54 protein-coding genes, 1 tRNA gene and 9 pseudogenes (3 of these 64 cut by a window edge) are annotated in these 55,999 nt (G+C 61.0%); 38 read left to right on the forward strand and 26 right to left on the reverse strand.

Features of this window, described 5'->3' with window-relative positions; all coding sequences use genetic code 11:
* The 3 genes and pseudogenes from pip to C1I89_RS35870 form a co-directional block, all read right to left on the reverse strand.
* Positions 1–576 carry the 5' portion of a prolyl aminopeptidase gene (pip, locus tag C1I89_RS14495; protein ID WP_102773449.1) on the reverse strand. 363 nt of this gene lie to the left of the window's left edge, so the window shows 576 of its 939 coding nt (coding positions 1–576); the start codon lies at positions 574–576; its stop codon lies beyond the left edge, outside the window.
* On the reverse strand, positions 576–1,286 hold the full coding sequence (gene trmB / locus C1I89_RS14500) for a tRNA (guanosine(46)-N7)-methyltransferase TrmB (protein WP_440130638.1): 711 nt from the start codon (positions 1,284–1,286) through the stop codon (positions 576–578). Before trmB ends, pip begins: the two co-directional genes overlap by 1 nt.
* Positions 1,260–1,562 (reverse strand): annotated as a pseudogene (locus C1I89_RS35870) (tRNA (guanosine(46)-N7)-methyltransferase TrmB); the annotation flags it as partial. The gene trmB and the pseudogene C1I89_RS35870, both read right to left, overlap by 27 nt.
* A 172-nt stretch (positions 1,563–1,734) precedes the next feature.
* On the opposite strand from C1I89_RS35870, the gene C1I89_RS14510 reads away from it, so the two are divergent.
* The 4 genes from C1I89_RS14510 (at position 1,735) to C1I89_RS35230 (ending at position 4,691) form a co-directional block, all read left to right on the forward strand.
* Positions 1,735–1,808 (forward strand) — tRNA-Gly (locus C1I89_RS14510).
* A gap of 237 nt (positions 1,809–2,045) precedes the next feature.
* The gene (locus C1I89_RS14515; protein WP_219929582.1) at positions 2,046–4,016 is read left to right on the forward strand and encodes a tyrosine-type recombinase/integrase; all 1,971 of its coding nucleotides are present in this window, start codon (positions 2,046–2,048) and stop codon (positions 4,014–4,016) included.
* 32 nt (positions 4,017–4,048) lie between these two features.
* Entirely contained in the window at positions 4,049–4,522 is a 474-nt protein-coding gene (locus C1I89_RS35225; protein WP_258231451.1) for an aminotransferase class I/II-fold pyridoxal phosphate-dependent enzyme, read from the forward strand.
* 22 nt (positions 4,523–4,544) lie between these two features.
* The gene (locus C1I89_RS35230) at positions 4,545–4,691 is read left to right on the forward strand and encodes a hypothetical protein (protein WP_258231428.1); all 147 of its coding nucleotides are present in this window, start codon (positions 4,545–4,547) and stop codon (positions 4,689–4,691) included.
* 59 nt (positions 4,692–4,750) lie between these two features.
* Here the strand turns inward: C1I89_RS35230 and C1I89_RS14525 are convergent, their stop codons facing one another.
* A complete protein-coding gene (locus C1I89_RS14525; RefSeq protein ID WP_308810273.1) occupies positions 4,751–5,158 on the reverse strand; it encodes a DUF2332 family protein in 408 nt (135 codons plus the stop codon).
* A 69-nt stretch (positions 5,159–5,227) separates the two neighbouring features.
* Here C1I89_RS14525 and C1I89_RS14530 point away from each other — a divergent pair, with 69 nt between their 5' ends.
* Positions 5,228–6,061, forward strand: a complete 834-nt coding sequence (locus C1I89_RS14530; RefSeq protein ID WP_102773450.1) for a TetR/AcrR family transcriptional regulator — start codon at positions 5,228–5,230, stop codon at positions 6,059–6,061.
* Between the two features lie 19 nt (positions 6,062–6,080).
* Here the strand turns inward: C1I89_RS14530 and C1I89_RS14535 are convergent, their stop codons facing one another.
* The 4 genes from C1I89_RS14535 to C1I89_RS14550 all read right to left on the reverse strand — a co-directional run bounded on the left by C1I89_RS14535 (position 6,081) and on the right by C1I89_RS14550 (position 11,045).
* The gene (locus C1I89_RS14535; RefSeq protein WP_102773451.1) at positions 6,081–6,866 is read right to left on the reverse strand and encodes an enoyl-CoA hydratase/isomerase family protein; all 786 of its coding nucleotides are present in this window, start codon (positions 6,864–6,866) and stop codon (positions 6,081–6,083) included.
* A 43-nt stretch (positions 6,867–6,909) separates the two neighbouring features.
* On the reverse strand, positions 6,910–7,665 hold the full coding sequence (locus C1I89_RS14540; protein ID WP_258231430.1) for an SDR family NAD(P)-dependent oxidoreductase: 756 nt from the start codon (positions 7,663–7,665) through the stop codon (positions 6,910–6,912).
* A gap of 5 nt (positions 7,666–7,670) precedes the next feature.
* Positions 7,671–9,320 carry an AMP-binding protein gene (locus C1I89_RS14545; RefSeq protein ID WP_102773453.1) on the reverse strand — a complete coding sequence of 550 codons (1,650 nt, stop codon included), beginning with the start codon at positions 9,318–9,320 and terminating at the stop codon, positions 7,671–7,673.
* A gap of 69 nt (positions 9,321–9,389) precedes the next feature.
* Positions 9,390–11,045 carry an MFS transporter gene (locus C1I89_RS14550; protein WP_102773454.1) on the reverse strand — a complete coding sequence of 552 codons (1,656 nt, stop codon included), beginning with the start codon at positions 11,043–11,045 and terminating at the stop codon, positions 9,390–9,392.
* Positions 11,046–11,721: 676 nt separating this feature from the next.
* On the opposite strand from C1I89_RS14550, the gene C1I89_RS34095 reads away from it, so the two are divergent.
* Positions 11,722–11,928 carry a hypothetical protein gene (locus tag C1I89_RS34095; protein WP_146196904.1) on the forward strand — a complete coding sequence of 69 codons (207 nt, stop codon included), beginning with the start codon at positions 11,722–11,724 and terminating at the stop codon, positions 11,926–11,928.
* A gap of 196 nt (positions 11,929–12,124) precedes the next feature.
* Here the strand turns inward: C1I89_RS34095 and C1I89_RS14555 are convergent, their stop codons facing one another.
* Together C1I89_RS14555 and C1I89_RS14560 are read right to left on the reverse strand one after the other, a co-directional pair.
* Positions 12,125–12,817, reverse strand: a complete 693-nt coding sequence (locus C1I89_RS14555) for a MarC family NAAT transporter (protein WP_308810274.1) — start codon at positions 12,815–12,817, stop codon at positions 12,125–12,127.
* A 56-nt stretch (positions 12,818–12,873) separates the two neighbouring features.
* The gene (locus tag C1I89_RS14560; RefSeq protein WP_102773456.1) at positions 12,874–13,488 is read right to left on the reverse strand and encodes a PqiC family protein; all 615 of its coding nucleotides are present in this window, start codon (positions 13,486–13,488) and stop codon (positions 12,874–12,876) included.
* Positions 13,489–13,574: 86 nt separating this feature from the next.
* Between C1I89_RS14560 and C1I89_RS14565 the strand changes: the two genes are divergently transcribed.
* Positions 13,575–15,086 (forward strand): IS5 family transposase, encoded by a 1,512-nt coding sequence (locus C1I89_RS14565; RefSeq protein ID WP_258231431.1) that lies wholly within the window; start codon positions 13,575–13,577, stop codon positions 15,084–15,086.
* A gap of 124 nt (positions 15,087–15,210) precedes the next feature.
* Here the strand turns inward: C1I89_RS14565 and C1I89_RS14570 are convergent, their stop codons facing one another.
* From C1I89_RS14570 to C1I89_RS14580, 3 genes are read right to left on the reverse strand one after another with little or no spacing between them, the layout of a single operon-like run.
* Positions 15,211–16,866, reverse strand: a complete 1,656-nt coding sequence (locus C1I89_RS14570; RefSeq protein ID WP_102773457.1) for a PqiB family protein — start codon at positions 16,864–16,866, stop codon at positions 15,211–15,213.
* A complete protein-coding gene (locus C1I89_RS14575) occupies positions 16,863–17,486 on the reverse strand; it encodes a paraquat-inducible protein A (protein WP_102773458.1) in 624 nt (207 codons plus the stop codon). Before C1I89_RS14575 ends, C1I89_RS14570 begins: the two co-directional genes overlap by 4 nt.
* Positions 17,483–18,112, reverse strand: coding sequence for a paraquat-inducible protein A (locus tag C1I89_RS14580; protein ID WP_102773459.1), 630 nt, complete (start codon positions 18,110–18,112; stop codon positions 17,483–17,485). Before C1I89_RS14580 ends, C1I89_RS14575 begins: the two co-directional genes overlap by 4 nt.
* A gap of 248 nt (positions 18,113–18,360) precedes the next feature.
* Here C1I89_RS14580 and C1I89_RS14585 point away from each other — a divergent pair, with 248 nt between their 5' ends.
* Positions 18,361–18,915, forward strand: a complete 555-nt coding sequence (locus C1I89_RS14585; RefSeq protein WP_258231432.1) for a TetR/AcrR family transcriptional regulator — start codon at positions 18,361–18,363, stop codon at positions 18,913–18,915.
* Between the two features lie 183 nt (positions 18,916–19,098).
* Entirely contained in the window at positions 19,099–19,554 is a 456-nt protein-coding gene (locus C1I89_RS14590) for a TolC family protein (protein WP_102773461.1), read from the forward strand.
* A gap of 2 nt (positions 19,555–19,556) precedes the next feature.
* On the opposite strand, the gene C1I89_RS14595 is transcribed toward C1I89_RS14590, so the two are convergent.
* The gene (locus C1I89_RS14595; protein ID WP_047350851.1) at positions 19,557–20,828 is read right to left on the reverse strand and encodes an IS256 family transposase; all 1,272 of its coding nucleotides are present in this window, start codon (positions 20,826–20,828) and stop codon (positions 19,557–19,559) included.
* Between the two features lie 68 nt (positions 20,829–20,896).
* Between C1I89_RS14595 and C1I89_RS14600 the strand changes: the two genes are divergently transcribed.
* Both C1I89_RS14600 and C1I89_RS14605 read left to right on the forward strand, forming a co-directional pair.
* A complete protein-coding gene (locus tag C1I89_RS14600; RefSeq protein ID WP_258231433.1) occupies positions 20,897–21,799 on the forward strand; it encodes an efflux transporter outer membrane subunit in 903 nt (300 codons plus the stop codon).
* Between the two features lie 93 nt (positions 21,800–21,892).
* Positions 21,893–22,738 (forward strand): universal stress protein, encoded by an 846-nt coding sequence (locus tag C1I89_RS14605; protein WP_012251116.1) that lies wholly within the window; start codon positions 21,893–21,895, stop codon positions 22,736–22,738.
* 638 nt (positions 22,739–23,376) lie between these two features.
* Here the strand turns inward: C1I89_RS14605 and C1I89_RS35875 are convergent.
* The gene (locus C1I89_RS35875; protein WP_231852732.1) at positions 23,377–23,532 is read right to left on the reverse strand and encodes a hypothetical protein; all 156 of its coding nucleotides are present in this window, start codon (positions 23,530–23,532) and stop codon (positions 23,377–23,379) included.
* Between the two features lie 536 nt (positions 23,533–24,068).
* On the opposite strand from C1I89_RS35875, the gene C1I89_RS14615 reads away from it, so the two are divergent.
* Positions 24,069–24,962 carry a LysR family transcriptional regulator gene (locus C1I89_RS14615; protein WP_012251115.1) on the forward strand — a complete coding sequence of 298 codons (894 nt, stop codon included), beginning with the start codon at positions 24,069–24,071 and terminating at the stop codon, positions 24,960–24,962.
* 26 nt (positions 24,963–24,988) lie between these two features.
* Here C1I89_RS14615 and C1I89_RS14620 read toward each other — a convergent pair whose 3' ends face one another.
* Entirely contained in the window at positions 24,989–25,273 is a 285-nt protein-coding gene (locus C1I89_RS14620) for a helix-turn-helix domain-containing protein (protein ID WP_012251114.1), read from the reverse strand.
* Between the two features lie 107 nt (positions 25,274–25,380).
* On the opposite strand from C1I89_RS14620, the gene C1I89_RS14625 reads away from it, so the two are divergent.
* The 3 genes from C1I89_RS14625 to C1I89_RS14635 all read left to right on the forward strand — a co-directional run bounded on the left by C1I89_RS14625 (position 25,381) and on the right by C1I89_RS14635 (position 28,930).
* Entirely contained in the window at positions 25,381–25,998 is a 618-nt protein-coding gene (locus tag C1I89_RS14625; RefSeq protein WP_012251113.1) for a LysR substrate-binding domain-containing protein, read from the forward strand.
* 352 nt (positions 25,999–26,350) lie between these two features.
* Positions 26,351–27,157, forward strand: a complete 807-nt coding sequence (locus C1I89_RS14630; protein WP_012251112.1) for a helix-turn-helix transcriptional regulator — start codon at positions 26,351–26,353, stop codon at positions 27,155–27,157.
* Positions 27,158–27,682: 525 nt separating this feature from the next.
* On the forward strand, positions 27,683–28,930 hold the full coding sequence (locus C1I89_RS14635; RefSeq protein ID WP_012251111.1) for a multidrug effflux MFS transporter: 1,248 nt from the start codon (positions 27,683–27,685) through the stop codon (positions 28,928–28,930).
* Between the two features lie 657 nt (positions 28,931–29,587).
* On the opposite strand, the gene C1I89_RS14640 is transcribed toward C1I89_RS14635, so the two are convergent.
* On the reverse strand, positions 29,588–30,055 hold the full coding sequence (locus C1I89_RS14640; RefSeq protein WP_012251110.1) for a MarR family winged helix-turn-helix transcriptional regulator: 468 nt from the start codon (positions 30,053–30,055) through the stop codon (positions 29,588–29,590).
* A gap of 322 nt (positions 30,056–30,377) precedes the next feature.
* Between C1I89_RS14640 and C1I89_RS14645 the strand changes: the two genes are divergently transcribed.
* Both C1I89_RS14645 and C1I89_RS14650 read left to right on the forward strand, forming a co-directional pair.
* A complete protein-coding gene (locus tag C1I89_RS14645; protein WP_041863145.1) occupies positions 30,378–31,373 on the forward strand; it encodes a polyprenyl synthetase family protein in 996 nt (331 codons plus the stop codon).
* A 161-nt stretch (positions 31,374–31,534) separates the two neighbouring features.
* Complete coding sequence (locus C1I89_RS14650) at positions 31,535–32,071, forward strand: TetR/AcrR family transcriptional regulator (RefSeq protein ID WP_181390951.1); 537 nt, start codon at positions 31,535–31,537, stop codon at positions 32,069–32,071.
* Positions 32,072–32,136: 65 nt separating this feature from the next.
* Here the strand turns inward: C1I89_RS14650 and C1I89_RS34100 are convergent, their stop codons facing one another.
* A complete protein-coding gene (locus tag C1I89_RS34100; RefSeq protein WP_012251107.1) occupies positions 32,137–32,571 on the reverse strand; it encodes a hypothetical protein in 435 nt (144 codons plus the stop codon).
* Between the two features lie 99 nt (positions 32,572–32,670).
* Positions 32,671–33,321: a TetR/AcrR family transcriptional regulator gene (locus C1I89_RS14655; RefSeq protein ID WP_012251106.1), complete on the reverse strand. Its 651-nt coding sequence runs from the start codon at positions 33,319–33,321 to the stop codon at positions 32,671–32,673.
* Between the two features lie 61 nt (positions 33,322–33,382).
* Here C1I89_RS14655 and C1I89_RS14660 point away from each other — a divergent pair, with 61 nt between their 5' ends.
* The 10 genes and pseudogenes from C1I89_RS14660 to C1I89_RS35245 all read left to right on the forward strand — a co-directional run bounded on the left by C1I89_RS14660 (position 33,383) and on the right by C1I89_RS35245 (position 40,190).
* Positions 33,383–33,526, forward strand: a complete 144-nt coding sequence (locus C1I89_RS14660; RefSeq protein WP_231852721.1) for an AlpA family phage regulatory protein — start codon at positions 33,383–33,385, stop codon at positions 33,524–33,526.
* Positions 33,527–33,559: 33 nt separating this feature from the next.
* A complete protein-coding gene (locus tag C1I89_RS14665; protein ID WP_012251105.1) occupies positions 33,560–34,303 on the forward strand; it encodes a ParA family protein in 744 nt (247 codons plus the stop codon).
* Positions 34,287–34,547: a hypothetical protein gene (locus C1I89_RS14670; RefSeq protein WP_012251104.1), complete on the forward strand. Its 261-nt coding sequence runs from the start codon at positions 34,287–34,289 to the stop codon at positions 34,545–34,547. The genes C1I89_RS14665 and C1I89_RS14670 overlap by 17 nt, the downstream gene beginning before the upstream one ends.
* Positions 34,540–34,935 (forward strand): annotated as a pseudogene (locus C1I89_RS14675) (ParB family protein); the annotation flags it as partial. The gene C1I89_RS14670 and the pseudogene C1I89_RS14675, both read left to right, overlap by 8 nt.
* Before the next feature lie 28 nt (positions 34,936–34,963).
* Positions 34,964–36,118 (forward strand): annotated as a pseudogene (locus C1I89_RS14680) (ParB family protein); the annotation flags it as partial.
* A gap of 2 nt (positions 36,119–36,120) precedes the next feature.
* Positions 36,121–36,450: pseudogene (locus C1I89_RS35880) on the forward strand (ParB family protein); the annotation flags it as partial.
* 2 nt (positions 36,451–36,452) lie between these two features.
* Positions 36,453–36,617 (forward strand): annotated as a pseudogene (locus tag C1I89_RS14685) (DUF3158 family protein); the annotation flags it as partial.
* Positions 36,618–36,693: 76 nt separating this feature from the next.
* Entirely contained in the window at positions 36,694–37,014 is a 321-nt protein-coding gene (locus C1I89_RS14690; protein WP_308810275.1) for a hypothetical protein, read from the forward strand.
* A 209-nt stretch (positions 37,015–37,223) separates the two neighbouring features.
* A pseudogene (locus tag C1I89_RS14695) lies at positions 37,224–39,818 on the forward strand (amino acid adenylation domain-containing protein); the annotation flags it as partial.
* A 45-nt stretch (positions 39,819–39,863) separates the two neighbouring features.
* The gene (locus C1I89_RS35245; protein WP_258231452.1) at positions 39,864–40,190 is read left to right on the forward strand and encodes a phosphopantetheine-binding protein; all 327 of its coding nucleotides are present in this window, start codon (positions 39,864–39,866) and stop codon (positions 40,188–40,190) included.
* 20 nt (positions 40,191–40,210) lie between these two features.
* On the opposite strand, the gene C1I89_RS14705 is transcribed toward C1I89_RS35245, so the two are convergent.
* Entirely contained in the window at positions 40,211–41,002 is a 792-nt protein-coding gene (locus C1I89_RS14705; RefSeq protein ID WP_041863143.1) for an AraC family transcriptional regulator, read from the reverse strand.
* 175 nt (positions 41,003–41,177) lie between these two features.
* Between C1I89_RS14705 and C1I89_RS14710 the strand changes: the two genes are divergently transcribed.
* From C1I89_RS14710 to C1I89_RS35250, 9 genes and pseudogenes are all read left to right on the forward strand, one after another.
* A complete protein-coding gene (locus tag C1I89_RS14710; protein ID WP_012251100.1) occupies positions 41,178–43,412 on the forward strand; it encodes a TonB-dependent receptor in 2,235 nt (744 codons plus the stop codon).
* Positions 43,413–43,426: 14 nt separating this feature from the next.
* Entirely contained in the window at positions 43,427–44,437 is a 1,011-nt protein-coding gene (locus C1I89_RS14715; protein WP_012251099.1) for an ABC transporter substrate-binding protein, read from the forward strand.
* 2 nt (positions 44,438–44,439) lie between these two features.
* Positions 44,440–46,443, forward strand: a complete 2,004-nt coding sequence (fhuB, locus tag C1I89_RS14720; RefSeq protein ID WP_012251098.1) for a Fe(3+)-hydroxamate ABC transporter permease FhuB — start codon at positions 44,440–44,442, stop codon at positions 46,441–46,443.
* The gene (locus C1I89_RS14725; protein WP_012251097.1) at positions 46,440–48,140 is read left to right on the forward strand and encodes a cyclic peptide export ABC transporter; all 1,701 of its coding nucleotides are present in this window, start codon (positions 46,440–46,442) and stop codon (positions 48,138–48,140) included. The genes fhuB and C1I89_RS14725 overlap by 4 nt, the downstream gene beginning before the upstream one ends.
* Before the next feature lie 2 nt (positions 48,141–48,142).
* Positions 48,143–48,430, forward strand: a pseudogene (locus C1I89_RS35745) (ATP-binding cassette domain-containing protein); the annotation flags it as partial.
* Positions 48,346–48,549, forward strand: a pseudogene (locus C1I89_RS35750) (hypothetical protein); the annotation flags it as partial. The pseudogenes C1I89_RS35745 and C1I89_RS35750, both read left to right, overlap by 85 nt.
* A gap of 27 nt (positions 48,550–48,576) precedes the next feature.
* Complete coding sequence (locus tag C1I89_RS14735; protein WP_102773466.1) at positions 48,577–50,022, forward strand: TolC family protein; 1,446 nt, start codon at positions 48,577–48,579, stop codon at positions 50,020–50,022.
* On the forward strand, positions 50,019–51,674 hold the full coding sequence (locus C1I89_RS14740; RefSeq protein WP_258231434.1) for an MFS transporter: 1,656 nt from the start codon (positions 50,019–50,021) through the stop codon (positions 51,672–51,674). Before C1I89_RS14735 ends, C1I89_RS14740 begins: the two co-directional genes overlap by 4 nt.
* Positions 51,675–51,707: 33 nt before the next feature.
* On the forward strand, positions 51,708–52,196 hold the full coding sequence (locus tag C1I89_RS35250; RefSeq protein ID WP_258231435.1) for an HlyD family secretion protein: 489 nt from the start codon (positions 51,708–51,710) through the stop codon (positions 52,194–52,196).
* Here C1I89_RS35250 and C1I89_RS35255 read toward each other — a convergent pair.
* Complete coding sequence (locus tag C1I89_RS35255) at positions 52,175–52,435, reverse strand: hypothetical protein (protein WP_258231436.1); 261 nt, start codon at positions 52,433–52,435, stop codon at positions 52,175–52,177. The genes C1I89_RS35250 and C1I89_RS35255 overlap by 22 nt on opposite strands.
* On the opposite strand from C1I89_RS35255, the gene C1I89_RS35260 reads away from it, so the two are divergent.
* Positions 52,425–52,742 carry an HlyD family secretion protein gene (locus C1I89_RS35260; protein ID WP_258231437.1) on the forward strand — a complete coding sequence of 106 codons (318 nt, stop codon included), beginning with the start codon at positions 52,425–52,427 and terminating at the stop codon, positions 52,740–52,742. The genes C1I89_RS35255 and C1I89_RS35260 overlap by 11 nt on opposite strands.
* Positions 52,743–52,839: 97 nt before the next feature.
* Here the strand turns inward: C1I89_RS35260 and C1I89_RS34510 are convergent, their stop codons facing one another.
* From C1I89_RS34510 to C1I89_RS14765, 5 genes and pseudogenes are all read right to left on the reverse strand, one after another.
* A complete protein-coding gene (locus C1I89_RS34510) occupies positions 52,840–52,989 on the reverse strand; it encodes a hypothetical protein (protein WP_181390954.1) in 150 nt (49 codons plus the stop codon).
* A gap of 319 nt (positions 52,990–53,308) precedes the next feature.
* The gene (locus C1I89_RS14750; protein WP_102773468.1) at positions 53,309–53,692 is read right to left on the reverse strand and encodes a hypothetical protein; all 384 of its coding nucleotides are present in this window, start codon (positions 53,690–53,692) and stop codon (positions 53,309–53,311) included.
* Positions 53,693–53,694: 2 nt separating this feature from the next.
* Positions 53,695–54,863, reverse strand: a protein-coding gene (locus C1I89_RS14755; RefSeq protein ID WP_102770881.1) for an IS3 family transposase whose coding sequence is annotated in 2 segments (ribosomal slippage) — positions 53,695–54,599 and positions 54,599–54,863 — 1,170 coding nt in all. Because the reading frame shifts where the segments join, the coding sequence is not laid out codon by codon here.
* Between the two features lie 70 nt (positions 54,864–54,933).
* Positions 54,934–55,374 (reverse strand): annotated as a pseudogene (locus tag C1I89_RS14760) (MarC family NAAT transporter); the annotation flags it as partial.
* A gap of 234 nt (positions 55,375–55,608) precedes the next feature.
* Positions 55,609–55,999 carry the 3' portion of a hypothetical protein gene (locus C1I89_RS14765; RefSeq protein ID WP_258231438.1) on the reverse strand. The gene runs 32 nt beyond the window's last position, so only the last 391 of its 423 coding nucleotides appear in the window; the start codon falls outside the window, past its right edge; it ends in the stop codon at positions 55,609–55,611.
* Positions 55,948–55,999: the beginning of an FUSC family protein gene (locus C1I89_RS14770; RefSeq protein ID WP_146196907.1), read on the forward strand. 1,922 nt of this gene lie beyond the right edge of the window; the window shows 52 of its 1,974 coding nt (coding positions 1–52); it begins with the start codon at positions 55,948–55,950; its stop codon lies off the right edge, out of view. The genes C1I89_RS14765 and C1I89_RS14770 overlap by 84 nt on opposite strands.

The following is a 55,999-nucleotide window of genomic DNA, read 5'->3' on the forward strand; positions in this document are numbered from 1 at the left end:
GGCGCGCAGCTGCTCGGCCGGATCGTCGCCCGTCAGGCGCTTGTGATAGGCCGCCACCAGGTCGCCGCGCTCGCTCTCCGGAATCGGCGCCAGGTATTCCTCCCAGCGGTCGGGAAACAGCCACGACGCGCCTTCCTGGTAGAACCATTGGATCTCGGCGCGGCGCAGCCCGAAGATCCCGCGCAGCACCAGCTCGCTGACGTGCGGCACGTGCGTCTCGGCATAGGCCAGCGCCAGCGTCGAACCCCAGGATCCGCCGAACACCAGCCACTTGTCCGCGCCCATCACCTCGGTACGCAGGCGCTCGATGTCCGAGACCAGATGCCAGGTGGTATTGTTCTCCAGGCTGGCGTGCGGCTGCGAACGGCCGCAGCCGCGCTGGTCGAACAGCAGCACGTTGTAGCGCTGCGGGTCGAACAGCTGGCGGTGCACGGGCGAGCAGCCGCTGCCGGGGCCGCCGTGCAGGAACACGGCGGGCTTGCCCTGCGGATTGCCGCAAAGCTCCCAATAGATCTGGTGGCCGTCGCCGGTGTCCAGCGTGCCTTGGCGGTAGGGTTCGATCGGCGGATAAAGCATCAGGCGACTCGCTTGAAGATCAGGTCCCAGACGCCATGGCCCAGCCGCAGGCCGCGCGTCTCGAATTTGGTCAGGGGGCGGTAATCGGGGCGCGGCGCGTAGCCGTCCACGGTATTGGCAAGCAGCGGCTCGTTGCTCAGCACTTCCAGCATCTGCACCGCGTAGTCTTCCCAGTCCGTCGCGCAGTGAACGTAGCCGCCCGGCGCGATGCGGCTGGCCAGCAGCGACACGAACGGCGGCTGCAGCAGCCGGCGCTTGTGGTGCCGCTTCTTCGGCCATGGATCGGGGAAGTACACGTGCACGCCGGCCAGCGAATCGGGCGCGATCATGTCGCGCACCACTTCCACCGCGTCGTGCTGGATGATGCGCAGGTTCTGGATGCTGGAGTCTTCGATACGGCGCAGCAGCGAGCCGACGCCGGCGTTGAAAACCTCCACGCCCAGGAAATTGTCGTCCGGGCGGGCCAGGGCGATCTTCTCGGTGGTCTCGCCCATCCCGAAGCCGATCTCCAGCACCGTCGGCGCCTCGCGGCCGAACGCGGCCGCCGGGTCCAGCCGGCGCGGCGCATAGGGGATGGACCACTGGCCCATCAGGCGCTCCAGCGCCGCCTGCTGGCCCTGCGTGATATGGCCGCGGCGATGCACGAAACTGCGGATATGGGTGGCGCCCGGGCTGTTCGGNTCGCCCATCCCGAAGCCGATCTCCAGCACCGTCGGCGCCTCGCGGCCGAACGCGGCCGCCGGGTCCAGCCGGCGCGGCGCATAGGGGATGGACCACTGGCCCATCAGGCGCTCCAGCGCCGCCTGCTGGCCCTGCGTGATATGGCCGCGGCGATGCACGAAACTGCGGATATGGGTGGCGCCCGGGCTGTTCGGCGCGCGCGCGGCGCTGGCCAGCGTGGCCTGTGTTTCGGGCGACATGGAAGAGGACGCCTCCGGCGGCGCGGGAGGGTTTTCGGGGGTGTTCGCGGGGGTGTTCATGTTCATAGCCCGAATTGTAGTGGCAGGCCCGCCGCCCCGGCGTCGTCCGGATGCACTAAATTAGGGACATGTTTTGAGCGGGATTCCCGGCCCCGGCCAGACAGCCCGCCGAAAGGGCATCAACCCGCGCTATAATCGCGCCTCTGCCCAGGTGTTGCGCCGGGGCACGACACCCAAGGCGGGTGTAGTTCAATGGTAGAACGGCGGCTTCCCAAGCCTCAAGCGTGGGTTCGATTCCCATCACCCGCTCCACACAGACTTTCCACGGTGTTCTACGGACGGCTCAGGACGTCTCCAAGTCATTGATTCTTCGGAACTTTATCTTGGTGGCTAAGTCCACTGACGTCTCCCGAAAGCTCCGTACATCCAGTCCAAATCCGTACATTAATCCGTACATCAATGCGGAAAGCCGGATGCCGGATTGTTGGTGGGCACGTTCGGCGGGTGAAGGGAACATGGGTTCAACCTGACTTCTTCAGGAGTGAACGCATGGCTCTGACAGACATGACGGTCCGGCAAGCGCGGGCCACGGACAAGGCCCGGGCCATCCTCGACGGCGAAGGGTTGTCCCTCTTTATTCCTCCCAAGGGCCGCAAGGCCTGGCACTTTCGCTTCACCTTCGCGGGCCGGGAAAAGCGCATCTCGTTGGGTACGTATCCGGAGGTCTCTCTGCGCGAGGCGCGGGTGCTGCGGGATCAGGCGCGCGCCCAATTGGCCAAAGGCCTGAACCCCAAGGTGGAACGCAAACGTCAGCACCACGCCATGGTCGTGGCCAGCGAGCATACTTTCATGGCCGTCTATGAGCGCTGGCGCGATCATCGCAAGCTGGCGCTGGAGGAAGGCCGGCAAACCAGCCTCGACCAGATCCGGCGGGTCTTCAAAAAGGACGTGTTTCCCGTCCTACGGCACATGCATATCCACGACATCACCCGCGCGCACCTGCTGGATATTCTCGGCCGGATCGAAAAGCGCGGCTCGTTGTCGGTGGCCGAGAAAGTGCGTACCTGGTTCACCCAGTTGTTCCGGTACGCCAAGGTTGTGGTCCCGGGGATGGGCGAAAACCCGGCCACCGACCTGGATGCGGTCGCGATCCCTTTGCCGCCGGCCGACCACAATCCGTTCCTGCGGATGATCGAACTGCCTCCGATGTTGCAGACTCTGCGCAAGTACCGGGGCAGGCAGCAAACGCAGTTGGCGATCCGCCTGTTGCTGCTGACGGGCGTGCGTACCGGCGAGCTGCGCCATGCCACTCCGGAGCAGTTCGATCTGGACCAAGGCCTGTGGCGCATTCCGATCTTCAGGCTCAAACAACGCAGGCAACTCAAGCGCAACAAGCGTCAGCGTTTGACCGAAATTCCGCCCTACATTGTGCCGCTCTCGGTGCAGGCCCAGGAGGTCGTGCGTCATTTGCTGGAGAACGTCAAGCCCGCGCAAATCTATCTGATCCCCGGTTTGCAGAGCCTGAAGCGGCCGATCAGCGAGAACACGGTGAACCATGCGTTGAAGCGGATGGGTTACGAGGGGCTGCTGACCGGTCATGGCCTTCGCGCGACCATGTCCACCGCACTCAACGAATTGGGCTACCCCAAGGTGTGGGTCGATGCGCAACTCTCCCATGCCGATCCAAACCGGATCAGCGCCACTTACAACCACGCTGAGTACGTGGAGCAGCGCCGGGTGATGATGCAGGACTGGGCCGACCGGCTCGATCTGTTCGAGCGAGGTCATGTGCAGGCCGCCAGCGTGCACCTGACCGTAACCCTGCACGGACTGCCGACGATTCCCGGCCAGGCAGCGGCCAACCCGCCGCCCGTCAATATCGCACCCCCCGTACTGGTGGTGGCACCTACGTCCCCGGACGCGCCGGCTGTGGCACCGCAGGCGATGCGTCTACCCGCCGTCGATACGCCGGATTACGCCAAACCCAAGCTGTCGGACCTGCAGCGCGAGCGCAACGAATTGTTGGACATGTTCGAGGCGCCTCACAACCTGCGGGTCGTGGAGTACGCGCAACTCGCCGGCAAGTCGCGTCGCTGGATCAGCTACGAGATCCAGGCGCGCAACGTGCTCGCCTTGAGCTTAGGTCACCGGGGTCAACGGGTGCCCGACTGGCAGCTTGATCCCCTCAAGGGCCGGCTGGTGCGCGCCGTCCTCGGACGGATCAGCCCGTGCATCGATAGCTGGCAGGTCTATCACGCCTTGAGGCGCCCGCACGAGCAGTTGGGCGGCGCAGCCCCCATCGAGGCATTGACGGTGGCTAACTTTGAACGCACGGCCGCGTTGGTGTGCGAAGCGATCGAGGCTTCGCTGTGGTCGGCGCCGGCCGCAAGGCCGATTACCGACCGGGACGAGGATGCCAAGGATTTGGTGCCAGTGATGCGTGAGGAGCACTGGCCCGCTGGGCAGGGAGCCCAGCCTGTGGTCGGCAATGACGTTGGCGGGTTGTGCTATCCCACGTAGTAGAACGGCCAAGCGGTGCGCGGCTCTTGTGGGTGCGCCGCCGCCATCGTCACCGCTCTGCTGGCCCAAGGCTGGCGCATCACCCTTGCCAGCTCGGGATACGCGACGCCGACGCCACCGGCGAACCGGGTTACTTCGCGAATCGCAAGCTGGTGGCGTTCATGGGCGGCGAGATCGTGCCCGCGCAAATGGATTACCTGGATCCGTGTGGTCAGGCCGGTCTGCGGCTGGACCAGATGGAGGAGGCGTTTCGCGCCGGCGCCAAAACCTTCCTGTTCTCGAACCCGAACAATCCTGCCGGCGTGATTTATTCCAAGAATGAAATTGACCGCATTGCGGCCCTAGCGAATCGCTATGGCGCCACCGTGATCATCGACCAGCTTTATTCTCGGCAGCTGTATGCTGGCAGCGATTACGTGCACCTGCGCGCCTGCGACATCGATCCGCAGAATGTGGTGACCATCTGGGGCCATCCGAGACCGAATCGCTCAGCGGATATCGCCTGAGGTGGCTTTCGGCGCCAGCCACTTGATCGATCGCATGGAAAATGTGCAGGCCATCATGGCGCTGTGTACGCCGAGCTACTGCCAGGCGGTGCTGCGCACCTGGTTTGCCGAGCCGGCGGGCTGGATGCAGGATCGCATCGCGGCCAATGAACGCATTCGGACGACCTAGTTGCCGTTTTCCAGCAAGTGCCGGACATGCGGGTACGGCCGTTCGAAGCGGGTAGCTACCTATGGGCGTTGCGATCGATTTTGATTTCCCGAGAGGGACTTCATATCAGAGGATCGCGCCAGCATTCGCGCCCGGATTCCGGCGCCATGCTGCGTCAGCCGCGCATCGAATTCGGCAGCCGACGCAGGCGTACCTGCCGCATGCCGGAGTGCCGCGAACAACAGATTGGGTTGACCCTTGGGAGCAGGCAGGGCTTCGAGATAGGCCAAGACCGAGGCCAACTGCGCGACATGCCTTGCCCATTGCTCATGCAGTGGCGAGCGGCCCGCCGCCTCGTTCCGGGCAAACCTCAGATAACGTTCAGCAATAGGATGGATGTCTAGACAAGAACAAAAAATGGGCGAAATGTACGGCGCACAGACGTTACGTTGGGGCAATCCTATGGGAAACAGGGGGCCTGAACTCAAGTACGATTGTGTTGTGTGGAAATTATATTCATCATCCTTTTCTTTTTCACATAATCGGAAAATTCAGTCATGGCTGACGAGAAGCACTCTGCAGTGGGCGGGCGAGTCAGCATCTACCGCAGGCCGAACAGCAGATTCTGGCAATGCCAAGCCACATTCAACGGCAAGAGTGAGCGCATCAGCACCAAGACGGAAGACTTGGGCAAGGCGCGGCATTTCGCCGAGAATTGGTACTTGTCCCGAACGGATAATGGGGATGCGACGCAGGGCGAGAGCGGGGCGGCACACAACGCGGTGAGGGCCGGCCGGCCAAACTACAGTTTGCCGCTGCATGACAAACGGGCGCGCTTTCTGGCGGCGGCGATTGATTTGGTGGCGCAGGTGGGGTTTCGCGACACCCAGGTCAATGCGATCGCCGAGCGCGCGGGCATGGCGCCCGCGACCCTATACCGGTATTTCAGTTCACGGGAAAGCCTGCTGGTGGAAGTGGTCTCCCACGTCTCGCAGCATGAGGTCAATGTCGTTGCCGGGATCGCGATGGGAAATGACGAGCCCGCGACGCTGCTGCGGGCGTGCGCCTATGCCTTCGGCAGCCGCGCCATCCGCGCGAAGCAGCTTGGCTACGCATTGGTAGCCGAGCCGGTTGACTCCGCCATTGAGCTCGAACGGTTGAAATACCGAAGCAAGCTGATGCGCGTCTTTGAAACGATCATTGAACGGGGCATGCGCAATGGCGACTTCGTTGAACAAAACCCGGAGGTCTCCTCCGCATGTATAGTGGGGTCATTGTTCGAGGCGCTCGTCGGCCCGCTGGCGCGCAACAACGACGCGACCGATCGTCAACGGCTAGAGAGCGTCAGAGAAATTGCGGACTTTTGCGTGAGAGCCGTCGAGCGACGATGACCGACCGTCGACGGTCAGCCTAACGGCTGCCGACAAATCGAGCCAGCCCGTCTTGCATGGCGTGCGTGTCCGAATGCGCTTCGAGTGTAGATATCTCGTTCTCAAGCGCTTCTGCCATTGGTAACGCGTGGGCGGCGACAAAGAGGGATTTTGCCCGTTGTATCGTCTGTCGATCGGCAACCGAGATTTCGTCGGCGAGGCCGATTGCACATTGTCGCAACGCCTGCGCCGGCGAGACGGCGTGCACGATTCCCCAGTCCATTGCCTGCGTGGCGCTGATCACGCTGCCCGACAGAATCATCCATTTGGCCCGCTGATGGCCGATGACGCGGGGCAGCCTGACACTGCTGCCGCCGCCGGGCAAGAGTTCGCGTAGCACATGGGCATCGCCAATGGTGGCATCGTCCGCCGCGATTACGGCGTCGCAGCACAACAATAGTTCAAGTCCACCGGCGCGTACGGCGCCGTGCGCCATGCCGACAACGGGAAGGGGAGACAATTCGAATCGTCGGCAAACTTCACGGAAATTGTCCAGGAGACGCCGCACTGCCGCCTTGCCTCCTTCCAGCAATTCACCGAGGTCAGCTCCTGCACAGAAATTACGCCCCGATCCGGAGAATATGACCGCCCGCACGTCTGGCTCGGCTTCGGCCGCGTCGAATGCGGCGATCACGTCTTCCAGCAGCCCGGAGCTGACAGCGTTGGCCTTTTCCGGACGGTCGAGCGTGATCCAGGCGATGCCTGCGTCCACGTTGCAGATACGGGTGAGCGGGTGTCCTGCGTGTTTCAATCCAGCTTGTTCCATTACTTCACCTTGTTTTCCATCGATATTGCTGTGTCCTGGGCTCTTATGGCGCAAAGCGCGCCCCACCGTCCAGGCGGTAGCAGGTGCCGTTCACGTACGGGTTGGTCAGGATGGAATGCACCATCTGCGCGAACTCGTCCGGCAACCCGGTGCGCTTCGGAAAAAGGAAGCTCTTCTCCATGGCTTCCATGCCCTTCGCCGGGACATTCGCGGTGAGCTCGGTTTCAAAAACGCCCGGCGCCACCGTCATGCAGCGGATGCCATATTCCGCCAAGTCGCGCGCAATGGGGAGCGTCATGCCGACGATGGCCGCCTTGCTCGCGCTGTAAGCCGCTTGTCCTTTCAATCCGTCGAAGGCAGCGATGGAGCTTGTGTTCACGATCACACCGCGCTGACCATGATCGTCTGGCTGGTTTTCGATCATTTTCTCCGCTGCCAGTCGCAACACGTTGAATGAGCCTGTCAGGTTAATGGCGATGATTCGGTTCCATAACTCAAGGTCATGGGCAACGCCTCGCGAGACTGTCTTTGCCGCAGAAGGAATTCCGGCGCAATTGACGACGAAACGAAGCTGCTCGAATGCCGACACCCCATGATCGATGGCGCTGCTGACTGCCGTGGGGTCGCAAATGTCTGCCTGGGCGGCGATGTGATCGCCCGGCAAGCCGGCCTGCAAGGCTTCCAGTTTTTCTTTGTTCAGATCGATCAGCACGAGCCTTGCGCCATGGGATGCCAGCAATTCAGCGGTGGCACGACCCAATCCGGAGGCTGCCCCGGTCACGATACCTGCTGCATCCATGAGTCTCATTCCTTCCCTCCGAGCATGTCCCGCAATTCCTTGCGCAGCACAAACCGCTGTGTCTTTCCCGATGGCGTTTTCGGCAGATCATCGCGGTAATGGATGCGGCGCGGATAAGCGTGTACGGCATACTCGACACGCACCTTGTTCTTGATTTCTTCCGAAAGTTTCTCGTCGCCCGAATACCCTTCGTTCAGCACGACGACCGCCTCCAGGACTTCGCCCCGTATCTGATCAGGAACGGCAACCACCGCAACATCGCGCACGGCGGGATGCATCGCGATGACCGACTCCACGTCGAAGGGCCCTATGCGGTAACCGGCCATGATGATCACATCGTCATCTCGGGAAGAAAAGCGGAAGTAACCCGCTTCGTCGTATGTCGCCAAATCGCCAGTCAGATACCAGCGCCCGCATGGCGTGAACCGGTCGGAATTTTTTTCGGGAGAATTCACATAGCCCTCGAACCAGGCCAACGGACTAAGCGACAAGTTCGCCGCCAGCAGGCCGGGCTGATTGGGTCCCAGTTCTTCATGAGTGTCGGGGTCGATGACCGTCATGTGCCAGCCTGGCAACGACCGCCCCATTGATCCGGGCAGGACAGGCTGTTGCAAGTCAGGGTGGTGATGGTTATTGAGCAACATGCCCGCTTCGGTCTGGCCAAAATGGTCGTGGACCACTGCGCCCAACAGTTCAGGCGCCCAAGTATTGACATCCGGAGTCAGCGGCTCTCCCGCACTGGAAGCGCAGCGCAGCGACACGAATCCGGCCGGAATGCCATGGGCTTTCAGGCTGCGATAGACAGTCGGCGCAGCGGTGAGGTTGGTGACGCCTTCCCGCTCGAGTACGGCGAGCGTACCACCGGGCGTGAATTTTTCGGTATGCATGATCGACTGAATCCCTGTCGACAGCGATACGATCACGCCAAAATAGAGCCCGTAGGCCCAACCCGGATCGGCGGCATTCCAAAAAACGTCTTCAGACAAGAGGCCAAGTCCGAACTCGCCGTAAGCCTGAAATCCAGCCAGAGCACGCAGCGGCACAACGACGCCCTTGGGCTTGCCGGTCGTGCCAGAGGTGTAGATTTCAATGACAGGACCGTCACCCGACGTCACATGGGCGGTAAAGCTCGCGTCCCCCTGCGCTTCGACCTCAGCAAGCGTTGCGCCGGTTATCGGGGCATCCCCTGCCGTCAGCACTCGAAGTCCCGGCAGTTTTTCGCCCGCCAGACCGTCGAGTTTGGATCTTTGAACCTCGTCGCAAATCACCAGCTTTGCGCCACTGTTGGCCAGTCGCATCTCAATGGCGGGCTTGGCGAATGCCGTGAATAGTGGAACGTATACCGCGCCAAGGCGCCAGACGGCGAGCAGTGTCACCAGATAGTCTTCGCCCTTGGACATCAAAGTGGCGATTCGGTCGCCAACACCATAGCCTTGCTTGCGCATACTGCTCGCTAGTCTTTCCGATCTTTCCCGCAATCGGCCATAGGTAAGCGCATCCGACATGCCATCGCCGGAAACGATGCGATAAGCAATAGCCTCAGGGTCATGGCGGTCACACAGCAAATAGCTCGCTGTTGCATCTGGCGCTCGGTAGGTGGTGATCAGTTCGTCCAGGCGTTGCTGTATGCGCGCGCTGTATTGGGGCTCTTTCATCTGTTCTCCTTTCGTCGTCTCGATCCATAGTGAAAATGCGGGCCGGTTCGGTTGACCGGCTCTTGTTTATTACCCTCTTGAAATATCGTTATCCTTGGTTTCGCGAGCAAAAATCAGGCTTAACACTGTGCATGCGATCGCGATCCCAACGGGGTAATACATCCCGGCGTATATGTTCCCGGTAGCCGCGACAATCGCAAACGCGGTGGCAGGCAAGAACCCACCAAACCATGCCGCGCTCATGTGATATGGAAATGACATGGCCGTGTACCGGATACGTGACGGGAACATTTCCAGGATTGAAGTCGTGGATGGCGCAAATGTAATGGTCCCAAAGGTAAGCAGCACCATCAGCAGCGCGACAATGGCTGGTGCATTGATTTCTTCCGGATTTGCGCTGCCAAGCGGATAGTTTGTCGCAATGAGTGCCTCACGCAATTGCGAATCAAACCTCCGTTTTTCTTCGGCTGCATTTGGCGCGTCTGCCTTGTAAGAGGTGATCACTTTGTCGCCGATGCGAACTTCAGCCGTTCCGGACGAGGTATGCGTGCTGGTGTAGTTCAGTCCCAGCGTGGTCATTGCGTTGGTGGCGACGTCGCACGGCGAGGTGAATTTTGCCGTGCCGAGCAGGTTGAACTGGAAAGAGCAATCGGCAGGATCGGATGCAATGGTGATCGGAGCGTTCTCCTGTGCCCGTTGCAGCGCCGGATTCGCAAAGTGCGTCAGCCCCTGAAAAATCGGAATGGTCAAAATTGCCGCCAGCACATACCCGCCAACGTAGACCGGGCGCCGTCCGATGCGGTCCGATAGGTTGGCGAAGACGATATAAAGCGGAGCAGTGAGCAGCGTCGCTGCGATCAGCATGAAGTTGGCCGTCAGCGTTTCGACTTTCAAGACCTTTGTCAGAAAGAACAGCGAGTAAAACTGTCCCGTGTACCAGAGAACCGCTTGCGCAGGCAGGATGCACAGGACACCGATCAGCATCAATCTCAAGTTCTTCCAAGTACCGAACGCTTCGGCCAACGGCGACTTCGAGGCTCGGCCTTCTTCCTTCATTTTTTTGAACTCAGGCGATTCGTCCAGCTTCAACCGAATCCACAATGAAATGGCCAGAAGCAGAATGGAAACGATGAAGGGAACTCGCCATCCCCACGCCATAAAATTTTCTGCTCCCATCGTCAGGCGCATGGGGATGATGATCGCAACTGCCAACAAGAAGCCGGCTGCCGCCGTCATGATCACGTATGCCGTCCACGTAGCCCTTTTGTTGCTTGGTGCGTGCTCGGCTACGTAGATCATGGCGCCGCCAAATTCCCCGCCAAGCGCCAGCCCCTGGATCATCCGCATCAGTACAAAACCAATCGGCGCTATCAGACCCGCGGTTTCGTATGACGGGAGTACGCCGATCAGGAAAGTCGATCCTCCCATCAACACGATAGTGACCAGGAAGGTGTACTTGCGACCGACGAGATCCCCAAGGCGCCCAAAGACGATTGCCCCGAATGGGCGCAGCATGAAGCCGGCCGCGAATCCAAGAAGTGTGAAAATGAAGCCATCCGTTGGGTTTACTCCGGAGAAAAATACCCTCGCGATCTCGGTGGCCAAAAGGCCAATCAAGAAGAAGTCGTAAAACTCGAACACGGTGCCTAAGGATGCGGCAACAATGACTCGCCTGTCTTTTTTCGACATGGGCGTTGAATGTGTTGCAGATGCGGTTATGTCCATTTCCCCTCCTATGTGATGGGTACGTCTGGTGGTGTAGTCGATCCGGTTACATGAGCAACTGAGCTCATGCACGGCTTTTTTTCAAATCGAGAGCCCTGTTGATGCGAAGAGTGGTCGGTTCCCCGAACCAGCTGTTTGCTTCCTGTGCTGCGCTACCGCTCCTCCGTAACAGTGCGCGGTGGTGTGTTGCATAGGCATTGCAGTCACGCCGTGGTTGTGTGTGCGCGAAACGATGGCTGTCTCCTCCACAAGCGGGGATCAACCCGCACGCGTGCCAATCGTTGACGCATTTATGTGAAAATAGGATAATTTAAAATATAAAACATGTACATATTAGGGAAAACCCTACATATGTAGATTTGTAGGGGGGGCAGCGGTTCAGTTGTATCTGGCGGCTCTGAAAGCAGGCGCAACTGGACAGCATCGAGGCGTGCTAGGGCGTCGTTGCGATTTACGAGGGAGTGCGCGTGGTTGTAGCGACCGGGAGATCTCGGCCGACCCAGTCGACGGGGATTATCCTGCAGGTCATCCAGTTAAAGGATCTGTGGATTGCAGCTCGCTTTGGCGTTGGGGTGTTCGCGTGTGCAATGGACCTGCAGCTTTCTCCGGTAGAGTGACATCAACACCGGCCAACCTGCCCAAACGCCTGCCCGCGCTCCAGGTGCCCGCATACGCAATGCCCAGACCTTCGAAATTGCAGCGTGAGCGCAACCGGCTCCTGGATTTGTTTGAGGCGCTCTCCAACCTGCGCGTCGAGGACTATGCCAAGATGGTGGGCAAGTCTGGGCGTTGGGTTAGTTATGAGATCCAGGCTAGCCACCTGCTGGCACTGAGCGTCGTACACCGTGGTGCACGAATTCCAGACTGGCAACTGGCTCATTGACCCTAACCCCGAATTAGTCCGGATCAGAAGTAGAGATTTCCGTCTGGGAACGGAGCGACGGATTGGCGCTAGACTCTCATACCAGAACGCATCGAACTCTCGCTGTGCGTGCTAGCTAGTTGGCTGACCACGATTATTCTGCGACATTATCGCCGACGGTGCCGCCACTAGGGTCAACGTCAACGCCTTGCAGGTGTTAAAGCGCTCCGGCCGAGTACTGGCGGACAATTTCCAGTATTCCGTTAATCAGAAACTGGATGCCCATGCAGACCAGCAAGAACCCCATCACGCGCGAGATCGCCTCTACTCCGCCCTCACCGATCAGTTCGTTGATTCGCCCGGCACTGCGCAGGCAGCACCAGAAAATCAGCCCAAGCAAAGAGAAAATAATAAAGGGCGCCACCATCAACGTCAGGGTCGAATAGGAAACGGAGCCCGGCTGGGTCGATGCCGCGGCGCTGATGATAAAGGCGATCGTGCCAGGGCCTGCCGTTCCCGGTAATGCCAGGGGGACGAACGCAATATTGACGGGTTTGCGCTGTGCCAAGGCGTCGGCGTTGGCTTCGGCCTCGGGCATATCGACTGTGTTCTGCGTCGGAAACAGCATCGTGAATCCGATGAATGCCACAATCAGTCCGCCCGCGATACGCAACCCCGGAATCGAGATGCCAAATGAACGCATTACCCACTGGCCCGCGAAGTAGGTGACCAGCATGATGAGTACGACGTAAATGGCGGCTTGCGTAATCTGTCGATTACGCTCTTTCCAAGGGATATTACGGCCCAACGAAAGCAGTAGCGTGACGGACGTCAACGGGTTGGCCAGTGGTAGCATGAGCGTTAGTCCAAGCCCGACGACGGTGAACAGTTCAATGATCGCGTCCATCAAGATTTGATTTCCTTAGAAAACGGTGTGACTTTGCATTGTTCAGTAGAGCGCTGGTGCTATGGCGTGACCATCGCCGGGCTTGGTCGCGTGATGTCGCCCTCTTCCGGACAATCCGCTCGTCGCGAGCGGGCCCACTCGCGCGCACCCATGGCAATGTCGGCCGCCAGCATGGCAACCATGCGCTGTTGAGCCTGCGCTAATTCAGGATATCCTCCTCGCGCGCGTTCATCCAGGCGGCTGCGGCAGACCAGCCGGGCATTTCCAGAGTCATCTGCAAAACCCAGGCTCCAGTCAGCATCGAGCTGGGCTCGTTCCCCGGGCCAGCCATCGAAGCGCCGGACTTGCAGTTTGACTCTCAGTGCCGGTTTGCCTGCTGGCACGGCCAAGCCGGCGATATCCTGGGTAGCCAGGCGATGTGTCAGCTCAGTCGATAACGCACTACGGAACTCGTCAGCCAGAGAGCCGGGCCAGCGCTCGTCGTCGAGCACAAAAATATCGGTGGAACCCCGCCGCACGACCCACTGCGGCTGGTCGAGCTGTGCCGGTATACCAACCGGCAATACGTCGATAAAGAAAGGCGCTGGCTCTGCTGATGCTGTGGCTTCAGGAGCGGGCGACAACAGCGTGTGATAACGAATTGGTCGGCCCTGAAATATCCCCTCAACCCGCATGAACACTGATAATTGGGGCAATTTCCGATACCCGGAACTCCCAGTTTGTTGTTCAATAGAGGCTGTTTTCTGGGAGTTTTGTTTCGATGTTTGCCTGTCCTGCCACCGATGATTTTTTCCGTTCTCGCATTGATCAGATGATTGACCTGCTTCACCCGTTGGCGGTGCTGTCCTCGCGCATGCCATGGCAAGAACTTGAGGCTCGGGTGGCACATTTGTTCGTTCGTAAAGCGCACGAAGGGGTGGCGATGCCGGATCTGGACTTGTTTGGCGAGAAGGCGCAGCGTCAGACCTCGCGCAGCAATGCCGGCCGTCCACGTGTGCCGCTTCGGATCATGATTTCGCTGCTGTATCTGAAGCATGCGTTCAACGAATCGGATGAGGGCGTGGTTGAGCGTTGGGGTGAAACCCCAACATGGCAGTTCTTTGCGGGTCAGGCGTATTTTGAACATCATCGTCCTTGCGATGCCACCACGTTGGTGAAGTTTCGCAAGCTGTTGGGCGAAGAAGGGGTTGAAGAGTTGCTGGCACAGACCATCAACGTGGCCGTCGAACTCAAGCTGATCAAGCCCCAGGAGTTGAGCCGCGTGATTGTGGACAGCACCGTGCAGGAGAAGGCGATTGCACATCCTACGGACAGCCGCCTGTTAGAGACCGCGCGGATCAAACTGGTGGACGCCGCCAAAGCAGTGGGTATTTCGCTCAAGCAGACCTTTGCCAAAGAAGGTGCACAACTGAGCCGCCAAGCGGGCCGTTATGCCCATGCCCGCCAGTTCAAACGCATGCGCCGGGCCATTAAACGTCAACGAACCATTGTGGGTCGCCTGTCGCGTGAGGTGGATCGCAAGGCCAACATGCTGGGCCAGGCGGTACGCGCCGCCCTGGATGAGGTCTTGAACAAGGCAAATCGTATCGCGGCCCAAAGCGCTCAGCGCAAGAGCGTCAACGGCCAGCCCAAGCTGTACGCCTGGCACGCCCCGGAAGTCGACTGCATCAGCAAGGGTAAAGCGCGTCGGCCCTATGAGTTCGGTGTCAAGGTCGGGATAGCCAGCACGTTCAAAGGCAATTTGATCGTAGGCGCGCGGGCATTTCATCGCAATCCGTACGATGGGCATACGCTCAACGAACAGTTGGAACAGGCCGCGATTCTGATGCAAGACTGTGCGGCGCAGGCACCCGACATGGTCTTTGTAGACCTGGGTTACCGGGGCGTGGATGCCGACAATCCGCAGGTGCGCATTGTGCATCGTGGCAAGCCAAAACGGCTGACGGCGTTGGAGCGAAAGCAACTGAAACGACGCCAAGCCATTGAACCGATCATTGGTCATTTGAAAGCGGATCACCGGATGGATCGCTGTCACCTTAAAGGTGAAGAAGGCGACCGGCTGCATGCGGTGTTGTGCGCGGCGGGCTATAACCTCAAGTGGTTGCTGCGTATGATTGCCAAGAAGGGGGTGCCCTTCATGCAGATCCTTTTTTTGCGCCTGAAAAAAGGCACCGCCGTGAGGACGATTCTGACGGCATTGGCGTGGTTGGGGGATGCTGACCGGTTAAACCGTCATCATAGCGTCATGCAAAGACCCGTGTTGGCGGCGTGACGCTGCGTCTTGAATGACCGTTTTCGGTCAAAATGAATAAATCAGCATCGACGAATTGGTGTTGAGGCGGTGCAGCCTGCCAGGCAGACGCCGAGCGCGATCAGGGTAAGACGGATGGGGCGATTCATTGCAGCGGCTCCTGCTGGGAAGAGGTAGATCGGGTTGCGCTGACCGTCGACGGGTTGCTGGGCCGGCCGCGCAATAGGGACTCGGGATGGCGTCCAAGCAGATCGGTCAGCACGCGGATTGATCTTGCAGTGCGCTGCACTTCTTGCAGGGTCTGGTCCAGGCTCTGTTGTAGCGGGGCATCTTCGACCAACATGCCTTGCGCGGTACCCAGCGTCTGCCGGGCGAGCCGCAGGGTCTTCGCTGTTTCGGGTAGCGTCTGATTGTTGACCTGCTTCAGCATCTTGCTTAGGTTCGCCAGTGTCGCATCCAGATTGCGTCCGATCGATTCGATCGGCACCTGGTCGAGTTTGCCGACGATGTTGGCGACCTGCTCCTGCACCCGGTCGAAACTGCCGCTGATGGTGGGTAGGGACAGTGGCCGCGCTGACTCATCGAACGCCACGTTGGGCGCATTTTGTACAAAGTCCAGCGAGATATACAGCTGCCCGGTCAGCAAATTACCCGAGCGGGCCTGTGCGCGTAGGCCATGCTCGACCATGCTGCGCAGAAACCGGGCGGCTCGTTGCTGTGTGTCGCCTTCGAGCAGGGGGAGTTTTTCCCGCACGCTGCCCAGGCGCTGCGGGTACACCACAATGCCTACGATGGTAGGGAAGCGGCGTTTATCTTTATCGTAGTCCAGGCTCATCGATACGACCTTGCCCAGATTCATTCCGGCAAACTGCACCGGTGCACCGACAGACAGACCAGGCAGCGACTGTTCGAATCTCAGCTGGATGAACTGCGCCGGGCCGTCCGGCTTAGCCATGGCGCTGGCCTGATCCGGCGCCAGTGTGTACTGCGTATGTTCGGGCGCTTCGTCGGCCTGACTGTACACGGGCGCCGCGAACGCGATGCCACCTGCGACAATCGTGGCCAGGGACTGCGTCTTGAGCTTGAGTCCCTCGGCACCCAGCGAGACATCCACACCGCTGGCATTCCAAAATCGGGTGTCGGCGGTGACGTAGCGGTCATAAGGCGCGTCAATGAATATCTGCAGGCTGACGTGTTTGCCATCGCTGTCGAGTTGGTACGAGGCCACGCGGCCTACCGGAATGCGGCGGTAATAGACGGGTGAATTGATGTCCAGCGAACCCAGGTCTTCGGTAAGAAGGACGAAGGACTTGCCGGGCGTTCCGCCTACCACTGTAGGGGGCGTTTCCAAGCCAACGAAGGCATTGCCCGTCTCTCGTTCGGCCCCGGCATCCGCCGCGACGTACGCGCCCGAAAGCAGCGTGTCGACGCCCGATATGCCTCCGACGCCGATGCGGGGGCGTACAACCCAGAAACGGGTGTCTTTGCGCGTCAAACTGGCCGCGCTCTTGGTCAGCGATACGGTGGCGATAACGTGCGAACCGTCGTCGCTCAGTGTGATCTCGGAGACGACGCCCACAGTTACATCTCTGTACTTGACCGGCGTCTTGCCGGCTTCCAGTCCGGCTGCCGTGGTAAATCTGATGGTGATCTCGGGGCCCGCCGACAGTATGGCATGAACCAGCATTGACAGGCCGATCAATGCGGCCAGGCCCGGTATCAGCCACACCAGCGAAATGCGTCGACGAGGGCCGAGGGGAGGATCAGCAGGTTCAGGAACTTGTCTGGATACGTCGTTCATTCTTTGTCACCATCCCAGATGAGGCGGGGGTCGAAATTCATGGCCGAGAGCATGGTCAGAATCACCACCACGCCGAAGAAGAGGATGCCGACGCGTGGCTCGATGACGCTCAGCCCCTGGAATTGAACGAGGGCGGCGACGACTGCCACCACCAATACATCGAGCATGGACCAGTAGCCGATAAGCTCGACCATGCGATAGAGTTTGGCCCGCTCATGCGGAGCCCGGCGGCTGCGGCGCTGCGACGCCGTCAACAGCAGCCCCAAGGCCAGAAACTTGCAGCAAGGTATGGCCACGCTGGCGATGAAGATCACCAGGGCGATGCCGTAAGAGCCCGACTTCCAAAAGGCGATGACACCACTCATGATGGTGCTCTCGCTGCCATTGCCGAACAGGCTCGTATACATGACTGGCAGCACATTGGCCGGAATGTAGAAAATCAGGCTCGCGATCAGCAAGGCCCAGGCACGCATGATGCTGTCGGGATGGCGACGGTGCAGCGTGGTACCGCAGCGCGGACATGAAGCAGGCTTGGTTTCGGTTGGCGTGTCTTCACAAACGAATGTGCAGACGTGGCAGGCGATCACGCCCAACTGACTCGCAAAAGGAGGACCGTTCATGCGTGCACCGTCTGGCATGAGCAGTCGCGGTCGGTCAGTTCCCAGAGCCAGTGGGTGTCGCGGTTGGCGATCAGCGTGATCAGCACCATCAATCCCGCAGTGGCCCAAATGCCGGCCCCCGGCACCACTTGGACGAAGCTGGACAGTTTGATGACAGCTACCAGGATGCCGAGCAGGGCCACTTCTATCATGCTCCATGGCCGCAGTGCGTTCAGCGCACGCAACACCTGCGCAAAGCCGGGGGCACGCCGGCCGAAATTGGCATAGACCAGAACCCACGCGAGCAGGCTGATCTGCATGGCCGGCACAAGAATAATAGACAAGGCGGTCGGCACGGCAATGGGTGCTGCGGCCCCGTGCGCCAGGGCGGCCGCTGACTGCCACAGCGTGGCTTCCTTGTGAAGCCCGTGCAAACTGATGCGGATGACGGGATATACGTTGGCGATGATAAACAGGATGGCTGCGGCCATGGTCAGTGCCAGCCAGCGGTCGGCAGTCAGATGGCTGCCACGGTAAAGAACCGCAGCACATCGCCCGCATCGTGCCGTATCGCCCGGAGCCAGGACGCGGCGCCGGTACACGCTGTCGCAGTGTTCGCAAACGACGAGATGAGGGTAGATTTTCATGAGGGCATCAAGGGGTGCTGAGTGCCACCGTCATAGCGGCTTGCATAAAAACGGACGAATTCGTCTACTATATCAATAAATAGACGATACAGTCTAATTTTGGATTACACTGATTCGGGTAATGCTCAGTCTTTTTGAGGTGACCGATGGGCAAGACAGTCATACCCGCTTCCGCCCGGCGCACGGCAGCGTCAGGTAAATTGGCCGCTGCCGCTCGCACGCCGCGCCAAGTACGAGGGCAAGCACGCGTGGACGGCATTCTCGATGCTGCGGCCGAGGTAATCGTAAAAGAAGGCCTGGCAGGGGTGACGATGCACGACCTAGCGCGGCGCACGCAAACGTCCATCGGATCGCTCTATTATTTTTTTCCGGATAGGGAGAGTGTGCTTGGCGCCCTGTATGAACGGCATCGGGCGGCTTCTCGAGAAATCAGCCGCCAACTTGCCGAAACCCCGGGTGAAGTCTGGCAGCAGCTTTCCACTGCCGACGCCATCGAACGGCTGGTAACACCCTACGTCGAATATTTGCGGCGTCATCCGGATTTCCTTCCGTTGATGCACAGCCGCCCATCTGAGAGTGACGCCGACTTCATCCGTACGGTTCGACAGGTGCTCGATGCACGCCTGCCAGGCGTCAAGCCCGCAGAGCGGGAAAGCTACGCGGTCATGTTACATGCCGTTGGAGCTGGCGCCATATGGATGGGGGTTCAGGCAGATCTGCCGCGCATCGACACCTATCTGCGGGAAATTCCCCGAGTGCTGACCGCCTATCTGGCCGCGATAGAAGCAGCGGCTCGCCGGTAACGGCCAAGCACTTGGAAGTTTTCATATTCAAAGCGATGCGTGGCCTTCGGTGGCCATAACGGATCGCAAGCGCGTATTTTTGGGGTTTCACACTATGGCGAATAAAGAGCAGCATCGGATCGTGATTGTGGGCGGGGGAGTGGCAGGTCTGGAGATCGCCTCTACGCTTGGCGGTCGTTCGTCGTGAATGATGAAGCGCGCGGTCTCGTGCAGGCGGCACTAGAAAATAACCGGGATTTGCGCAAAGCTGTGCTCAGCATTGAGGCCGCCCGCGCCCAGTACCGGATCACCCGCGCAGCCCGACTGCCGGACGTCGGCATTTACGCTGAGGGAGAGCGCCAGCGTGGCCCGGCAGATCTCAACCCAGACGGACAATCGGGCGTGCAAAGCAGCTATCAAGTCGGTGTAGGTTTGAACGCCTACGAGATAGACCTGTTCGGACGGGTCCGCAGTCTCTCTGAAGCGGCGTTGCGAGAGTATCTCGCGACGGAAGAGGCCGCTCGGACGGTCCAAATCAGCCTTATCGGCGAGGTGCTGGAAGCGTACATAGCCGCCGATGGGGCTCTGAGGCGGGGAGTGTCAGGATTTCTGTGTGTGAGGCTGTTGAATCCGTCACTCAATCGTGAGGCGGCTTGGTGATCTTACTGGCCCGATCTGGTAAATCGGTCCTCGTAGAGGATCGCAAATTGGTTCATCGCTGATTTCCAGTGGTTGGCCGCCCGCCCCCAGTCCGCGGTGATGTTGCGCAGCGCCAGCCAGATCAGCTTGGTGGCCGCCTCGTCGCTGGGGAAGTGGCCGCGCGTTTTGATGATCTTGCGCAGCCGTGCGTTCACGCTCTCGATGGCGTTGGTGGTGTAGATCACGCGCCGCACCTCGGGCGGGAAGGCGAAGAACGGGATGACCTTGTCCCAGGCCCGGCGCCAGGCGCTGACCACGGTCGGGAACCGCTGCCCCCAGGGGCCGGCCGCAAACGCATCCAACTCGGCCTCGGCCGCCTCGGCGCTCACCGCGGTGTAGATGGGTTTGATGGCTGCGGCCAGCGCCTTGCGGTCTTTCCATGACGCAAAGTCCAGGCCACCCCGGATCAGGTGCACGATGCAGGTCTGCAGCGTCGTCGCCGGGAACACTGCGCCCAGCGCCTCTGGCATGCCCTTGAGGCCGTCGGTGACGGCAATCAGGATGTCCTGCACCCCGCGCGTCTTCAGATCGTTGAAGACCTTCATCCAGAACTTCGCCCCCTCGGTGTTCTCGATCCAGATTCCCAGGATGTCGCGCGAGCCGTCAGGCAGTACGCCCAGCGCCAGGTAGACGGCCTTGGAGCGCACCACCGCATCCTCGCGAATCTTGACCCGCAGCGCATCGAAGAACACCACCGGGTACATCGCCTCCAGCGGCCGTGTCTGCCAGGCCGTGACCTCGCCCATCACCTCATCGGTGACACGGCTGATGAGCTCGGGCGAGACGTCCACCGAGTACATCTCAGCCAGGAAACCCTGGATCTCGCGCACCGTCATGCCGCGTGCGTACATGGCGATGATCTTGTCGTCGAAACCCGTAAAGCGCCGCTCGTGCTTGCCAATGAGCTGCGGCTCGAAGCTGCCTTCGCGATCGCGTGGGACATCGATGCGCAGCGCCCCCACATCGGTCAGTACGGTCTTGGTGCTCTTGCCGTTGCGGTGGTTGGCTGATCCGCCTGTGGGCTTGGCTTGGCCGGGCGCATAGCCTAGGTGATGACTCATCTCGGCGCCCAGCGCCCGCTCAAGAATTGACTTCTTGAACTGATCGAACAGCCCTTGGACTTGGCCCGGCGTCATGGGCCCGGTCACCAACTGGTCAAGCAGCTCGGCCGGGATGTGAAATTGCGGCTGTGCCGCCTGGTCCGCCAAAGCGGTGGGTTTGGTCTTGCGTGGCATTCATGCTCCTTGTCGACATGCTATGCCTCACACACAAAATTTCTGACAAGCTCCTGAGGCGGCTTCAGTTGACACAGGAAACCCTCACCACGCGTTTGGCTTCGCTGGAGCTCATCCGTAGTCGACATGATAGCGGGGTCGCCTCCACCCTGGACTACCAGGATGCTTTAGCGCTCACCGAGGCCGCAAGGGCGGACCTTGAACGCACTGAACGGGAGTATCAGCAAGCGCGCAACGCGCTGGCGCTGCTGGTCGGCAATGGCGCCGACCGCAACAGCTTGGTGCGCACGGTTGCCACCGGCCAGATCGTGTCCAGTGTCGTCGAGGCTGGCCTGACATCGGATCTGCTGACGCGTCGTCCTGATATTCGCGCTGCGGAATACCGCCTGATGGCGCGAAACGCCGATATTGGCGCTGCCCGTGCCGCGTTCTTTCCATCCATCACGTTGACCGGTGCATTCGGCACCGCCAGTAGCGAGTTATCGGGACTTTTTGATTCCGGCAGCCGGGCTTGGTCGTTCCTTCCGCAGATCAACCTGCCCATTTTCCGTGGGGGAGTCAATGTCGCCAATCTGGATTTGGCCAAGGTGAGACGGGATGCTGCTATCTCAGATTACGAGAAGGCCATTCAGCAGGCATTCCGCGAGGTCTCGGACGCCCTGGATGCGCGCCGGACCCTCGACCGCGAATGGCAAGCCCGTACCCGGCTCGCCGAGGCGAGTACGACCGGCCTGCGTCTGGCTGAAGCGCGGTACATCCAAGGCCTGGATGGATACATGCGCTTCTTGGACAGTCAACGAAGCAATTTCTTCGATCGGATTAGTTTGAGTGATGTATCTACGCAGTACCAGATCTCGCTTGTGCGCTTATTCAGGGCGGTAGGCGGTAGCTGGGATTCACAACAACTCGGCGATACCCCAGAAAGCATGGGTAGCACCGTAGTGACCGGATCGAAGGCAGAAGTGAATTAGATTGCCGGGCGTCGCTCTGGAAATTGGCAATGCATTCTTGCGACCTTCTTCAAGCTAGCGACCAATTCATTAATCAGCGAGTCAGGAGGAGACATGATGCATACGCTTAAGGATATCGCGGTATTTTTCGACGAGAGTGAAGCGGGACGACGCATCCTGGATACGGCCGCTCGACTGGCGGGATCACAGAATTCTCACCTGATCGCCATCACCACTACCAGATACACCGGTGCCCTTGTCGCGGACGGATTTGCCCGAGGCGAGGCTATTGCCGAGGTCATTCAACAACGACAGGCCCTCATGCATACGCACCTGATTCGCGCCGGGCAATACCTCGCCACGGTCGCCAATCGGTACGGCATTACCGCCGAGCTTCGCGTGATTCCTTACGGCGACCTGGATGTGGAGACAGGTTTGCGCTCGCTCTACTGTGACCTGTTGGTGGTCAGTCATCCAGACGCCCCTGGTGTTCCCTTCCCCTGGTCATCGGCCAGTGTGTTGCAACGGACGGGCAACCCCATTCTCATCGTTCCCCGCAGTTGGGGCACACGTCCCGTCGCCCGTCGTATTACGGTGGGGTGGAATGCCAGCCGCCAGGCTCGTCGGGCGGTCGCCGATGCGCTCCCATTGTTAATCGCCGCAGAATCGGTCAACTTACTCAGTATCGATCCAGAACACGAGGCCGAAGAGCATGAACCGGAGCCCGGCGCCGATATGGCCCTCTATTTGGCCCGTCACGGTGTGCGCGTAGATGTCCAACGCATCAGGTCGGACGGTAAGCCGACAGCCGAGGTGCTCGTCAGCCACGCCGCCGAGGTAAATTCGGACCTGATTGTTTTTGGTGCTTATAGCCGCCTCCGAATCAGTGAAGCCATCCTGGGAGGGGTGAGTCGCACGTTGCTGGCCGAGGTGCCGTTGCCCCTATTTGTGTCTCGTTGACCGGTTCGAGATAGCCATGCGACGGAATGCGAATACGGCTCCCATAGATGTACGTGGCGCTTCAAAGCGCGAAAGAACAAAGCGGCAACGCAATTGGCACCGCGACGCCCTTATCGCGGTGCTTCCGCCATCTGGAAGTAGCTCAGCGGAGGTGTTCGGTGCACATTATGCGCGCACGCTCGACGTAACTCTAATTGCCATTCTTCCAACAATCCCGATTTCGGACTCACATTCGCGTTTCACTCGGTCGCTCGCAATTGGGGCCGCGGGCTATCGGCTAAAGGAACTCGAACGTCGATACCAGATTACGATCGAAATCCTGTTGTTCGATCTCGACGTAGCGGTCACGCATCTTGCAACCCTTTCACGGCACGCGGAGTTGGTAGTCATAGACTTTGCGTACCCGGATTGCGTGCCTGCGTTGAGCTCGCCCGAGCGTTTGGCTGTAAACATGGCTTGCCCAACATTGTTCCTTGGCAAGGACGATTGGCCTTCTGAAAACAGGAGTGGACATGTGACGTAGTGGTCCTGAGTCGTATCGGTAAGGTTGTCGAACCGGCTTCGCCCGTCCGTAGCGGGATGACGGCATGCAGACTGCCGCCACTGTAGCGGCAGCCCTCTCCGGTCACATAGTCGCCCTAGAATTGGTATGCCTTCAGCGTCCCGGCGTTATTGGCATCGATCCGCTCACTGGCTTGCAGGTTGACGTTGGCAAAACCTAGTGTTAGTCGGCCCAGTTCGCTGATGCCGTCGGGCAGGCCGTTGTCGAGCCAGCAGAGTTTGAGCGCTTGCATGGTGGCGCCCAGCGGTCGCGCGAGCTTGGTCGGGACGATCCGTCAGATTGGGTGCGATCAACGCTACGAGGATGCTCATGATCACCACGACGACCATGATCTTGATTAACGAGAAGCCCCTGGTCTCTTCAAGTATCACGCCGCGTTGATCCGGGGATACAACGCCTTATGCTCAACTCTAGGTCGAATGATTTTGAACCTGAAAATATTCTCAAACTTTCGTGTCATTACGATGGTATTAATTCAGAATAATTTGGCCCTTAAAGCACCAAATAGAGCATTTGCCACAGCAATTGGCTCGAATTATCCCAAACATTAGTCACGTACTCGTAATACATACCAGAAGACCCGCGCGAGCATTGACTTTGGGGAGCATCATTCGCGTGATTTCTTCCTATACTAACGACAATCAACGGTTGGAGACTTCATTACATTCACAAGGTTTGAAGATACATCGGGTATAAAAATATCGTGATATTTGCCTGGCGCTTGCCAGGTCCATTGAATGTCATATGCAATTGAAATGGGGAGACCTCATGGATCTGCGGCACCTTCGGAGCTTTATGGCCGTCGCCGAGGAATTGCACTTCTCTCGCGCTGCAGAGCGACTACACATCGAGCCCTCGCCATTATCCCGAACGATCAAGGAACTTGAAGAGGAGTTAGGGATCGTCTTGTTCAGGCGTGACCGGCGCGGCACACAGCTGACGCACCCTGGACGAGTATTTCTTGACGAAGTACGCCATGTGTTCATGGCACTGAACCACGCCAAGCAAAGTGTGAAGGCGGCCGCGTCGGGCTACCGAAGCACTTTACGGATCGCCGTCTCCGACGGCGTGGCCCAGCCCCGTCTGGCTAGGATTCTAGCCCGCTGCCGCGAGGAAGACCCAGATATCGACGTGCGGCTCAGCGAAGTGCCGCTGTCGGTTCAACTGCGTGGGCTGCGCGACGGGACCTTCGACGCCGGTTTTTCCGGTTCCGCCGACGTAGGCGATGCCATCATCGCGCAACCGATCTGGTTTGACCCATTGGTTGTCACGGTGTCGACACGCCACCCATTACTGACATACAAAGAGATACCCCTGAACGAAGTATTGCGTTATCCGATTGTGATGTGCCATCCCGAGATATGCGCAGGATGCAACCATCAGCTCAAACGTATCCTGCGCAACGCAGACCGGGAACCGCTTGTCGTTGAATACGCCACGTCGGTCGACATGATGCTCACACTCGTAGCCGCCGGTTATGGTCTGGGATTCTCCACGACCGGGCATGTCGCGATTCGCCGGCACCCCGAGGTCGTTGCACGTGCACTGGACATTACCGGAGCTACACTGACGACGTATCTGTTGACACCCGAGATTGATCCGCCACCGCAACTGGGTGGGTTCATTGCCCGCGTTATGGAGAGCGCCGAGCTGTCCATATGAACTCTTTATGGAAAAGCGTCAGGCCGCTAATCTTTCGGTAAGTTGGCTTCGGTGGCCGCGATCAGTTCTGCGGCTGAACATTCCAAGGCCTTGGCGATTCTCAGGATGAGCACCAGGGTGGGCAGGTGTCCGCCCCGTTCGATTTTTCCCATATGGGAGCGTTCAATGCCTGCGAGATACGCCAACGTTTCCTGGGCCAAACCCCGCTGCATTCGCGCTGCGCGAACAGCGGCGCCGAAGGCTTGGGCCGGACCGCCTTCGAAGGTTTTACTGCCTCGGGGTCGCCCCTTTTTAACCGCACGCTTCTGCATCAGAAAAAGCGTCGACTATTAGCATAAACTAAACCACGTTAAATTTAACTTATCAGTGATCTTCCAACGGGCCGTTCGCACACCGTGAAGATTGGGGAAAGGCCGCCATGCGTGCGTGTACCAATCCGTCGCCGCTCAGAATCGCCGTGTCCTTCGGTACGCTATCGCCCCGACTAGCGTCGCTGCTGGTACACCAGCGCGCGGAGGAACCGCAGCCCCCCGTTCGGTTGCACGAGGTCGCGCTGGCAGAGCAGTATCGTGGCTTACTGGACGGCCGATACGATGGCGGCTTTGCGCTCACCAACTTCGCGGGATCACCCTTGCGCGCCCGCGTTCTTTGGCAGGAACAACTGGCTGTTGCCATGCCAGCGCAATCTCCTCTTCGGCTTTTCGATGCCGTGCCGCCGGAGGAAGCCGCGCGCTATCCGCTCATTCGATGGCAATCGCCGGCGTGCGAGCCGGTCAGCAGCATCGTCGACGCACTGTTCACCTCGCGCCCTGGTGGGGTCGCGGTGTGTTCCTACGAGCTGATGGCGATGCTGATTTCAAGTGGGTACGGGATTGGCGTCGGGGTGCACTCACGTATGGCGTGGATGCACACGCCGAACATCCTGGTACGCCCCTTGGCGGGTAGTGAGCCCGCCCTCAGTACATACCTTCTCGAACCTGAGTCACAGCGTCTGGCGGCGCTCGATCGTCTGGCCCAGCGGGCTCTTGCGTTCTGATCGATGCCAAAACTTATTGGAAGAGCGGCTTGGCGAGCACAGGGCCGGGATTGTCGAATACTTCCGCAGCGGGTCTGAGCAACGGCTTTGTCGAAGCCATGAACGTCCAGATCCAGGAGGCCAAGGCCAGACCCAAAGGCTATGCCACCCATGAGAGCCATGATCGCCATGGCCTACCTGCCGTGCGCCAGGCTCGAGCATTTGCCGCGCAATCCGTGGCTGGCGCTGACTGCGGCATGATCAGGTGATTTCACACGGATCGCCAGAGAGCCTGGAGAAGGCAGGAGGGGGCACTTATTTCCCATCGTATGATGGGGAATCGAACTGCTCACGATATACGGTGGAGTAAAGCATGCTTTGGAGTTTTAGCGCTGCAATAGCCGAGCCTTCAGTCTGGCATGACCATGTCATGTTCCAGCTTGTGCTATGTGGCGGCGAGTACGGGTGGGTGCAGACACAGGGGGCCGAAGTTCCATTCGCCGGGTTGAGAACGATCCTCATCCCACCAGGCACGCTTCATCGCTTTGCCGTTGAAACGGGCGAAATCGCTCATATGAAGGTCGTGTGCTTCCCGCCGAAAGATTTGCCTCGATATCTTCCGCCGCTGCATATTTCCATGCTCGACGGCCTCGCCGCGGCCGGCGTGACCGCCACAGACCACGATGGTCAAGAGTCCTGGATGAGACATTTGGCTGATTCAATCTCCGACGGATTTGGTATGGACGATATTTGGGCGCAGCGCTTACAATGGGGGGCTCTGGGATTACTGCTGACTCTGCACGCCAAGAAGCAGAACACCGCATGGGGACATACCCTCCTTCGCCATAAAGCCAAGATCAAGGAAATCATGTCCTGGATCGAAGGAAATCTCACGGAACACATTACGATAGAAAGAATTTCCGATCAGTTCGCGATCTCAAGAAGTTTGTTGACCCGCGAATTTCGCGGCCATACCGGAAAAAGCCTTGTGGGATATTGCAATGGCCGTCGTGTCCAGAAAGCGGCGATCGCGTTGGCAACCACGGAAGCCCCTGTAATCGATATTGCCCTGGACTGCGGGTTTTCAAATATCAGTCACTTCCATCGACAATTCAAGAGCCGTTTCGGGATAACGCCCGCGGTTTTCCGGCGCAAGATTTCGGAAGAAGGAAGTATTTGAAGTGGTGGATCGCGCAGCCTGAGGGTTAACTTCCACCGAGTAATCAGGAGCGTGCAGCCTTGTCATGTCGTGCTGCACCCGATCTCGATGCAATGGCATGGCCACAAAGTGGCCGATCGTACACATAACTCCTCCAATCCTGCACGACGCCAGTTTTTCTGGGGCTTATGCTGGCTCGCCTATCAGGATCAATGTGGGGGAGTCCTTCATGTCCCAAGCTGAACGTGCGCGCTCGCATATGCGGGCTGTGCCAAAGCGCTGGCCGTCCATGCGCAAGTCGACGGCTTACAGCAACAACGTCGGGGTGTCTTGCGCCTCGATGGCGCTCGATCCGCGCGGCGGTTTCGCTGGCGTGGAGATGCTCGCAAGCGTCTGTTCCCTGCCTCCCGCCACGCTTTTGCTCCCGATGGTTAGCGCTTTCATGACTGGCCAGCGTGACCAGCGGTGGATGCTCCACCCTGGCTTTTTACAGCCAGCGCAATGCCGGGCCATTGGTCGGCGATGCTGGGAACAGGGGCCTGCCCGATGACAAACAACGCCGTATCGGTCGGATTGCCGAGCGGTGCCGCTGCGGTGCGCCTGCTCGCTACACTCAGCCTGCTGTTGGCGTTCGGTAACGCTTCCGTCGAACTCTACCTGCCAGGCCTGCCGTCCATGGCGGCTGCGCTGCATGCCTCCCCCGCCGAGGCACAGTGGACGCTATCGTCGTTCCTGGTGGGCTTTGGCATTGGGCAGCTATTCTGGGGGCCGGTAGGCGACAGTTTCGGAAGACGCATCCCGCTGCTGGTAGCAATCTCCGTCTATATCGTGGCGAGTTTGGGCTGCATTCTATCCAGCAGCATCCACGAAGTGATTGCCTGGCGTTTGCTTCAGGCATTCGGCGCCTGCGCTGGTCCCGTGCTGGCCCGCGCGGTAGTGCGCGATGTCTATGGGCACCATCGATCCGCAGACATCCTGTCCCTGTTGTTGTTGGCCGCCAGTTTTGCCCCGCTGTTGCTGCCGCTCGCTGGAGGCGGGCTTCTCTGGTTTGGATGGCGGGCCATCTTCTGGGGGCAAGTCGCGTTTGGCGCGGTCGCGATGGTTGGAATGCTCTTGATGGACGAGACACTGCCCCAGGCCCGCCGCGTCTCGCTGAAACTGTCGCAAGTCGTTCTTGGTTATGCGCAGATGCTGCGCACGCGGCGCGTTCTCGGCGCCACGCTCGTCAGTGCCTTCTTCTATGGCGGCATCTACGCATTCGCAGCGGGCAGCCCTTTCTCCTACGTCACGCATTATGGCGTTCCCCCTTCGATGTACGGGTTTCTTTATGGTTTGAACGTCGTGGGCATGATGGCAATGTTCGCGGTGAACCGCAGGCTGGTCGTGCGCCTGGGCCCCGAACGGCTGTTGTTGTGGGGAACCAGCATCGCTGCCGCCGCCGGCGTTGTACAAGCCGTAGCCGGGTGGACCGGCTATGGCGGACTGTTCGGTCTGGTAGTGCCGAACGTCATCTTTTTCTCGATGGTCGGCTTCGTCACAGGAAACTCGATTGCGGTGGCCATGTCGGCATTTCCGCATCGCGCAGGTTCCGCCTCCGCCTTGGGTGGGGCCATGCAGTTCGGCGGGGGAGCGAGCGCCAGTGCGGTGCTCGGTCTGCTGGCCGACGGTACGCCCTGGCCCATGACACTCGTCATGGCGGTTTGCGGCTTTGGCGCGTTCGGCGCGGCGATCATGCTGCAGGAAGTCCCGGGTAGCGGCGTCGAGCGGGAAATCTTCCTGGCACCATTCAAGTAAAGGCTTGCCATGCGATTTGGCGTGCCGCAGCGCCTTATTGATCGATTCAACATGCTGCGGTGCTACGCGCAGTAGCCACGATTGCTCCTGGCGGGTTTGGGCGGCAGTCCAGGCCTCAGGCCGAAGAGGGCGTTGCTGAATCATGAGTGCTTCTCCTTATGCTGTAGATGACGTGCTAGCAGTCTAGGTTCGAGAGTCGCAGATGGGGTAGCGTTGATATTTGATGTTGAGCATAAGCGTTCTTGAATGCGGCTCTTGGTTACTCTTAGGAGTAACACGACGAAATTTCTGAAGTCTGTCCGGTCTGGACGGTGGTGCACCACTGGATTGCTGTAGAGGAACAACCGGCAGCGTGCACGTCATGTTCTATCAAGGCGGTGCGCCGGTGTGCGACGCTTGTGCCCACACGATGGAGTCCTCGAGCCTGCCCTTTGACGGAGACGGCTACAGGGCTACGTCAAATAACAATTCATGCGTCGCGCGCGTGCAGTAGCAGGCCGACGCGCCTATGCCGGTAAATTAACTTGCGATCATTGGCTGACATCTGTCCGCACAGCACATCGAAAGCGGTACCGCAGCCGCTCCATGCTGTGGGTGACGTGTCGTTCGAGCCGCGGCGCGGCGGGACGATTGGCCTGGTACGATTCCCGCCGATGGCTAGCGATTGGTTAGTTGTCGGTCGTCACGGCCGTTGACAATCATGCGCGTAAGGTATCGGCAAAGTAGGGTGGATTCGTCTTGGCTAAACCCTTGCAGGTGCTTGCTAAGCACGCGTCCGACGGCATGCGGGACTCTATGTGCAACTGCCACGCCTTTTACCGTCAATGTTATGTTGACCACGCGTCTGTCTTCTATGCTCCTCACTCTGCACACAAGAGACTTGGACTCCAGACGGTCCAGTGTGCGAGTCATGGAACCAGCGTCAATGTCGCTTAATGAGGCCAACTCGGCGGGGGTGCTCGCCATGCCGGCGGACACCAATACCAGCGGCATCCACTGACCCGCGGTCAGTCCGAGCGGCGCCAGTACCTCGTCCTGCGTGCGGAGCAACGAGAAATGCACCTGTCTAGTCATGGACAAGATGTCCTCGTGCTCTTCCTTACCGGTGTTTCGGACTGTTGTCATGTTGACGACTCGTAGCTCTTCAAGTTTGCGCCGCGAAGTACGCCAGGATGTGACCAAACTTGTTCGTCTGTGTACATATGACGTTCCAAAAATTCCTTATGGCTCGGGCCTGTCATTGACGGAAAGGCTCCGCTCCTGACGGCCGTGTGTGGACACTCATACCAGCTCGACAGCTGCATGCACGCAAGCTTAGGATGGAGACGTACATGTGCCGGAAACTCCGCAACTTAAGTTAGTATACGGCTGGATACTAATTTGGGTGAGGCGCCATGGCAATTAAATGTCTCGACCGCCCACCCCTTTACATGGATGGGCACACTTAATGACGCACCAATTAGCCGCCGTATCCCTACAGCTAGCGGACATCCAGCGCCTGGTGGCGTCCGACATGGGGCAGGTAGACGCCTTGATTCGAGGACGCCTGCATTCGCGCGTGGACTTGATCGTGGAGGTCGTCGAGCACCTCATCGCGGCGGGGGGGAAGCGATTACGTCCCATGCTCGTAATATTGGCCGGGCGGGCATGTGGTGGCCATGGCCAGGGACTGCATAAGCTCGCTACTATCATCGAGTTCATTCATACCTCGACCTTGCTGCATGACGATGTCGTTGACGAATCATCCATGCGCAGAGGCCGCAGCACCGCCAATGCCATCTGGGGCAGCCTGCCTGCAGTGCTGGTCGGGGACTTTCTCTATTCGCGCAGTTTCCAGTTGATGGTGGAACTGGGCAGCATGCAGATCATGCAGATCATTGGAAAGACGACGAACCAACTCGCCGAAGGCGAAATCCTCCAGCTGCTACACGTTCACAATCCAGATGTGGATGAGGCAGCCTACATGCAGGTGATCAAACACAAGACGGCTGTACTGTTCGCCGCAAGTACTACGGCAGGTGCGATCCTGGCGGGGGCCGATAGGGAGCTACAACGTCGGATGGAGGTATTCGGGGAGCATCTGGGCTATGCTTTCCAGATTACAGACGATGTACTTGACTATACGGCAGATGCCGAGCAATTGGGCAAGAATCTCGGCGACGACTTGGCCGAGGGCAAGGTGACGCTACCGCTGATCCACGCTATGAACTTCAGCCAAGGCGCGCAGCGCAATCGACTGCGGGAGATCGTGCAGAACGGTGGCATGGACGCGATGGACGTGGTGATGGAGGCCATACAGTCCACCGGTGCTGTCGACTACAGTCGGCGCCGAGCGCACGAGCACGCCCGGATCGCCGTTTCAATGCTGGGGGGAGTTGCGACAACCGACTCGGTAGCAGCCCTGCGGGCTTTAGCTGCCTACGCTGTGGAACGAAGTTACTAACTTGAATGCCTGGAGATAGAAGTGGAAACTCGGAATGCGCACTTCACATGAGGCAGGCCAGGAACGCGTCCTCGACGAGTAGACCAAAGGCTTCAACGCCTAAAACGGCAATCCTTGCGAGCGATAGAAAGCCCAAGCCACGGCGTACGCGGGATCCTGACATGCGTCGTGCCGCTATCCAGCAGGCGGCGTTAGACGTTTTTTCCGAGTGTGGCTACACCCGGGCGACGATGCGTGAGATCGCCCGCCGGGCTGGGGTTACGCATGGGTTGGTGCAGCGCCATTTTGGCTCCAAGGAGGCGCTGTTCCTTGCGACGGTGCCTGGGACGCGCGACTGGGAAAGTGTCATCATCCAAGAGGGCAAGGGAAGCCTCGCGGAAAGGATCGCTGCGGCATTCACTGACCGCGGCGAGGCCGGAACGGGCTTGGATGCACTTGTGGCCTTGCTCAGGAGCACAGCGTCCGATATCGGTGCAGCCAAGAAGTTGTACGGCGTTATGCGTGACGGCGGGGCGGCGCTTTACGAACCTTATCTGAAGGGCAAGGACGTCGCCCTGCAAAGCGATGTCATCCTGGCGGTAATGATCGGCTTTACGTTTAGTCGCCACGTTGCCGGCGGTGGGCGTCTCGCGGAACTTTCGACTGCGGATCTCAAACGATGCCTGGCACAAACGTTAGTAGGACTGTTGCCGCGTTGAGCTCTTATGCGAGTGAAGGCGTAGGGATCGTTGATCATCAAGTGCGGGTATGTGGCGTTGAATTATCAGGCATGTAGACGCTGACCGGAAAGGGTGAGGTTTACAATACGACGGTACAGCGTATCTCTATCTAGGTACGCCGGAGTACTTGAAGCGATCAGCCAGTTAGCGCGTAACGAATTAGGCTGCGCAATAGTTTCCTGGTCGAGCGTGGCGGCCCGCTTCGGGTCGAGCAGCGCGCGGATGGACAGCCCCCCTCCAGTAGAGCGCCGAGCAACTCTACCCGGGCCTCGATTCGTGGAGTAGCGCCATCGAAATACCCCGTATAAGGTCTCGCGTGTTTCTTTGTCGTCCCGCTGTATCAGTTCGGCTATCTCCGTATTACGTGCTGCCTCGACCGGTATCTCCGGCATTAGTGAGACACGACCGCTTCCCATGTGACGGGCGGCACGCATCAGAATCTGATCAACGATTGTGGAGGCGACATCGGTGCGTTGCATGACCACTTTCAGAATTGTCTCGATAAATGCACATCGGTTCTAGCCAGGGCCCACATTAAGAGTGCTGGGATTGAAAATCTGAGACACCTCGGCGCGACGCTATCGGTCCTTCCTCAAATATGAGTGGATAAAGCTGTTCACCACCATCTCGACCCATGCGGTCGTTTTTTGAGGTGATAGCGACTTGTCCGGATGGGTCAGGTTAAAAAGGTGCGGTTCGCTACGGATAGAACTGATGAAAACCAGCGCCAACTCCTCAGTTTTAAGTGCCCCAAGCTCCAGCTCTCTAGACGTTACGGCGATATCGAGATACCGAGCAACAATGGACACGACCGCATTCGGTCCAGCCTCGTAGAACTTATGGGCCAATCGAGGGAAGCGCGGAGCCTCCGCGATCACAATCCTGTACAGAGCCAGTTTCTCTGGCGTTAGCACGATATCGAGGTAGGCGGATCCCAGCGCTGCAAGCGTATCTTTGAGCTTGCCGGACTGGAAGCGGATCGCGCTCACTTTGTCCGAGAAGCTCTGGCATTCGGCCTCAATGACGGCCGAAAACAGCGTCTCTTTATTGGCATAATGCGCATAGACCGTGGATTTCGAGACACCGGCCATCTGCTGAATCATGTCAGTGGTAGCACTGAACCCATGCGTGAGAAAGACTTTTCGAGCTGCCTGGAGAACCGTGTGCGATTTTGAACCAGGTTCTGGGCCAAAATATCGCCCTGGCATGCCCTGAGCAAATGGCGTCATCTGGATACACCTCCTACTGATCGAGCCGTTAACATTCCGCCGTTGCTGGAGCTAGCATCCCATACCGATCGGTACAGTTCACATCTACAACCTGATGAAGGACGGCAAGTTTCCCAAAGCTTTGCGTCTTGGGATCCGGGCTGTGGGCTGGGACTCCGCCGAGATCGACCAGTGGATTGCCGACCGCCTTAATGAACGTGCTTGACTGTTCTCTAGTTGCAACGATGAGGAGCACGTCATGCTGGTAATCTCCGTGATATCCACCAAAGGCGGCGTGGGCAAGACCACCTCGGCAGCCAATCTCGGTGGCCTCGCCGCCGACGCCGGATTGCGTGTGCTGATGCTCGATCTCGACGTGCGGGCCACGCTGTCTTCCTATTACGAACTGGCTCACCGCGCGCCGGGCGGTATCTACGAGCAGCTCGCCTTCAACGAGCGCGACCTCGACCAGTTCGTGTCCCATACCGTCGTCGCGGGCCTGGACCTGGTGCTGATCGACACCCAGGGTGCACGCTCGGTGCTGTTGGAGATGGCGGTGCTCGCCTCCAGCCTGGCGCTGTCGCCCGTGACCCCGGAAATCCTCGCGGCCCGTGAGCTGCGGCGCGGTACCATGCAGTTGCTGGAGGACATCGCGCCCCCGCCGCTGCATCTGCTGCTCATCAATCGTGTTCACCCCGTGTCTGCCAACGCTCGGCTGATCCAGCAGGCGCTGCACGACTTGTTTCAGGATCACACGGGCATCCGCGTGCTGGGCACCGACGTGCCGGCCATCGAGTCCTATCCGCGCGCCGCAACCCGCGGCCTGCCGGTGCATCGCATTGAACATCGCCAGCCACCGGGCAGAGTCGCGCCCGCCGCGCTGGACACCATGCGCGCGCTCGCCGGCGAACTGTTCCCACAGTGGCAAGACAGATTTGCCCTCGTGTCCGGCCGTCCTTCCCGTTCTATTGAAACCGGGAGGCCCCATGGCGAACGCACATGAGCTGTCCCGTGGCCACAAGCGGCTGCGCGCCCTGATCGAGTTCGCGGTGAGCGAAGGCTGGCACGTGAAGCGCACACGGGGCGGACACCTCAAGTTCACCAAGGCCGGCTGCGCCGCCATCTATACCAGTTCGACAGCGAGCGACTACCGGGCCGACCTCAACGCCCGTGCGCAGATCCGCCGCGCCGAGCGCGAGGCGCGCATGGCCCGGCCTGCCAACGCTGAGGGATGCGGCCATGGCTGAGATGACCTCCCACGACATGGCCGGCAAGCTGCTTGCCGCCGGGTTCGAGCGAAGTGGGCCATCGGCCACGACCTTGAGCGACCCGATCGCCGACACACCGATGGTCGTGACACTGGATCAGTTGCGGCCCTACGACCACGACCCGCGCAAAAAGCGCAACTCGGCCTACGATGAAATCAAGGCTTCCATCCGCGAGCGTGGCCTGGATGCTGCGCCCGCCATCACACGCCGTCCTGGCGAGGCGCACTACATCATCCGCAACGGCGGCAACACCAGGCTGGCGATCCTGCGTGAACTCTGGGCGGAGACCAAGGACGAACGCTTTTTCCGCATATCGTGCCTGTTCCGGCCGTGGCCAGCGCGCGGAGAGATCGTCGCGCTGACCGGGCANGCGAAGTGGGCCATCGGCCACGACCTTGAGCGACCCGATCGCCGACACACCGATGGTCGTGACACTGGATCAGTTGCGGCCCTACGACCACGACCCGCGCAAAAAGCGCAACTCGGCCTACGATGAAATCAAGGCTTCCATCCGCGAGCGTGGCCTGGATGCTGCGCCCGCCATCACACGCCGTCCTGGCGAGGCGCACTACATCATCCGCAACGGCGGCAACACCAGGCTGGCGATCCTGCGTGAACTCTGGGCGGAGACCAAGGACGAACGCTTTTTCCGCATATCGTGCCTGTTCCGGCCGTGGCCAGCGCGCGGAGAGATCGTCGCGCTGACCGGGCACCTCGCCGAGAACGAACTACGCGGCGGCCTCACGTTTATCGAGCGCGCCCTGGGCATCGAGAAAGCCCGCGAGTTCTATGAAGCGGAAAGCAACACCACCCTGAGCCAGTCCGAGCTGGCCCGCAGCCTGGCCGCCGACGGTTTCCCCGTGCAGCAGTCGCACATCAGCCGCATGGCCGATGCAGTGCGCTACCTGCTGCCCGCGATCCCGACCGTGCTCTATGGTGGCCTCGGTCGCCACCAGGTCGAGCGGCTATCGGTCATGCGCAAAGCCAGCGAGCGCACATGGGAGCACTATGCCAAGGGCCGCTCCCTGCCGCTGGACTTCGACAGCTTCTTTCTGGAAGTGCTGTCGCAGTTCGACGCCCAGGCCGACGAGTTCTCGCCGCAGCGTGTGCAGGACGAGTTCTCGCCGCAGCGTGTGCAGGACGAGTTGATCGGTCAGATGTCCGAGCTGCTGGGCATCGACTATGACGTGCTTGCCCTGGACCTGACCGAATCCGAGAGCCGCCACCGCGCCCTGGTCAGCGACCCCACCCCGCCATCGGCGCCGCCGGCATTGCCTGACCCTGGGGCCATCGCACGGCCGCCAATCGAACCGGCACCGTCCACCGCTACACCGGCACCTGCTGCCGGCCTCTCTGCCGCCGCGCCGACAAGGCCCCAGGACGACGGGGCCCCGCGCGAGGCATTCGCGGCCAGTCCTGCGGCAGCGGCTGGCGATCTGCTTGACGAGCACATCATCTCTCCGGCACCCACGACGGAGCGGCTCCAGTCCATCCAACGCATGGTCGCCGATCATCTGGGCGATGCGCTTCCGCCCGACTTCTCGGCCAACNTGGCCTCGGTCGCCACCAGGTCGAGCGGCTATCGGTCATGCGCAAAGCCAGCGAGCGCACATGGGAGCACTATGCCAAGGGCCGCTCCCTGCCGCTGGACTTCGACAGCTTCTTTCTGGAAGTGCTGTCGCAGTTCGACGCCCAGGCCGACGAGTTCTCGCCGCAGCGTGTGCAGGACGAGTTCTCGCCGCAGCGTGTGCAGGACGAGTTGATCGGTCAGATGTCCGAGCTGCTGGGCATCGACTATGACGTGCTTGCCCTGGACCTGACCGAATCCGAGAGCCGCCACCGCGCCCTGGTCAGCGACCCCACCCCGCCATCGGCGCCGCCGGNGCCGATCTGCACGCGATCGAGCTGCGGCGCATCACGCTGAACATGCAGATCAGCCTGCTGCACACCCTGGGCAGGCAAGCACAGGAATGCGCCAGCAAGGCCGCGCAGGCGGACGACACCTACCTGCGCCGGCTCAAGTCCACCCCACCCGCAATGCGCGATCGGCGATTGCGCCAGACATCCGAGCACGCACCCGTGTTCAGCGAGGCACGGGTATTTCAACCACCACGGAGATATCAACATGAGCACACAATTCATCGGCGAGGGCAACATCGGCTCGCCTCCCGAGTACCGCGAATTCCCCAACGGCAACGACGATCCTCGCCGGTTGCTCCGGCTGAACGTGTACTTCGACAACCCCGTTCCCACCAAAGGCGGCGAGTTCGAGGACCNNNACGTCACCCTCAGCCCGAAGCCACAGGAGGCAGAGCCGAAGCCCCCAGGCCACCCAGGAACCAGCGGCACCGAAGGAAACGAAGCGCAGGAAGTGACCGTACATGGAGGGCGGCTGCTGCAGTGCTTCGCCGCCCTCCATGCGCTGCGAACTATCCCCAGGGGATAGCTCCACCAACGTCCACCGACTTCCAGGCGATCCAGGAAATCGTGGCTATCGGCCCGCACACGTCTGGCCACGCGCCTTCCTCCGTACATGCCATTTCATCGGCGTGAAAGCGGTTGCCGCCGCATGCGGCTTGTTTGCTGCTGCCAGGGGCGGCGCTCGGCATCCTCGATCCCAGCAACTCATGAACTACGGGAATCGGATGGACGGACATGCGGCTGTTTCTTTGCGAGAAGCCCTCCCAGGGCAAAGACATCGGCCGGATTCTAGGAGCCACGCAGCGCGGTGAAGGCTGCCATCGGCGCCTGGCAGGCGAAACGGCTCAGCTGCCCACCGTCACGCCCTTCCATGCCTACGTGCAGTGGCAGGCTGGGCAGGACCGCCCGGCCGCCCAGGCCTATTGGCGGCGTGCATTGGTGGCGCTGCATGAGCCGCTGCTGCTAGCACGCGCGGTGCGGCCGCTGGACGGGACTGCGCCGGGACTGGGCCGACTTGAACGCAGCTTCACGTCGGAACTGACCGGGAAACTCGCGCGTTATGCTCAGACACAGCGCGTGACACTCAACACCGTGGTGCAAGGCGCGACCTTGCTTGCGCTCGCTAGCGTGGTGCGGCGCGGCCAACCGGTGCTCGGCGTGACCGTGGCTGGGCGCCACGCGCCGCTGCCTGGCATCCTCGATATGAAGGGGCTATTCATCAACACGGTGCCGCTGGCAATGGCGTTGCCCGCCATGAGCGAGACGGGTGATTGGCTGCGCGCGTTGCAGCAGGAGAATCTGCAGTTGCGTGACAATGCTTTCCTGCCATTGGTGGACATCCATGCGTGCAGTTCGGTGCCGCGCGGTCTGCCGCTGTTCGACGTGATTTTCGTGTTCGAGAATCATCCGGTGGGAGAATCATTGCAGCGCGACTTGGAGCACCTGGGAGTGAGCCGGGTACAGTCGCAGCACCGTAACGGCTATCCTCTCACCGTGATCGTGTGGCCTGAGGAGAGCATGCGCTTTCTCATCCTGCACGAAGGCAGCGCGCTGGATGCGGCTCAGGCAGGCGCCATCTTCGAGCGCATGCAGCGGGTTCTGGAGACATGGGTGGAGGGCGGTGGCCGGTTGCTGGGCGAGATAGCGTTCACGCAGCATGTGCCAGATGCTCGAGACTCCATGGTGGTCCCGGCTGCGATATCGGCCGTGGCGCTTCCGGCGAAGGATGCGCCTGCGCTGCCGCATGTCGATATCGTGAATTCGGACGCAGAGTTGGGGGGGCTGCATCGGGCGGTGGAGCATTGGGCCACGCGCACGCCACACGCCGTGGCTGTGGTATGTGAGGGTCAGGCACTGAGCTATGGCGAGCTCAACGCGCGTGCAAATCGGCTGGCGCGCCGGTTGGTGGCGGTCGGCGTGGGACCAGACCGTCTAGTGGGACTGGCGTTGGGGCGTTCGCACGACCTGATCGTCGCCATTCTGGCCACGCTCAAGGCCGGTGGCGCCTATCTGCCGCTAGATCCGGATTACCCGGCGCAGCGTCTGGCCTACCTGCTTCAGGATGCCCAACCCACGGTGATCTTGGCTCACGCCCACTACGCTGGCACACTGATCGGCTTGGCGCCTGAGCTGCCGTTACTGAAGTTGGATGTGCTGACAGGGGATGACACGCACGCCGAGAGTAGCGGTTGGGCCCGAGCGAGCGACCTGACTAACACCGAGATCGATACCGCGGCCAATCTAGACCTGTCGGTGCATCCAAGTCAGCTTGCTTATTGCATTTATACTTCTGGCTCCACCGGTCAGCCCAAGGGCGCTTTGTTGACCCACGCAAACGTGCAGCGGCTATTCAACGCTGCTCGGGTGCGCTTCGACTTCGGCGCGCAGGACGTATGGACGCTGTTCCACAGCTACGCCTTTGATTTCTCCGTATGGGAGATCTTTGGCGCGTTGGGCCACGGCGGCCGCCTCGTGATCGTACCGTTTCAGAACAGCCGCTCGCCGGAGGACTTGCTGGCGCTGCTGGAGCGCGAGCAAGTTACGGTGCTGAACCAGACGCCTTCGGCTTTTCGTCAATTGTTGGACGTGCCCGGCGTCTATGTGCGCCTGCGTGCAGTGCCGCTGCGCTACGTGATCTTCGGCGGTGAGACACTCGATCCGCGCAGCCTGGTGCGCTGGTTCGAGGAGATGGGCGAGAACGCACCAGCGTTGGTCAACATGTACGGCATTACCGAAACAACGGTGCACGTCACCCACCATCCTGTGTAGCCTGACGAGGTGCATGCCGCGTCCCGCCGTATCGGCGTGCCGCTGCCCGATCTGCATGCACACGTGCTCGACGCCAACCTGGAGCCGGTGCCGCCCGGTTTCGAGGGCGAACTGTACGTGGCCGGGCCGGGGCTGGCGCGAGGCTATCTGGGACGGCCTGGGCTTAGCGCCGAGCGCTTCGTACCCGATCCGCAGGGTGCGCAGGGCGCTCGCCTCTACCGCACCGGGGACCTTGTACGACAGGTATCGGGCGGCGGGCTGGAATACCTGGGACGCATAGACACTCAAGTCAAGCTGCGCGGTTTCCGCATCGAGATCGGCGAGGTCGAGGCCGCTCTGAAGCAGCTCGACGGCGTAGCCGACGCAGTGGCAGTGGTACAGGGCGAGGACGAAGCGCAGAGGCTGGTGGCCTACGTGGTCGCGGTCAGGCAGGGGGCCGCGCTGCAAGCTGGTCTTTTTGACGCCACCGCGCTGGATCACCTGCGTCAGGCGCTACGCCAGGTTGTGCCGGGCTACATGGTGCCGGCGCAGCTGGTGCCGTTGGCGCGCCTACCGCTCACTGAAAACGGCAAGCTTGATCGGCGTGCCTTGCCGGCAGTGGACCTGGTGTCACTGGACGACACGGACGAAGTCGGGCCTGCCGACGAGATCGAGCGTAAGCTTGCGGCGATCTGGTGCAGCGTGCTGGAGGTCGAGCGGGTGGGGGTGACGCGCAACTTCTTGGACGCGGGTGGCCATTCGCTGAGCGCGGTCAAGGTGGCGGCGCAGATCCGCCAGAAGCTAGACGTGGAGGTGCCGCTGACCATTGTGTTCGACCAGCCCACCATACGCCTGCTGGCGGACTGGATCAGGCAAGCACGCGCTGCGGATCCCGTCGACGCGCGCATGGACGACATGCTGGCCTTGCTGGAGGAGGTCAAGCCGCTCGGGTAGCCAACGAGGGCGGCGGCGGTTTAACTGCGCGTCTCACGCATGTAGCGCTGCGGCGTGGCGCCCAACGTACGCCGGAACATCGTGCTGAAGGCGTTAGCGGTGGCGTAGCCCATGTCTTGGGCCACGCTGCTGACCGACTGTCCCAGCGATAGCTGGCAGACCGCCTCTGAGAGGCGCAACTGCTGGCGCCACTGCACGAATGTCAGTCCGGTTTGCTCCTTGAATAGGCGGCTCAGGGTGCGCACACTGGTGCCGGCGCGCTCGCCGAGCAGCGCCATGGGGTCGTTGTTGGCCGGGGAGCGGATCAGGACTTCACATACTTTGAGCAGCCGCTTGTCGCGTGGCAGAGGAAGCTTGCCATGCACGATCACCTCGGCCTCCTGCAACTGGCGCAGCAGCAGCGGCACGATCATGGCCGCGTTGCTCTCGGGCGGGTAGACGGGCGGGTCCTGCAGCATCTTGAGGATGAGCTCGCGAAGCAGCGGCGTGACGCGAATCTGTCGGCACTCCGCCCAGAGCCAGGGTGCGGCGTCGGGCTCGATGCGCAGCCAGCGCATGGCCACCTGGCCAATCATGTGGAGTTCGTGGTCTACGCCGGGCGCGATCCACAGCGCCTGGCGCGGCGCCAGCGTCCAGCCGCCCTGCGAAGTCAGAACCCGCACCACGCCGCTGGTGGCGTGCACCAGTTGGCCTTGTTCGTGGCTGTGCCAGATCTCGCGGCTGCCGTGCTCGTAGTCGTGGCCGCCGGCCATCACCGGTCGCTCCTGTCGCCGGTAGCCTTTTGCAAAACGCTGTCGCCAGATGTTGTCCATTTTGAGTAGATATTGGAATTTCTACGCTAGACAGCCATATTGCGGCCGGAACGCGTAGAAATTTGGCCGCCTGAATGAATGGTTTGCGAGGTTAAATAATAATAATTCGCATTTCAGTCGGAGCAAGTCGCCCGATCCCTTAGTCTGCAGCGCCCTCACAGGAGTTCGCCCGAGCATGCACGCACCGCGTCATTACAGCTTTACGCTTCCGTCGGCTCTGACCGTCGCCCTGGTCGCTTGCTGGGGTAGCTACGCCCATGCTCAGAGCACCGGGCAGCAGCCCGCCAACACTGCATCCGAGCCGGAATCCGTCAACGCCATCGGTGCCAGCCAGGTCTCCGGCCCGGTGCGTACGCTGCCGGCAGTGACGGTCACCGGCGCGCCCGAATCGCTGCGCAGCGATCTGATGCCAGTATACGCCGGGGGGCAAGTGGCGCGCGGCGGTTCGCTCGGGCTGCTGGGCAACCGCGACGTGATGGATACACCATTCTCGCTCACCAGCTACACGGCGCAAGCTATGCAAGACCAGCAGGCGCGCAGTATCAACGATGTGGTCAAGAACGACGCTTCGGTGCGTACGATCTGGTCTGACAGCAGCTACGGTAGCCAATTTATGATCCGCGGTTTCCCGGTGCAAGGCCAGGACATGGCGGTCAACGGGCTCTACGGCATCATTCCTCCGCAGTTCAGCGGGGGCGTGGAGCTCTTCGAGCGGGTGGAAGTGCTGCGCGGCCCCACCGCGCTGCTCAATGGCATGGCGCCCACCGGCGCGGTGGGCGGCACGATCAACTTGGTGACCAAGCGCGCTACCGACACGCCCATTGCGCAGGTCACCGGCAGCTATGCTTCGGACAGCCAGTTCAGTGGTCACATCGACTTGGCTCGGCGCCTCGGCGAGCGCAACCAAGTTGGCATACGCTTCAACGGCCTCTACCGCGACGGCGACACTACCGTCGACAAACAGGGCCAGCGTCTGGCGCTGGCCGGGCTGGGCCTGGACTATCGTGGCGAGCGTGTGCGGCTTTCGGCCGACTTGGGTTACCAGAATCTCAAGAGTGACAACCCCGGCCGCCCGATCTACCTGGACAGTGGCAATTTCGACGTCCCGCGCGCGCCCAAGGGCAGCAGTAACCTGGGCCAATCCTGGTACAACGCCAAGTCCGAAGACACCTTCGGCATGGTGCGCGGCGAGGTCGACCTGACGCCTAATCTCACGGCCTACGCTGCGGCAGGCGGGCGCAAGAACCGCTTTCTGGGTCTCTACGACTTCATCTACCTGCAGAACGAGGACGGCGATTTCCGCGGCAGACAGTACTACCAGCCCACTTATGCTGACACCTGGACCGCGCAGGGCGGACTGACCGGCAAGCTCAAGACTGGGCCGCTGAACCACACGCTGGATCTGTCCTTCACCACGCTGGACATCGAATCGGGTGTGTTGGCTCAGGTTCCCGCCGACTATTCGGGCTCTAATCTCTACGACCCGATTTCAGTACCCAAACCCAGCCTGGACGCCTTCAGTAGCCATGCGCCCAAGACGGCTCACAGCAAGCTGAGCAGCGTGGCGCTGGCCGACACCATTACGATGCTGGACGAGCGGGTGCAGCTCACCGCCGGCGTGCGGCGCCAGAGCGTCAAGGTGGACAACTACAGCGCAGTCACAGGCGCCAAGACCACGTCCTACGACGAGCACGCCTACTCGCCTTCGGTGGCGCTGCTGGTCAAGCCGTGGCAGCACGTGTCCTTTTACGGCAACTACATCCAGGGTCTCAGTCAGGGGCCGAGCGCGCCCGCGGCGGCGACCAACGCCGGCACGGTGTTCGCTCCGATCAAGACGAAGCAGTACGAAATCGGCGCCAAGGCGGAGTTCGACGGCTTTGGCGCGACCATCGCCTACTTCCAGATCAAGCAGCCCAGCGGTTTCCTGGACGGCTCCAACACCTACGTCATGGATGGCGAGCAGCGCAACCGTGGCGTGGAGATCAACGCCTTTGGCGAAGTGGCGCGCGGTGTACGGCTGCTGGGCGGGGTGTCGTTCATCGACGGTGAGCTCGCCAAAACTCAAGGAGGTACCAACGACGGCAACAAGGCGATAGGCGTGCCCGATACCATGCTCAACCTGGGCGTTGAGTGGGACTTGCCCTACGTCAGCGGCCTGACGGTCTCGGCGCGTTATCTCTACACTGACTCGCAGTACGTCAATGCGGCTAATACGCAGGAGATCCCCAGTTGGAACCGAGTCGACGTCGGGCTGCGGTACAAGACGCGGCTGCTGGATCGCAATGTGACACTGCGCGCTAATGTCGAGAACCTGTTCAATAAAGACTACTGGGCCGGTGCGACCTCCAACTTCGGACTGGCGCGCGGAGTGTCGCGCACCTTCCTGCTCTCGGCTACGGTGGATTTCTGAAGCAGACGCAACACATGGCGCACACGTGCGCAACTGTCAGCCCCCGTCGTCCGGCGCCCGATTCGGGAGGCAGCGCGGCGGGGCTGGGCTGCGTGCCGGCGCTTGAGCGCCGACGCTTCTGTCTCGGGGGCGTGGCGTATCTAGCCTGGGCCGGCACGGTGCCCCTGGGCGCCCTGGCGCGGACGGATTCAGCACAGACGCTAGGCACGCGAGGTGCTCGCATCGCCTGCACCGACTGGGCCGCGGCCGAGAGTCTGGCGCTACTGGGCTGCATGCCCATCGCCGTGCCGGAGCTGGCGGTATATCGACTCTGGCTGCCCGAGCCCCCCTTGCCGGCGAACGTGGCCGATCTGGGCTCGCGCAGCGAACCCAATCTGGAGCTATTGGCCGCACTTGCACCTGAGCGCATCGTGGTCTCCAGCTGGCAGGCCGGTCTGCTGGGACAGTTCGGCCGCATCGCGCCAACCGAGGTGGCTCACATCTTCGACGGCTGCGCCGATCCCTACCTGCGTATACGCGAGCTGCTGCTGCAGATGGGCACTGCAACTGGCTTGGAGGCGCAGGCGCAGATGCGGCTTCGTGAGTTTGACACCGAAATTGAGTGCCTGCGCGCGCAGCTCGCTGCCGGCGCCGATGCCGCTCGGTCGGTGTACATGGCCGTGTTGCACGAGAACGGCGCCCAGGCCTTCGTCTACGGCCAGGGCAGTTGGGTGAACCGCGTGCTGGGCCAGCTCGGACTACGCAATGCCTGGAGCGCACGCACCACCTTCTATGGCAACAGTCTGGTGGGCATTGCGGCGCTGGCAGCGGAGCCTGAAGCAGTTATCTTGTATCTGGATCAGGGGGCACGCACGCGCCGCGCCGAGGCGCTGCTGCGCGACAGCACGCTCTGGCGTAGTCTGCCGGCGGTAGCGAGCGGGCGTGCGCACGCCATCGCATCCTTCTATGCGCTGGGCGGCCTGGCCTCGGCGCAGCGCTGCGCCCGGCTTGTGGTCGGGGCGCTGACCGAGCGGGGGCACGGTTGACCATGCGAGCCCTTTTGTCCGGGCCTGCGGCCGCTTTGCCCCCCGTGCGCTGGCTGGTGTTGGCCGTGCTGGCGGCGCTGGCGGTCGGCCTCACGCTGCGCAGCCTGGCCGCACTCGCGCCCCTGGGCGAATGGGGCGCCATCGCCGCGGGACGCCAGGGTGGGGTGCAGGCGCTGATCCTGGCGCACGTGGCGCTGCCGCGCGTGACCATGAGCATCGTGATGGGCGCAGCCCTGGGCCTGGCGGGGCTGCTGTTGCAGCAGGCGCTGCGCAATCCGCTGGCTGACCCGGCCACGCTGGGGGTGTCCTCGGGCGCCTACCTGGCCATGGCCGGCGCCGCGCTGTATGCGCCGGCCCTGCTGGACTGGAGCCCGGAGGCGGTGGCGCTGGGCGGCGGCGTGTTGGCTTGCCTGCTGGTGATGGCCGTGGCGCGTGGTTCGCAGTTCTCGACCATCAGCGTGATCCTAGCGGGGCTGATCGTTTCGCTATTCTGCGGCGCCGCCGCCGCCGCGCTCACGCTGATGAATCACGAATATCTGAGCGGGCTTTTCATCTGGCAGACCGGCTCGTTGGCGCAGAACGGCTGGTACCGGGTGGGGCGTGCGCTGCCTCAACTCGCATTGCTGGCCGTGGTGGCCTGGCTGCTGCGCCGGCCGCTAGCCCTGCTGGCGTTGGAGGATGCGCACGCTGCTTCGCTCGGCCTGCACGTCTCGCGCGTGCGCGCCGCCGCCATCGCCGTCGGCGTGGCCATCAGCGCGGTGAGCGTGGCTGCGGTGGGCGTGATCGGCTTCATCGGGCTGATGGCGCCCAACCTCGCCCGCATGCTGGGAGCGCGCACGCTGCGCCAGGGCATGGCGGTAGCTCCGGTGGTTGGCGCGCTGCTGCTCTGGCTTACCGACCAGGGCGTGCAGTTAATGGAGCGTTCGGCCGGTTCCATGCCCACCGGCAGTGCCTGCGCGCTGGTGGGTGCGCCGCTGCTGCTTTGGCTGCTGCTGCGCCAGCGCGGCGCTCTGGGAGGGCGCCCGGCGGCGGCGGACAGCGTGGCGCTGCAGCGGCGCCTCGCGGCTGGACCGATCCTAGCACTGTGCGCGCTGGCGTGCGTCACCTCTGTGTTGGCGGGGCTGCTGCTGGGGCGTGGTGCTAGCGGCTGGGCCGGTGTCGACGAGATCGCCTGGGTTGGCATATGGGACTGGCGCGCACCGCGAGTGGCTGCCGCCGCTGTGGCCGGCGCCATGCTGGCGTTAGCTGGCACGCTGCTGCAGCGGCTCACCGGCAACCCGCTGGCGAGCCCCGAAGTGCTGGGCGTCTCGGCCGGCGCCTCGCTGGGCGTTATTGCCCTGCTGTTGCTTACCGCCGACCTGGGTGCGCAGGGCATGCTGGCGGCTTCCTGCGTCGGCGCCATGGCGACGCTGGCGGCGGTGGTGGCGCTCAACTGGCGCTTCGGCTTCGCGCCTGAGCGGCTTCTGCTGGTGGGCGCGGCGCTCTCTACGCTGTTCAGTGCCTGCGCGGCCTTTCTGCTTACCAGCGGCGATCCCCGTGCCGCGGCACTGTTGACTTGGATGTCGGGCTCGACCTACCGCGTTACCAGCGCCAGCATTGCGCCCGGCCTGCTGCTGCTAGTACTTGGCTACGGTAGCGCGCTGGCTGGCCAGCGCTGGCTCGACATCCTGCCGCTGGGGCGCGCCGGCGCTGTGGCGCTGGGCGTGAACGTTACACTGGCGCGCCTGTACTTCCTGGCGATCATCGCGGTCGTGACGGCAAGTGCGACCATCCTGGTGGGCCCGCTGACCTTCGTCGGACTACTGGCACCGCACATCGTGCGCGGGCTGGGCCTGACGCGGCCACTGCCGCTGCTGGCCGGCGCCGTGCTCGGCGGCGCGACTATCATGGTGGCTGCCGACTGGCTCGGCCGCACCGTGATTTTTCCCTGGCAGATTCCGGCCGGACTCATCGCCATGCTGGCGGGCGGCCCGGTCTTCCTATGGCTCTTGTGGAGAAACAAATGAATCCACCCATGCCCGCGGCGCGCGCTGCGCACGACGCCTCGCTCCTGGGCGAGATCATGCGGCTGCTCAGGCCATTCTGGAAGGTCGCCCTGCTGGCGACCACCATGGGGGCCCTGAGTGGCCTGTCCACGGCGTGGCTGCTGGCCACGGTCAATCGCGCGTTGCATTCGCCTGAAGGCGCTACCCTGACGCTGCTACTGCTTTTTGCCGGCCTGTGCGCCGTGACTATCGCCGGAGAGATCGCCTCCGATCTTGGCAACAGCCTGGTCGGACAGAACGTGGTAGCTAAGCTGCGCAAGGATCTGTCGGATAAGATCCTCTCAGCGCCCATTGCGGAGATCGAGCGCTTCCGCGTGCACCGCATCACCACCACGTTAAACCAGGATATTGACACCATCAGCACCTTCACCTTCGGTTTTTCGGGTTTGGCGATCGCGGTGGCCATCACGGTGGGCTGCTTTGCTTATCTGGCCGTGCTCTCGCCGCTGCTGAGCCTGATCGCGCTGGGCGCTATCGCCTTCGGCAGCTGGGTGCACGCGGCGGCGCGTCAGCGCGGGCGCAAGGGTTTCGAGGCGGCGCGCGACGTGCAGGACGAGCTGCAGCGCCAGTACCGAGCCATCACCGAGGGTGCCAAGGAGCTGCGCATCGACCGCGGTCGGCGCCGCCATATCCGCGATGCTCAGCTCAAGGTCACCATAGAGCGCATCCGCGACCTGCGCATACGCGCCATGCGGGTGTTCATGTCGGCCAACGCATTCGGCTCGGCGCTGTTCTTCATCGTCATCGGCATGGTGCTGGCGCTGCAGGGGCAACTGGCCACGGCTACGCCGGTACTCTCGGGCTTTGTCATCGTACTGCTGTACGTAAAGGGGCCGCTTACCCAGCTGATCTCGTCGCTGCCGCTGCTAGGTCAGACGCAGGTGGCCATACGCCGCGTGGCCGAGCTCTCCCTGCGCTTCTCCAATCCCGAGGCCGATATGTTTCCGGCTACTGCTGCGCCGGTACCGGCACGGGTGCCCGGCGCTATCGAGCTCAAGGGTGTGCGCTATGCCTATCCCACAGACCAGGGCGCCAGCATGTTCACGCTGGGCCCTATTGACCTGCGCATCGAGGAAAACGAGATGCTGTTTCTGGTGGGCGAGAACGGTAGCGGCAAGACCACGTTGATCAAGCTGCTCCTGGGACTCTATGAGCCCCAGGAGGGCATGATTCTGCTCGACGGTGCGCCGGTAGTGGCTCAGAACCGCGACGACTATCGCCAACTCTTTAGCACCGTGTTCGCCGACTACTATCTGTTCGACACTATGGTGGTGGGGCAGCAGGCGGCAGCCGAAGCGGCCGGCTACCTCGAGCGGCTCGAGCTCAGTCACAAGGTCTCGCTGGCCGAGGGAAAGTTCTCTACTACCGATCTGTCCACCGGACAGCGCAAACGCCTAGCCCTGGTGCATGCTTATCTCGAAAAGCGTCCTGTGGTGGTGTTCGACGAATGGGCGGCAGACCAGGATCCCGCCTTCCGGCGTGTGTTCTATACCGAGATACTGCCAGATCTCAAGCGCGAAGGCCGCACGCTGATCGTGATTTCGCACGACGACCGCTACTTTCACGTAGCCGACCGCGTGGTGCACATGTCTAACGGCCAGATCGTCAGCACCGAGACCCATAGGCATCCGGTCGCGCTGGCGACAACGGGATCGTGAGCATGCCGACCGATGCGCTGCTGGCCGTGGAGAACGTGGCCTTCGAAATTGAGGGCCGCACCATCCTGCATCCGCTGAGGATGGCGGTGGGTGCGGGCCGCATGGTGGGGGTGATCGGGCACAACGGCTCGGGCAAGTCCACGCTGGGTAAGATCCTGGCGCGGCAGGTGCGGCCATCAGCCGGCTCGCTCCAGGTGCTGGGCCAGTGCGCCGAAGCCATCGGCGCGCGCGGGTTCGCCCGCTTGGTGGCCTATCTGCCGCAGCAGATTCCGCCCGCGGTGGGTATGACGGTGCGCGAACTGGTGGCAATGGGGCGCTATCCCTGGTTGGGCGCGTTCAAGTCTCCGATAAGCTACGCGCGCACCTACTTTCCCAAGGCATCGATGGCATTCCTGCGAATAACACCGCCGTGTTCAACGTGCTTCAGGACCACGGCATGCTGCAGCCAACATCGGACGATAAGGCGATCTGGCGTGCGACCGTGACCAGTTTCAGCGGCTGGTCCCACTCGTTCACGCTGCTGCGCATCGCTCTTGCGCTGATCTGGGAATCTGGCGAACGGCCAGCGCCGTTTTCTGGCGCGGTGGTGGTTGACACGGCCCCCGCGCACAAAGAGGTCGATGGGGCGGCCGCCGGTTCTCCGGAGTGCGCGGTTCACAGTTTGGAAGGCGAAGAGGCTCCACCATGGGAAGGAGGTAGCTCCGCATCGGTTCCTCCATCCAAGGCCCAGGTGGCGCCCGAAGGCCCAAACGACTTTTGGCAGCTGGGTTTCCAGGCCAATTGGGACATCGACCTGTGGGGACGGGTCCGGCGAGCGCGTGAAGCCGCTGCCGCGAACCTGCAGGCAAGTGTCTACGATCATCAAGCTGTCCGCATCGCGGTGGCTGCTGAGGTCGCCCGTGTATATCTGCAATTGCGTGAAGCGCAGGCGCAACTCGACATCGCGGAGCAGAACAAGAAAATTGCCGAGCGCGCCCTGGAGATTGCCGGCACTCGTGAGCGCAACGGCGTAGGCACCATGTTTGACACGTCTTCCGCGCGGGCGCAGCTGGCTACCGTGAAAGCCCTGATTCCCGAGCAGATGCAGCGCCGTAATGCGTTGATGAATGGGCTGGCCTTGCTCATTGGCCAGCCGCCACGCACGCTCGACAAGCGGCTGCAGGATGTCTTGCCAGTACCGCCATTGCCTGCCCGTATATCGGTCGGCCTACCTTCCGCACTAGCGCGAAATCGGCCAGACATACTGCGGGTCGAGGCCCGTCTTCATGCCGCGACGGCCAGTATTGGCCTCGCCAAGGCGGACTTTTATCCCCGCATCGACCTGAGGGGTCGCGGCGGATTCGAAGCCTTTGAGAGCGGCGACCTGAGCAGTTGGGCGTCACGATTCTTCTCTATCGGCCCGACCGTGTATCTCCCGATTTTCCAAGGTGGGCGGCTTGAGCAGCGCCTGGCGCTTACCGAGGCCCAGCAGAAAACAGCGGCCTTGGAGTACCGCAGCACAGTGTTGCAAGCGTGGCATGAAGTGGACAATGCGCTGGACGCATTGACCGGACAACACCACCAGTATGCCGCTCTGCTGGAGGCTTACGAGCAGAACCGCACGGCTTTGCACGCGGCGCAGAGCAGCTATCGCCATGGCGCGGCGGATTATTTATCGGTGCTGACGGCTCAGCGCAGCGTCCTGAGCAGTCAGACCCAGCTCAACCGCAACACAACCGCCGCTGCGCTTTCATTGGTGAATCTCTATAAAGCCCTGGGGGGCGGATGGGAACCGGACGATCTGAACCTTTTCATCACCTCGGATGCCATGGCGTCGACGGGCCTCGATCGCGACACGATTTCCGCTCGCACTCACAAGAAGATGACGGAAACGACACGATGAGTGCGATGCCTCCTGAGCGTACCAGTGCCGAGCCTTCGGGCCCGACACGGGCCGATGAAACAGCACCGAGCCTGACCGAGCGGCACACTTCACAGCCTCCGCCGTCACTGCCCGCATCAATGCCGACTCCCGTAGCGGGGCCGCAGCAAGGCCCCATCCTGACGCCGAGCATCGTCGTTGCGCTGACGGGCATCCTAATCTCCGCCATGGCCGCCTTGCTCAATAACCGCGTGGGTGCACTTGCCCTGGCGGATATTCGTGGTGGATATGGCTTCGGCTTTGATGCAGCATCGTGGATCACGACCGCTTTCTCTGCCGGGGAACTGATTGCCATGCCGTTTTCGTCATGGTTTGTCATGACCTTGTCCATGCGTCGCTTTCACCTATGGATGGTAACGGCGTGTGCGCTGATCGCCGCGGTGTTGCCGTTCGTGCAGGATTTGGGGCTGCTGATCTTTCTACGTTTTTTGCAGGGCTTGACGTGCGGGGCGCTGATTCCCATTCTGCTCACCGCGGGGCTGAAGCTGATGCCGGCATCGGTCCGTTTGTACGGAATGTCGCTGTACGCCCTGACGGCCACCTTCGCGCCGAACATCGCGATCTGGCTGTCCGGCTTGTGGACCGACCAGGTCGTGGATATTCGACTGGTGTACTGGCAGATCATTCCCCTATGTCTGATTTCGGGCCTGATGGTGGGATTTTCTCTGCCACGTGAACCGATTACCAAGGGAAAGCCAGGCAACTGGCTTGGTTTGATCTTCGGGGTTCCGGCCCTTGGCCTGATCGTGATCGGGCTCGACCAGGGGGTGCGTCTGGACTGGTTCAATTCCCCGCTCATCGTGGCTACGCTGATAACCGGCATCAGCCTCCTGATCGTCTATTTCCTGACAGAGTGGTATCACCCCGCACCGTTCATCAAGCTGCAGATCCTTGGCCGGCGTAATCTTGCAATATGTCCACTGCTCTTTGCCTGCATTCTGGTTGTGCTGGCATCCTCAGTGGCATTGCCCTCTCAATTTGTGGGTGCGGTCCAGGATTTCCGTCCGATGCAGACGGCTCCCATCGCATTGATCATCGCACTACCCCAGCCAGTCCTTGGCTTGATCGTCGCGGCGCTTCTCTATCAGCAATGGATGGATGCCCGAAAGCTGTTTGCCGCGGGGCTCGCCCTGATTGCGCTCGCCAGTTTTCTCGGGGCGCAGTTTACGGCGCAATGGAACGATGAACAGTTCCTTCTTGCCCAAGTGCTGCAGGCGATCGGGCAACCAATGACAATCGTCTCGATGTTGTTCCTGGTCACCAGCGCCGTGGCCCCCCATGAAGGCCCCTACATCTCCGGTGTCATGAATTCGATGCGGGCATTCGGAGCGCTCCTCAGTTCAGCATTTGTGGGGCAGTTTCTCGCGCTGCGCGGCCGTTTTCACTCCGACACGCTATTGACCCATGCGGGCCTGGCAAGCGACGCCGTTCCGGGTACGGCACAGGCGACAGGGCTGGGCAATGTCATCAGTCAGCAGTCGCTCGTCCTTTCGGTCGCCGATGCCTATCGGGTGCTTGGCATGCTGGCGCTCCTGCTCATCCCATTCGTGCTGATGCTGAGATATTACCCGCCTCCGGGCTCGGCTCCGGCTGTACGCGCTCCATCCGCCTGAACCTCGCCACATGGAAATACTGGACTTTTAACCATGGCCATTCCGAAATCCACCAAAATCGCAAGCGCTGTCTTGCTGACCGTTGCTGTGATCGCCAGCATCTATTGCCTGAACCGTCCGGAATCGAGCGGTTCGACGCAATCGACCGACTTCGCTTACGTTCAGGCCGACATTACACAGGTCGCTTCCCGCGTATCCGGCACGATCACCTCCGTCCTGGTCAAGGATAATCAGCCCGTGAAAGCCGGAGACCTGCTGCTCACCCTGGACGACCGCGACTTTATCGTTGCGAAGCAGGCGGCGCAGGCTGACGTGGCCAGTGCGCAGGCTCACATCCAGGATATTCACGCCCAATTGGCGCTGCAAGAGGCCGTGATTCAACAGGCGCAAGCATCTGTGGCGGCCAGCGAGGCGGCGATCAAGCTCGCGACAGCGAACAACACCCGCTATCGCAACCTGGCAAAGGATGGGTCGGGCACCGTTCAGGCGCAGCAGGAGGCTCAGACCCAGAGTTGTACGTAGAACAGGCGAACTTGCACAAGAACGAAGCCGCCCTGGCAGCCTCGCAAAAACGAGTGGGGGTGCTGCAGGCTAATCTTGACCAGGCACAGGCTACGCTGGGCCGCGCTCAGGCAGAACTCAACGCGGCGGAACTGCAACTTTCCTATACACAGGTCGCCGCACCGATAGATGGTGTGATCGGCAAGAAAACCGTGCGAGTCGGCGCCTTCGTGGGTACCGGGGAATTCCTTGTTGGCCATCGTGCCCCTCAAGGATGTCTATATCACGGCGAACTATCGAGAAACTCAGTTGGCACATGTACGGTCTGGACAAGCGGTGACAATCGAGGTGGACGCCTTGCCGGGGGCAATATTGAAAGGCAAAGTGCACAGCCTCGGACCGGCCAGCGGTGTGACGTACTCAGCAGTCGCGCCGCACAATGCGACCGGAAATTTCACCAAGATCGTGCAGCGGCTGCCCGTGCGTATTGAACTGGAAAAGGATCAAACAGATGCGAAAAATTTGCGGGTAGGCATGTCAGTCACTCCGAAAATTCATGTTGAATGAGCCGGTCCCGCACCCATCTGCACGCAGCTCTGCCTATAGCTGACTGGGCTGTTGCAGTGGCCCAGGATGCATGAGCCTTACGGGATCAGCGTGAGTGCTACTTCGTTATGAACTTGTGCAGCATCCGTTGCTGCAGCGACTGGCACTCAGCCGCGCGCATGCGGCGGTACCAGATCGCCTTGTCCTTCTTCTCGCTTCGGGCCTGGGCGATGCCGAAGATAGGGGGCTTGCGTCTGCTGCAGCTCATCACATGCTCCTTGCGAGCTGCAAGGCCATCCATGATAGCGCTGCATGCGCTGGCCGATGCGCGGCAGGTCTTCGGCGCTCAATTCCAAGTGCGCGGCGATGAAGAACAACGTGTATAGACTGACGCGGCGCGGTGCCGGTTGAGTTGGTGCTACGTGAGGTCTTGGATAGCGAATCGCCGGTATTTCTGCGCATAGGACGGTCCCACGCGGCGTGCAACAGTCATGACTCGTTCGACCTCCTCCTCACTTGGCGCGTAAGCCATGACAGCCACATGGCCCTGCTTGGCAAGAGCTTCGTGCTGACGCACGAAGCTCCGCTCAGTACCCGCCCGAGGGGAAAAAACCATCCTTGTCGCCAATGGAGGCCCTGACGTTGTCAAGAATAGTTTTTGCATCTACGTAGATCACATCCTCATCAGAGTAGCCGCCGGTCTTCAAGTTTTCTACGACTTGGCGCCCGCCTGCCTCGGTCGGAAACATCAACACCACCCAGTCGCGAGGGTAGAAGACGCCTGCGAATGTGAGCGTAGGTTGCTCCAAAGAGAATCTAGGTGCAGTCATGATGCCATACTCCTGAAAATTAAGGATACCGCGCGCAATTCCTTGCAGTTGACTTGTAATCTGCAGGTAGATTTTAGCTCTTTTTGAGGCCATGTTATGGGGCTGCAGCTGGCCTGACCCCATAGGGTGGTCCGGTTTCAATCTTAGTTCATGATCGGCCTTGGGGCTATTGCCTGGGCAGATGACGGTGCTGCTCCGCTTGCTGGCGCAGGCCAGATGATGGCCTCGGGTGCCGGTGGCTTGTATCCAAGCGACGAGTGTGGCCTCTCGGTGTTGTAGTACCGCCGCCAGGCTTCGATGATGATCTTGGCCTCGGCGAGGCTGTAGAAGATCTCACCGTCGAGCAGTTCGTCGCGGAGCTTCGAGTTGAAGCTCTCGCAGTAGCCGTTCTCCCAAGGGCTTCCAGGTTCGATGAACGCTGTCTTTGCGCCGACGGCTACGATCCACTCCCGTACAGCCTTGGCGATGAACTCCGGGCCGTTGTCGGAACGGACATGGCCGGGCACACCACGCAGGATGAACAGGTCCGACAGGGCGTCGATGACGTCGGTCGAGTTGAGCTTGCGATCGATGCGGATTGCAAGGCATTCCCTGGTGAACTCGTCGATGATGTTGAGCATGCGGAATCTCCTGCCATCGTGGGTCCGACCCTCGACGAAGTCATAGGACCAGACATGGTTTGGATGCTCGGGTCGAAGCCGGATGCACGATCCGTCATTCAACCAGAGCCGCCCCTTCTTCGGTTGCTTCTGGGGAACCTTCAGCCCCTCCCGCCGCCAGATCCGTTCGACACGCTTGGCGTTCACCGTCCAGCCTTCAGACCGCAGCATCGCCGTGATCCTGCGATAGCCATAACGGCCATAGCGGGAAGCGAGCCGGATGATGTCGGAGGTCAACGCCTCTTCATCGGGCCGGCCTTGCGGCTTTTTGCGCTGGGTCGAACGATGCTGGCCGAGAACCTTGCAGGCAAACCGCTCCGAGACGGAGAACTTCGCCATGACACGATCGACGCAACGGCGACGGCGAGCGGGGCTCAGAAGTTTCCCGAAGCAGCCTCTTTCAGGATCAGCTTCTCGAGTGTCAGGTCCGAGACCGCCTTGCGCAGCCGGTCATTCTCTTTCTCGAGCTCCTTCAGCCGCTTCACCTGGTCACCCTTCAGGCCACCGAACTCCTTGCGCCACCGGTAATACGTAAACTGCGTCACGCCGATCAAACGGACCGCTTCTCCGACAGAACGACCTTGCGACAACAGAACATCGACTTGGCGCAGCTTCGCCACGATCTCTTCGGGTTTGTGCTTCTTCTGGGGCATTCCAACGTCCTCCTACGGCTCAATAGCCTACTTCAGGGAGGACCACTTTTCAGGGGGCAGACCAGTCGACCGATGTGGCGCTGACGATCATGGCGATGGTCCCGGGCCCCGCAGGTCCGGGCAAGGCAAGTGGCACAAACGCGATGTTAGGCACTTTTTGGTGCCCGGCATCGCTTAAAGCGAGTTCTGCCTCGGGGATTTCCTGTAATGCATTCGCCGGGAAAAGCATGGTGAATCCGATAACCGCCACGATCAGCCCCCCAGCAATACGCAGACCGGGAATAGAGATGCCGAACGTCTGCATGATGAAGTTGCCACCGTAGTAGGTGACCAACATGATGGCCACCACATAGAATGCGGCCATGGTGATCTGACGTTCGCGTTCTTTGTAGGGAATCTGATGTCCCAATGACAGGAGCAGGGTCATCGAAGTCAGGGAATTGGCCAGAGGCAGCATCAATACCAGCCCAACGCCCACCAGTTTGAAAAGCTCGGTCAGTTGATTAATCATCGAGTCTTCCTTTATCCAATGTGGTCCAGCGATGGTCGTCAATCGGCAGCCATTGCGCCCCGCAATGGGCTGGCGGCAGGTGCACGCCAGAATCGAGACGGGTCGAGCGGGAGATCCGTATGCCTGCAGAGCGGGGACGGGAAACGATGCCTGCGCGGCTCGGGATAGATGAGGCCCGCGGCCACCGTGGGGCCGCCCTCGGCTCAAGGAACGCGTTGGCCCGCAAACTCGCAATCAAGTCGAGGCGGCCGCTTCTATGGCCGTCAGATAGGCGGTCAGCACTCGCGGTATTTCGCGCAAGTACAACTCGGCGTGCAGAGGATCCGCCCGGTACCCGATATGAATGATGCCGGCCGCGGTCGCCTGCAGCACTGCGGCGTAGTCTTCCCTGTATGCTGACTTGAGCTTGGGCAACCGGGCCTCGAGCACGCTCAACACTACTCGGAAGAAATCGGCATCGTTGTCCCGCCCGTCGCGTCCGTGCATCAGGGGCAGGAAGTCTGCGTGGCGTCGCAGATAATCGACGTATGGCGTCACGAGATTGTCGATCGTCGCGGCGGGCGAGAGCGGGCAATGAATCGTTGGAGGCCCGCACAGTGGCTCTTCTCGGCCAAACTGTACTTGG

It is taken from the genome of Achromobacter pulmonis, assembly GCF_002885955.2.
Taxonomy (GTDB): Bacteria; Pseudomonadota; Gammaproteobacteria; order Burkholderiales; family Burkholderiaceae_B; genus Achromobacter; species Achromobacter pulmonis_A.

Coding starts and splice junctions, on each gene's coding strand:
- C1I89_RS35250 (WP_258231435.1), top strand. CDS start 51,708: ATGGCCATTCCGAAATCCACCAAAATCGCAAGCGCTGTCTTGCTGACC.
- C1I89_RS14735 (WP_102773466.1), top strand. CDS start 48,577: ATGCTGCAGCCAACATCGGACGATAAGGCGATCTGGCGTGCGACCGTG.
- C1I89_RS14550 (WP_102773454.1), bottom strand. CDS start 11,045: ATGGACATAACCGCATCTGCAACACATTCAACGCCCATGTCGAAAAAA.
- C1I89_RS35875 (WP_231852732.1), bottom strand. CDS start 23,532: ATGCAAGCGCTCAAACTCTGCTGGCTCGACAACGGCCTGCCCGACGGC.
- C1I89_RS14605 (WP_012251116.1), top strand. CDS start 21,893: ATGATGCATACGCTTAAGGATATCGCGGTATTTTTCGACGAGAGTGAA.
- C1I89_RS35255 (WP_258231436.1), bottom strand. CDS start 52,435: ATGGCCAACAAGGAATTCCCCGGTACCCACGAAGGCGCCGACTCGCAC.
- C1I89_RS14645 (WP_041863145.1), top strand. CDS start 30,378: ATGACGCACCAATTAGCCGCCGTATCCCTACAGCTAGCGGACATCCAG.
- C1I89_RS14620 (WP_012251114.1), bottom strand. CDS start 25,273: ATGCAGAAGCGTGCGGTTAAAAAGGGGCGACCCCGAGGCAGTAAAACC.
- C1I89_RS14545 (WP_102773453.1), bottom strand. CDS start 9,320: ATGAAAGAGCCCCAATACAGCGCGCGCATACAGCAACGCCTGGACGAA.
- C1I89_RS14530 (WP_102773450.1), top strand. CDS start 5,228: ATGGCTGACGAGAAGCACTCTGCAGTGGGCGGGCGAGTCAGCATCTAC.
- C1I89_RS14650 (WP_181390951.1), top strand. CDS start 31,535: ATGCGTCGTGCCGCTATCCAGCAGGCGGCGTTAGACGTTTTTTCCGAG.
- C1I89_RS14595 (WP_047350851.1), bottom strand. CDS start 20,828: ATGCCACGCAAGACCAAACCCACCGCTTTGGCGGACCAGGCGGCACAG.
- C1I89_RS14740 (WP_258231434.1), top strand. CDS start 50,019: ATGAGTGCGATGCCTCCTGAGCGTACCAGTGCCGAGCCTTCGGGCCCG.
- C1I89_RS14665 (WP_012251105.1), top strand. CDS start 33,560: ATGCTGGTAATCTCCGTGATATCCACCAAAGGCGGCGTGGGCAAGACC.
- C1I89_RS34100 (WP_012251107.1), bottom strand. CDS start 32,571: ATGCAACGCACCGATGTCGCCTCCACAATCGTTGATCAGATTCTGATG.
- C1I89_RS14705 (WP_041863143.1), bottom strand. CDS start 41,002: ATGGACAACATCTGGCGACAGCGTTTTGCAAAAGGCTACCGGCGACAG.
- C1I89_RS14710 (WP_012251100.1), top strand. CDS start 41,178: ATGCACGCACCGCGTCATTACAGCTTTACGCTTCCGTCGGCTCTGACC.
- C1I89_RS14615 (WP_012251115.1), top strand. CDS start 24,069: ATGGATCTGCGGCACCTTCGGAGCTTTATGGCCGTCGCCGAGGAATTG.
- C1I89_RS14565 (WP_258231431.1), top strand. CDS start 13,575: ATGTTTGCCTGTCCTGCCACCGATGATTTTTTCCGTTCTCGCATTGAT.
- C1I89_RS14625 (WP_012251113.1), top strand. CDS start 25,381: ATGCGTGCGTGTACCAATCCGTCGCCGCTCAGAATCGCCGTGTCCTTC.
- C1I89_RS14580 (WP_102773459.1), bottom strand. CDS start 18,112: ATGAAAATCTACCCTCATCTCGTCGTTTGCGAACACTGCGACAGCGTG.
- C1I89_RS14535 (WP_102773451.1), bottom strand. CDS start 6,866: ATGGAACAAGCTGGATTGAAACACGCAGGACACCCGCTCACCCGTATC.
- C1I89_RS14515 (WP_219929582.1), top strand. CDS start 2,046: ATGGCTCTGACAGACATGACGGTCCGGCAAGCGCGGGCCACGGACAAG.
- fhuB (WP_012251098.1), top strand. CDS start 44,440: ATGCGAGCCCTTTTGTCCGGGCCTGCGGCCGCTTTGCCCCCCGTGCGC.
- C1I89_RS14725 (WP_012251097.1), top strand. CDS start 46,440: ATGAATCCACCCATGCCCGCGGCGCGCGCTGCGCACGACGCCTCGCTC.
- C1I89_RS14630 (WP_012251112.1), top strand. CDS start 26,351: ATGCTTTGGAGTTTTAGCGCTGCAATAGCCGAGCCTTCAGTCTGGCAT.
- C1I89_RS14640 (WP_012251110.1), bottom strand. CDS start 30,055: ATGACAACAGTCCGAAACACCGGTAAGGAAGAGCACGAGGACATCTTG.
- C1I89_RS14575 (WP_102773458.1), bottom strand. CDS start 17,486: ATGAACGGTCCTCCTTTTGCGAGTCAGTTGGGCGTGATCGCCTGCCAC.
- C1I89_RS14635 (WP_012251111.1), top strand. CDS start 27,683: ATGACAAACAACGCCGTATCGGTCGGATTGCCGAGCGGTGCCGCTGCG.
- C1I89_RS14570 (WP_102773457.1), bottom strand. CDS start 16,866: ATGAACGACGTATCCAGACAAGTTCCTGAACCTGCTGATCCTCCCCTC.
- C1I89_RS34510 (WP_181390954.1), bottom strand. CDS start 52,989: ATGAGCTGCAGCAGACGCAAGCCCCCTATCTTCGGCATCGCCCAGGCC.
- C1I89_RS14715 (WP_012251099.1), top strand. CDS start 43,427: ATGGCGCACACGTGCGCAACTGTCAGCCCCCGTCGTCCGGCGCCCGAT.
- C1I89_RS14655 (WP_012251106.1), bottom strand. CDS start 33,321: ATGACGCCATTTGCTCAGGGCATGCCAGGGCGATATTTTGGCCCAGAA.
- C1I89_RS14670 (WP_012251104.1), top strand. CDS start 34,287: ATGGCGAACGCACATGAGCTGTCCCGTGGCCACAAGCGGCTGCGCGCC.
- C1I89_RS14560 (WP_102773456.1), bottom strand. CDS start 13,488: ATGCGGGTTGAGGGGATATTTCAGGGCCGACCAATTCGTTATCACACG.
- C1I89_RS34095 (WP_146196904.1), top strand. CDS start 11,722: ATGCCCAGACCTTCGAAATTGCAGCGTGAGCGCAACCGGCTCCTGGAT.
- C1I89_RS14540 (WP_258231430.1), bottom strand. CDS start 7,665: ATGGATGCAGCAGGTATCGTGACCGGGGCAGCCTCCGGATTGGGTCGT.